Raw genomic sequence first — 55,945 nt, 5'->3', positions numbered from 1 at the left:
CTGGCCGTGCTCGCCCTCGGCGTGACGGCGCTGGTCTCCTGGCTGACGGCGCCGTCGTACTCGCCGCTCTTCACAGGGCTGCAGGCGGCGGACGCCAACGCGATCGTCGAGCAGCTGCGCAGCGACGGCGTCGCGTACGAGCTCGCCGACGGCGGTGCGACGGTCATGGTGCCGCGCGAGGCGGTCTACGACGAGCGCCTCAAGGCCGCATCGGCCGGACTGCCCAGCTCGAGCGACGGCGGCTACTCCCTTCTCGACGAGATGGGCGTCACGGCTTCGGAGTTCCAGCAGTCCGTGACCTACAAGCGTGCGCTCGAGGGCGAACTCGCCTCGACGATCTCAGCCCTCGACGGCGTGCAGACGGCGTCGGTCAGGCTCGCCATCCCCGAGGAGACCGTCTTCGTCGACCAGAAGGCCGACCCGACGGCATCCGTCTTCATCGAGACCCGCAACGGCACGACGCTCACCTCGGCGCAGGTCGAGGCCGTCGTGCACCTCACGTCGGCATCGATCGAGGGCATGAAGCCCGAGGACGTGGCCGTGGTCGACTCCACCGGCAAGGTGCTCTCGGCTGTCGGAGTCGGGGCGACCGGCGGCGCCGACGAACAGGCATCCGACTACGAGGGCCGCATCGAGAATGCCGTGCAGGCCATGCTCGACCGCGTCGTGGGCGCAGGCAACGCGACCGTCGTCGTGGCCGCAGACGTGAGCAGCGAATCGGCTGAGAGGGTCGAGGAGAGCTACACGGGGGCCGGAGACATCCCCGCGATCAACGAGTCGACGACCAAGGAGACGTACCAGGGCGGCGCGGGAACCGCCGCAGGCGTGCTCGGACCAGACAACATCGCCGTGCCAGACGGCGCGACCGGCGACGGAGCGTACGAATCCGAGTCGGCCACGAAGAACAACGCCGTCAACAAGGTCACCGAGACCCGCACCATACCGGCCGGCTCGCTCGCCCGCCAGACCGTGTCCGTCGCGGTGAACTCCGACGCCGAGAACATCGACGTGACTGGGCTGCGTTCGCTGGTCTCCTCGGCAGCAGGCATCGACACCACCCGGGGCGACGTCGTCACGGTCGAGACGGTTCCGTTCAGCACGGCCGGGGCGACGGATGCCGCAGCCGCCCTGGCCGCGGCGAAGGAGGCGGCGGCCGCAGAGCAACTCGCGTCGCTCATCCGCACCGCCGTCATCACCCTCGGAATCGCGATCCCCGTGGTGATAGCGATCATCGTCATCGCCCGTCGCTCGCGGCGTCGCGATGCCGAGGCGCTCGAGTTCGAGGAGGCACAGCAGACGCAGCAGCTCGAGCAGACGTTCGCCGCCCCCACGGCGATCGACATGATTCCCACCCTTCCCATCGACACCGTCGAACTCTCGAACTCCGCCATGCTCGGGCAGGCGGATGCCGGACGCCGCCTCGCCGAGATCGAGGCGATGGCAGGCAGGGATCCCCAGAAGACAGCCGAGTTCCTGCGCGCGCTCATGGATGACAGGCAGCCCGTATGACCGAGAATCGCGCAGTGCTCAACGGCGCCCAGAAGGCCGCCGTCGTGCTGATGAACATGGAGCCGACGCGCGCCGCCGAGGTCATGAAGCAGCTGAACGACCTCGAGGCCGAGGAGATCACCTCCGAGATCATGCGCCTGCGACGCGTCGACAGCGCAACGGCCGACGGCGTGCTCGCCGAGTTCCATGAGCTCAGCGTGCGCGGCTCCCTGCAGACCCGGGGCGGGCGTGACGTGGCCGTCGGGCTGCTCGAGGCATCCTTCGGCGCCGAACGGGCGGCGGGAGTGCTGAGCCGGGTCGCCTCGTCGATGGCGGGCCGAGCCTTCGAGTTCCTCGACGAGGTCGATGCCGCGCAGGTGCGCACCCTCGTCGAGGCCGAACTGCCGCAGACCATCGCCCTCGTCCTCGCATCGCTGCGGGCCGAGCACGCTGCCGCCGTGATGGCGGGACTGGAGCCCGAGGCGCGCACGGCCGTCGCCCACGCCATCGCCACGATGGGAACGGCGACTCCCGAGGCCGTCAAGGTCGTCGCCGAGACTCTCAAGTCGCGAGCCGGCGCCGTGGTCGCATCGCGCGAGTCCGGCGACGCCGTGGGCGGCGTCCAGCCCCTCGTCGACATCATCAACCGGGCGGATGTCGGCACGGAGCGAGCCGTGCTCGACGGCCTCGACATCCGGGATCCCGAGCTCGCGGAGGAGGTGCGCTCGCGCATGCTCACCTTCGGCGACATCGTGCGCCTCGATCGCAAGGCGGTGCAGCAGGTGCTGCGCGGCATCGACGCCCCAGTGCTCGCCCTCGCCATGAAGGGTGCTCCGGGGCCCGTGATCGAGGTCATCCACGCAAACGTGTCCGAGCGCAACCGCGAGCTGATCGACGACGAGACCCGTCTGCTCGGCCCCGTGCGGTCCGCCCAAGTCGAGGAGGCCCGCGCCGAAGTCGTGCGCTCCATCCGCACGCTCGAGGCCGAGGGCGTCATCACCCTTCACCGCGCCGAGGAGGACGACCTTGTCGAGTGACACCGGATTCGTCGCGACGGCGTTCCCCTCGGTCGGTCACGCGCGCGAGCGGACGACCGACATCGAGGCCGATGCCCGCTCCCGCGGTCATGTTCTCGGCTACGCGGCCGGGCTGCGCCGGGCCGAGCAGGAATGGGCCGAGCGTCGCGCGGCCCTCGAGGTCGAGGCGGTGAGACTCGCCGACACCCGGTCAGACGCCCACGCCAGCGCTCTGCGCGCGAGCATCAGCGCCGCCGCCGCCGTCCGCGCCATCGCTCTCCCCGTTCTGCAGGAGGCCGGCGAGGTTCTCACGGCGTCCGCCGTCGAACTGGCCGAGGCCATCATCGGCCGAGAGCTCTCCGACCCGCTGACAGCGGCCACGGCTGCGGTCGAGCGGGTTCTCGTCGCGGTCGCCGCCGACCTCGTCGTGGAGCTGCGGATGCACCCGGCGGATGCGGCACTCCTCGCCGAGCACTCCGATCATGCCGGTGGCCTGGCGATCGTCGCCGACCCTGCAGTCGAGCGCGGCGAGGCGACGGCGACGCTCCCCGACGGGTTCCTCGACGCCGGCATCCGCTCGGCCCTCGACCGTGCCCGGCGCATCCTCCTCCTCGAGGAGGGCGCGCGATGACGGCGACCCTGGTGCGTCCCCGCCCCGACTCCTTCTCCCGTGCCCTGCTCGCCGCCCGCCCCGAGCGCGTCGGTCGGGTCTCCTCCGTCGTCGGACTCGGCATCGACGTGCGCGGAGTCGAGGCCGCCATCGGCGACATCGTGCTGATCGGGGCTGACGCGGTGCCGGCCGAGGTCGTGGCATCAGGGGAGTCCGGGCTGCGCTGCATGCCGCTCGCCCGTCTCACCGGAGTGCGCTCGGGCGACGCCGTGCGCACGACGGGTGCCCCGCTCTCGGTGCCGATCGGCCATGGCCTGCTCGGTCGGGTCATCGACGGACTCGGGCGGCCGATCGACGGCCGCGGCGCCCTCGACGTCGCCGAGCGGGTGGCGGTCGACAACGATGCTCCGCCCGCCATGCGCCGGGCCAGGATCGCGGAGCCGCTGCACCTCGGAGTGCGCGTGCTCGACTCCCTGACGACGGTCGGGCGCGGCCAGAGGATGGGCCTGTTCGCCGGATCCGGCGTCGGCAAGTCGTCGCTGCTGTCGATGATCGCCCGAGGATCGGATGCCGACGTCACCGTCATCGCCCTCGTGGGCGAACGTGGCCGCGAGGTGCGCGAGTTCCTCGAGGACGACCTCGGGCCAGAGGGTCTCGCCCGGTCTGTCGTGGTCGTCTCGACCTCGGACGAGCCGGCTCTCGTTCGGCTGCGTGCAGCCTTCGTCGCCACCCGCATCGCCGAAGCGTTCAGGGACGACGGACGACACGTCGTGCTCATGATGGACTCGCTCACCCGCGTGGCCATGGCCCAGCGCGAGATCGGGCTGTCGGTCGGCGAGCCTCCGGCCACCCGTGGCTACCCGCCGTCGACCTTCGCCGTGTTCGCCCAGCTGCTCGAACGCGCCGGAACAGCCGAGGTCGGATCGGTCACCGGCCTGTACACGGTCCTCGTCGACGGTGACGACCACAACGAGCCCATCGCCGACTCGGCGCGGTCGATCCTCGACGGGCACGTCGTCCTCGACCGATCCCTCGCCGTCGGGGGGCACTTCCCGGCCGTCGATGCCCTCGGCTCGGTGTCCAGGGTGGCGAGCCGCGTGAGCCGGCCCGACGACCTCGCGGCCGCATCGGCGCTCCGCCGGGTGCTCGCGGCCCGCGCGAGAGCGCAGGACCTGCTCGATGTCGGCGCCTACCGCCGGGGCGCCAACGCGCTCGTCGACGCCGCGGTCGACCACGAGGACGCGATCAACGGGTTCCTCCGCCAGTCGATGAACGAGAGCTGCACACCGGAGGAGACCCGCGCGCGCCTGCACACGCTGGTCGCACTGCTCGGAGGGGGATCATGAGCCGCACGTTCTCATTGACCGGACTGCTCAGGTTGCGCAGGCTGGAGGAGGAGACCGCCGCAGGCGACCTCTCCCTCGCTCGCGAGCGCGCCGCCGAGGCGACGGAGCGCGAGCACCTGGTGAGGGCCGCGCTCGACCTGGAGCAGGCGCCGGCTGCAGTGCCCACCTCGGCCCTGCACGCCATCGCCGCGGCCAGAGCCTCGTCCCGCACGATGCTCGGTGAGCTCAACCAGCTCAGCCGGGAGCGCGACGCCGATGCCGCGTCGGCTCGGGACGTGCACGACCGTGCCCGGGCGGATGCCGGGGCGCTGGAGAAGCTCGCCGAGCGGCATGCTGCAGCCGTCGAACTCGACGAGCGCCGCCGCGAACAGATCGTGCTCGACGAGATCGCGTCGCGCCGTCGTGCAGTGCAGGGGGAGATCCGATGACGATGGTCGATGCCGCAGCGCGGGTGGAATCCATCCGCGCCGTGATCGAGGGCCTCACGGCGAAGACTGCCACCGTTCCCGGCGCGACGGATGCCGTCACCGCTGCCGGATTCGAGAGCGAACTGTCCGCCGTTCAGTCGAGCGTGGTACAGGCGCAGGCGACGACACCCTCGGCCGGAGGCGTGACGGGAACCGACATCGTCACGGCGGCCGAGGCCTACCTCGGCGTTCCCTACGTGTTCGGGGGCGAGGACTCCTCGGGCATGGACTGCTCCGGCCTCGTGCAGCGGGTGTACGCCGATCTCGGCATCGACCTGCCGCGCAGGGTCACGCAGCAGATGACCGAGGGGACCGAGGTCGGATCCCTTGCGGAGGCCCAGCCCGGCGACCTCATCGTCACGGGCGGCGGCGACCACATCCTCATCTACGCCGGAGACGGCAAGGTGATCCACGCACCGTACGAGGGCCGCGCGGTCAGCCTGGTCGACGCCTACATGAGCGACGACGAGATCACGACCATCCGGCGCATCGTTCCGACGGCGTCCGCTGTGACGGCGTCCGTGCCGACGGCGGCATCCGTCTCATCGGCCGCCGGTCTCGCCGCAGGCTCGAACGCGGCCATGACCGACCTCATCACGGCTGCATACCGCTCCCTGCTCGCCGGGGCCGCCGCGTGATCGGGCTCGGCGTCGCGTCGGATCGCGCCCTCGCCCCGCTCGCACGCCAGGCTCCGCGCGCCGACGCTTCCGCTGCCGCCGACTTCGACAGGGCGCTCGGGCTCGAGCTCGACGGATCCAGCGGGGGTTCGACCGGTCCGACAGGATCGGCGACAGCCGCCGCAGCGGCCGCATCGGCTGACGAAACGACTGCACCCGCCGGTGATGACGCGCTCGCAGCGGGATCGGACGAGACGGATGCCGCATTGTCCGTCCTCCCCGAGGCGGGCGTCGCCGCACAGCAGGCTTCCCAGCCTCCGCTCCCGCTCGTGGCGACCGGCACGATGGGCGCCGTGCCGTCGGCGGCCCGCGACCTCGCCTCGACAATCGGGCCCGGCGCTGCCGGATCGTCCACGTCGGCCGCCGGGTCGATGTCGATCTCGGCCTTGGGGGAGTCCGCGAGCGGGCCGACCGGTGACGCGGCACCCCGGACGCCGGCCGTTGCAGTGTCGGCATCCGGACCCGTCTCCGCGTCGGACGCATCGACCGCAGCGCTCGACGGACTCGTGTCCGGCGCACCCAAGACCTCGGCCGCCGCCTCGTCGGGTCCGCCTGCTCCTGGCCCCGCCGAAGCCAGTCCTGAAGGTGAGACGACGCCAGGATCGACCTCGGCCGCGTCCACGTCACGTGCTTCGCCGCTGGACGGTGCCCCGGCTCCGCATCCGGCGCCGGCCCCGAGCGGGACGCCCTCGCAGACCGTTGCGGGAGCGGTCGAGGCGGCACCGGCTACGACACCCGCGGCGCTGTCCGGCGGGAGCTCCGGGTCAGCTGACCAGGACGGCCCGATACCCGCGCCCGCCGGTGCGGCATCCGTCGCCCCGGCGAGCCCGGTCGTGGCCGCCGGCATCACGGTGGTCCAGACTCCGACGGAGACGTCAGCGCCGTCTGCGGCACCGCCCGCCGCTCGGCCGGTCGACCCGCCACTCGTACCGCAACTGCTGCGGCCGCTCACCGCGCTCGCGCAGGCCGGCCCGGGTCAGCACGTTCTCAGCATCGACATAGCGCCCGAGGCCCTCGGACCGGTCACGGTGCGGGCGCACCTCGGAGTCGATGGTCTGCGCATCGAGCTCTTCGCCCCGACGGATGCCGGACGCGATGCCATCCGGGGGATCATCGGCGACCTGCGCCGCGACCTCGCCAGCACAGGCCTCGGCGCCAGCCTCGACCTCTCCTCGCGCGATCCCCGCTCCGGAGCCCAGCAGAACGCTGCGGACGGGCAGGGCGGGCAGGGCGAGCGCCGCATGCCGGGTGACGGCGCCGACCGGGGCTCGTCGCAGCAGCGTCGACCTGTGGTCGTGCCGGCATCCGTCCAGACCACCGCACCCAGCGGGATCACGACCCAGACGACCATCGACGTGATGGCCTGAGAGAAGGAGAACCATGACGATCGACGCGGTCGCAGCGACCTCGGGGATGTACGCCTCCACCCCCGCCCGCACACCCAAGCAGTCCCTCGACGCCGAGGCGTTCATGTCCCTGCTCGTGGCGCAGCTGCGCAGCCAGGACCCGAGCTCGCCGATGGACAGCAACCAGATGATCGCCCAGACCACCCAGCTGGCGATGATGGAGAAGATGACCGAGCTCGCCACGACGAGCACGGAGGACTTCGGACTGCAGATGCGCATCGCCGCCGCAGCCCTCGTCGGCAAGGAGGTCAGCTTCCTGCGCCCGGACGGCACGACGGCCACGGGTGTCGTCAGCTCCGTCTCCTACACGGGCTCCGTGCCCACGGTCACCGTCGGGAAGGAGACCGTTGCCCTCGATCTCGTCTCCTCCGTCAGCACCGCCTCCTGAACCGCCCACCGCATCCGCTCTTCCCCTGAAAGGTCACTCCCATGCTCCGTTCGCTCTACTCCGGAATCTCCGGCCTCCGCTCGCACCAGACCATGCTCGACGTCACGGGCAACAACATCGCCAACGTCAACACCACGGCGTTCAAGTCGTCGGCGACGCAGTTCCAGGACACGCTGTCGCAGATGACCCAGGGTGCCGGCGTGCCGCAGGCCCAGGTCGGCGGGACCAACCCCGCGCAGATCGGCCTCGGCGTGCAGGTCGCCGGCATCTCGACGAACTTCGCCCAGGGTTCGGCTCAGGCCACGGGCCGCGCCACCGACATGATGATCTCGGGTGACGGCTTCTTCATCACCCGGTCGGGCGGCGAGGTGCTCTACACACGGGCCGGGTCCTTCGATCCGGATGCCGCAGGTCGCCTCGTGACACCCGACGGCTCCCTCCTGCAGGGCTGGAACGCCGTCAACGGCCAGATCGCCGAGGGCGGTGCCATCGGCACCATCACGCTGCCGCTCGATGCCGTGATTCCCGCCGTCACGACCACGAAGGCCAGCGTCGGCGGCAACCTGCCGTCCGACGCCGCCGTCGGCACCTCGCTGGTGCGCGACGTCGACGTCTTCGACGCATCGGGAACCAAGCGCACGCTGACCCTCACGCTGTCGAAGACCGCCACGGGCTGGGACGTCGCCGGCGCCGACGGCACCGGCGCCACCGGAGCCGGAACCCTCAGCTTCACCAACGGCAAGCTCACCGGACCGACCGGCATCACCGTCGGCGGCGTCGCCGTCGACCTGAGCGGCGTGAGCGGCTTCGCCGAGCTCAACACCGTCGCGATCTCATCGCAGGACGGCCGGGAGGCCGGAACCCTCGAGTCGTTCACCCTGTCGAAGGACGGCACCCTCGTCGGCCTGTTCAGCAACGGCGAGAAGCAGGCGATCGCCCGCATCGCCCTCGCGACCTTCGCGAACCCCGGCGGCCTCGAGAAGGCCGGCTCGTCGTCCTACCGCGTCACGGTGAACTCCGGGGCCCCGGAGCTCGGCGCCCCGGGCTCGGACGGACTCGGCTCGGTCACCGCCGGAACCCTCGAGATGTCGAATGTCGACCTGTCGCAGGAGTTCACCAACCTGATCGTCGCCCAGCGCGGCTTCCAGGCGAACGCCCGCATCATCACCACCTCCGACGAGGTGCTGCAGGAGCTCACCAACCTCAAGCGCTGATAGCGGCCGAGCGGGGAGTGCGGTCGGCTAACGGCCGCCCTCCCCGGGTCGATAGTGCCTGATGACGACCCACCGGGGGTCGAGATCAGGATCGGGCGGATGATCGTAGTCACGCGGCTGAACGACTCCCAGTTCGCGATCAATCCCGATCTCATCGAGCGCATCCATTCGAGTCCGGACACCACGATCGTCCTGGTCGACGGATCGAAGTACATCGTCACCGAGAGCCTCCCCGAGGTGATCGAGCGCATAGCCGCCTACAGGGCCCGGGTGCTCTCGCTCGCCCAGGAGATCCCGATGACGCGGTCCGGCATCCGTCAGCTCGAACTGGTCACCTCGGGTGATCACGACTCGAGGGATGATCCCCATCCCGACGACGATGACGACGCAGGCGCCCGCGCGGTTCCCATGCTCCCGAGGAGGACCTGATGGATCCGGCGACCATCATCGGGATCCTCCTGGCGTTCGGGGCCGTCGCAGCCTCGATCACGCTCGAGGGTTCCCACATCGACTCCGTCATCATCCCGGGCCCGATGGTGCTCGTGATCGGTGCGACGATCGCCGTCGGCATCGCCGGCGGCACCATGAAGGACTTCTTCGGAGCCGTGAAGGCCCTGCCCCGCACGTTCCGCGGCAAGGTCGTGACGCCCACCGCGACGATCGACACCCTGGTGTCGCTGGCGGAGACAGCCCGCGCCGACGGACTCCTCGCCCTCGAGCAGCAGGCGGAGGAGGTCGACGATCCATTCCTCAGGAACGCCCTCCTCAACATCGCCGACGGCATCGACGAGGAGGACCTCCGGGTCATGCTGGAGGACGAGATCGCCACCAAGACCCGATCGGCGAAGAACTCGGCGCGGTTCTACATGGCACTCGGCGGCTACGCCCCGACCGTCGGGATCATCGGCACCGTGGTCTCGCTCACCCACGTGCTCGAGAAGCTCGACACCCCTGACACCCTCGGCCCGATGATCGCCTCGGCGTTCGTGGCCACACTCTGGGGTCTCCTCACGGCCAACTTCGTCTGGTTCCCGATCGGCAACAGGATGCAGCGCCTCGCCGAGCTCGAGACCGATCGGATGAACCTGCTGTGCGAGGGCGTGCTCGCCATCCAGGCCGGCAGCCAGCCCCGGGTCCTGGGGGAGAGGCTGCGGGCGATGGTCCCGGATGCGCGTCCGGCCGCCCCGGCCGACTCAGCGGCCGCGGCATGAGCAGACGGCGGCGGCGCAAGCTCGACACCGGCGGCGAGTTCCACGCCGACGAGCGTTGGATGGCCTCCTACACCGACATGGTGACCGTGCTGATGTGCCTCTTCATCGTGTTGTTCGCGATGTCGAGCGTCGACCAGGCGAAGTTCACGGCGCTCAAGAACTCCCTGGCGACGGGATTCGGCGCCGTCGACGAGGGGTCGGTCGACACGGCATCGGGCATCGTCGTTCCGCCGGACAAGGTCGACCATGATGCGGAGGGGTTCACCGGAGCCTCGGAGGACACGGCTCTCGCCGGAACCGACGATCCGCAGACCGATCAGCAGCAGGCCGAGGATGAGGTCGACTCGCTCACCGAGCTGAGGGAGCGACTGCACTCGGCCCTCGAAGCGAAGGGGATGGCGTCGGACGTGACCTTCACCATCGACCAGCGCGGGCTGACCGTCGGCCTCATCGGCTGGGAGACCTTCTTCCAGCCCAACAGCGACGCGCTCGGTGGCGAGGCGGTGAGCGTGCTCGACACGATCGGCCCGATCGTCACGCCGACCGGCCGGGAGGTGTCCGTCGAGGGCCACGCCGACTTCCGTGGCACGTCGTTCCCGTTCCCGACTGACTGGGAGCTCTCGAGTGGACGCGCCACGCAGGTGCTGCGGCGACTGGTCGAGGTCGGGGGCATCCAACCCGCCCACATCTCCGCCGTCGGCTACGGGTCGGCTCGCCCGGCCGCCACCGGGCCGACTGAGGGAGACGCGGCCCAGAACCGCCGAGTCGACATCGCGGTGCTCTCCAACCTGCCCGACGACGTGCGCGCGCTGATCCCGTCGGTGCTCGCAGAACGCGCGGGCTGACCAAGGATGCCGGAAGTCGATCCTGCCGCCGGCTAACGACCCGGCCGTCGCGGCCGATAGTGCTGCATGTGACACCCCAGGACCTCCGAACGACGCGTGAGCGAACGGCCGAACCGTACGATTTCCGTCGTCCGACGAGCCTCGCCCGCGAGCAGTCGCGCATGCTCGAGCTCGCATTCGAGACCTTCGCCAGGGCCTGGGGAACGCAGATGACGGCCCGGGTGCGCGTGCTCTCCCACGCGACGTGCCATCGCGTCGTCATGCAGAGCTACGACGAGTACTCGGCCTCGCTCCCGTCGACGACGGCGATGGTGCTCTGCACGATCGGAGACACCGACGCCAAGGCGGTCGTGCAGTTCCCGGCCTCCGACGCCCTCGCGTGGGTGCACCACATGCTGGGCGGTCACGCCGGCGAGTCCTTTCCCGAGCGCACCTTCACTCCCATAGAGCTCGCCCTGGTGCGCCGAATCCTGGATGACGCCCTCGAGGACCTGCAGTACGCACTGGGCGCCCTCCTCGTCGCCCCCATCGCGGTCGACGGGGTGCAGTACAACTCGCAGTTCGCTCAGGCCGCCCCCACCACCGAGCTCATGATCATCGCCGAGTTCGCGCTGACAGTGGGGGAGCGCGAGACCAGGGCCACTGTCGCCCTCCCTGCCGCCAGCCTGCTCCCGCGTCTCGGCTCCGGCCTCGGCTCGGCGTCGACCACCAACGCACGGTCCCTTGTCGAGGCACAGGTGCAGACGGTCCCCGTCGACGTCTCCCTGCGCCTGGCCGAGGCCCCGATCCGCCCCGGAGACGTCCTCGGGCTCGCCGTCGGCGATCTCATCCCCCTTCCGCATCCGGAGCACCGCCCCCTGCAGCTCAGCGTGAACGGCGAGGTACTCGCCGATGCCGCTGTCGGTACCAGCGGGTCCCGCAGAGCCCTCGTCGTCGTCAGCATGAAAGAGAGTCCCCGATGATCTCCACAGCCACCGTCTCCTCGGTCGCCGTCACCACCCTCGTCGAGGTCCTCCCGACCGACCGACGCCTCCAGGCCGAACTCCTGTCGGACCGGTCCGGCCTCGCGGCATCGTTCTCGGACGCCGTCGTCGCATCGTTCGTCGGAGCGTCCTCTGCCGATCTCGCGCTCGTGCTGCAGTCGGCCGCCGGCATCGACGACGCCCTGGGTACTGCAGGCACCGCGGTCTCGCAGGCCGACGCCCTGCGCCTGGCGCTCGAGGCCGCCGCAGCGAGGCTCGGTCCCGGCGTGCTCGGCACCGCCAGGGTCGACCGTGCCGGCTGGGTCGCCGATGCCGAGGCCGAGGTCTACGCCCTCACCGACGGCGGAGAGACCGTCGGCTGGTTCGCGCTCCGGATGCACCGTCCCACCCGTCCGGTGACTGATGCGGCATCCGGCGATGCGCCGAACCTCGCCCGCATCCGCGACGTCGAGATGACCCTGGCGGTCGAGCTCGGGCGCACCCGGATGTCCGTGCGCGATGTGCTCTCCATCGAGCCGGGCTCGGTCATCGAGCTCGACCGCTCGGCCGGCGCCCCGGCAGACGTCCTCCTCAACGGCCGCCTCATCGCCCACGGCGAGATCGTGGTCGTCGACCAGGACTACGCCGTGCGCATCACCCGCATCCTCGATGTCGCCGAGGGCGACGCCTAGATGGATCTCGTCATCGTCGTGGCACGGGTCGCGCTGTCGCTCGCAGCCGTGCTCGGCCTGCTCGTCTTCCTGCAGCGCCGCATCACGCGCGGCTCGAAGCGGCGCGTGCGCACGGCGACCCCGCTCGAGGTCGTCGCCCGCACCGGCGTCGGGTCGAAGGCATCCGTGGTCGTCATCGACGTCGACGGTCGTCGGTTCGTGCTCGGCGTGACCGAGCAGAACATCAACGTCCTGCACTCGGGCGAGCGCACGCCCGTCGTCGATCCCTCGACGACCGACGATGAGTTCCAGCGCGTGCTGGCCGATGCGGCGTTCGACGCAGGGCCCGCAGCGGCTGCCGCTCCCGATGACCTCCCCACCCGAGCCTCGGTCAAGCGGGCGAACCCTCCGGCCCTCGCCGGAAGCGGCTCGATCCTGTCGCGGGAGACCTGGCGGGCGACCGCCGCCTTCCTCCGGCAGGATCGGTGAGGGCCGCGGCGATCAGGAGAGGCCCGGCGATCGGCCGCATCCTCGCCCTGCTGATCGCTGCGACCGCCATCGCGTTCGTTCTCATGATGCTCGGCGCGCATCCCGCGTCGGCTGCCCCGTCCGACCCCGTGTCGCCGACGGATCCCGCTGCGCCCACCGGCGGCGACGTGAGCGTCGAGATCAACGGCCCCAACGGCGAGCCGAGCACGGCCGTCATCACGCTGATCGGCATCACCCTGCTGTCGGTGGCACCGGCGCTCCTGCTCATGATGACGTCGTTCACGAAGATCTTCGTCGTGCTCGCCATGACCCGGAACGCCCTGGCGCTGCCGACGATCCCGCCGAACCAGGTGCTGGCAGGCCTCGCCCTGTTCCTGTCGTTGTTCATCATGGCTCCGGTTCTGACCGAGATCAACACCGTCGCCGTGCAGCCGTTCCTGAACGGCACGACCGATTTCACGCAGGCTGTGACGGCGGCATCCGCGCCCCTGCACGAGTTCATGCTCGCGTTCACCCGTGAGGACGACATAGCTCTCATGACGCGCGCCGCCGGGCAACCGAACCCCGTGAACCCTGAGTCCGTCCCGATGATCACCCTCATCCCGGCGTTCATGATCTCGGAGCTGCGAGCCGCCTTCATCATCGGGTTCGTCATCTTCATCCCCTTCCTCGTCATCGACCTCGTCGTCTCGGCCGCCCTCATGTCGATGGGCATGATGATGCTCCCGCCCGTCATGATCTCGCTGCCCTTCAAGATCCTGCTGTTCGTGCTCGTCGACGGCTGGGGCCTCATCATCACCTCGCTCATCCAGAGCTACAGCGGAGGTGGCTGATGGACACCAATGCGGTCCTCGACATCGGCCTGCAGAGCCTCCTGATCTCGGCGAAGCTCGCGGCCCCCGTCCTCGTGACGGCCCTGGTCGTCGGCTTCGCGATCTCGCTGCTGCAGTCGATCACCCAGATCCAGGAGGTGACGCTCTCGTTCGTGCCCAAGGCCGTCGCGGTGTCGGTGGCCCTGCTCATCTGCGGTCATTGGATGATCTCCGAGCTCCTAGCCTTCACCCACGAGCTCTTCGCTCGCATCCCCTCGCTCGTCGGTGGTGGGTGACATGGGCCTGTCCATCGACGCGGCGTGGCTCGAGGCCGTCATGCTCGCCGGGGTGCGGATGGCGGCGTTCCTCGTGATCGCACCGCCGTTCTCGACCCGCGCGATCCCCGCACGCGTGAAGGCGATGCTCGCGGTCGGTCTCGCTCTCGCCGTCTCTCCGCGGGTCGTGCCCGGCTACCAGATCGGTGACGCCGCCGCATTCTTCGGCTCACTCGTGCAGGAGCTGCTCGTCGGGTCGCTCATGGGCTTCCTCGTCTTCGTGGTGTTCTCCGCCGTGCAGTCGGCCGGCGGCCTGATCGACCTCTTCGGCGGGTTCCAGCTCGCGCAGGCCTTCGACCCGCAGCAGATGATCAACGGCGCCCAGTTCGCGCGACTGTTCCAGATGACGGCGCTGGCCCTCATGTTCGCCTCCGGCGCCTATCAGCTCGTGATCGGCGGGCTGGTGCGATCGTTCACCGCGCTGCCCATCGGGGGAGCGTTCGACCTCGGTGCCTCGGTCGAGTCCCTGGTGCAGGCCGTCGGGCAGATGCTCGTGGCCGCGCTCCAGATCGCCGGCCCGCTCATCGTCGTGCTGTTCCTGGCCGACATCGGTCTCGGCCTCCTCACCAGGGTCGCGCCGGCGCTCAACGCCTTCTCCCTCAGCTTCCCGGTCAAGATCGGGCTCACGCTGATGCTCGGCGGCCTCGCCTTCGCGGCTCTGCCAGCCGTGGTCTCCGCGCTCACGGGCACCGCCGTCGAACTCATGGCGGGGGTGCGCTGATGGCCGAGTCCGACTCCCAGGAGCGCACGGAGCAGGCCACCCCGAAGAGGATGAAGGAGGTGCGTCGCAAGGGGCAGCTCACCACCTCGCAGGACCTCACGGCGTGGGTCGGGATCGGGGCTGCTGCGGTCATGCTGCCGTCGACGATCCAGCGGGGGGCGGATGCCGGGGTCGACCAGATGTTCGCCATCTCCTCGGTCATCGCAGACCCCGATCCGGCCGTGGCCGTGACGGCCATGCAGGACGCCTTCGGTTCCTTCGCGACCGTGCTCGGCCCGATGCTGGGTGTCGTGCTCGTCGCCGTCATCGCCGGAGCCGTCGTGCAGGGTGGTGTGCACATGCGGGCGTTCACCGGCAAGTTCGAGCAGTTCAACCTCGTGTCCGGGGTTCAGAGGGTCTTCGGGCTGCGCGCGCTGTACGAAGGCGTCAAGTCGCTCACCAAGACACTCGTCGTCGGCCTCGTGCTCGCCGTCGTCATCGTGGGTCTCGTGCCCGTGCTCTCGGCAGCGGGATCCCTGCCGATCTCGAGGCTGCTCGGCATCGGGGAGGAGGCATCGGCCACCCTCATCCGCACCGCTGTGATCGCCGGCCTCGTCCTCGCCGCCATCGACGTGCTGGTCGTCTTACGGCGCAACCGCACCAAATCGCGCATGACCAAGCGCGAGGTTCTCGACGAGAACAAGAACACGGATGGCGATCCGCTGATCAAGTCGCAGCGGCGCTCCCGTCAACTCGCGATGAGCCGCAACCGGATGATCGCCGCCGTCGCCGATGCCGACGTCGTGCTGGTGAACCCCACGCACATCGCCATCGCCCTCAGCTACACCCCGGGCAAGTCCGCCCCGCGCGTCGTGGCGAAGGGGTCAGAGCTCATCGCCACCCGCATCCGCGAGAAGGCCGAGGAGCACAGGGTGCCCCTCGTGCGCGACGTGCCGCTGGCGCGCGCGCTGCACGCCAGTTGCGAGGTCGGGCAGGTGATCCCCGCCGAGTTCTACACGGCCGTGGCCCGCGTGCTCGCCTTCGTCATGGCCCTCGAGCGCCGCGGTACCCGCGGCGGCATGCACACCATTCTGCCGGCGGCCGTCGGCGTCACAGGAGGATGAACGTGAATCACAACTTCGCCAGGCTCGGCGTTCCGGTCGGGATCGTCGCCGTCGTGCTGCTGCTGGTCGTGCCCGTGCCGGCGTGGCTCCTCGACGCCCTCATCGTCGTCAACATCCTGCTCGCGCTCATCATCCTGCTCACCACGATGTTCGCGAGACGCCCGCTCGACTTCTCCGTCTTCCCGTCCCTGCTCCTCGGGGCGACGCTGTTCCGGCTCGGGCTCAACGTGGCGTCCACCCGCCTCGTGCTCGGCGACGGCTACGCCGGGCAGGTGATCGCCGCCTTCGGGCACGTCGCCGTCGGAGGATCCCTGATCATCGGCGCCGTGGTGTTCCTCATCCTCGTCGTCATCCAGTTCGTCGTCGTCACGAAGGGTGCCGAGCGCGTCGCCGAAGTGGGCGCACGCTTCACGCTCGACGCGATGCCCGGAAAGCAGATGGCCATCGACGCCGACCTGAACGCCGGCCTCATCACCGACGTCCAGGCCAGGGAGCGACGCGCCGAGGTGTCGGCGGAGGCGGACTTCTACGGTGCGATGGACGGAGCCTCGAAGTTCGTCAAGGGCGACGCGATCGCCGGGATCATCATCATCATCATCAACATCGTGGGCGGGATCGCGATCGGGATGCTGCAGGACGGCCTCTCGATCGAGGACGCCGTCAGCACCTACAGCCTCCTCACCATCGGCGATGGTCTGGTGACGCAGGTGCCTGCACTGCTCATGGCCGTCTCCACGGGCATGATCGTGACCCGCTCGAACGCCGAATCCGATCTCGGCACCACGGCATCCGCTCAGCTGATGCAGTCGCGCACGGCGCTGCAGATCGCCGCCTGCGCCGCCGTCGTGATGGCGCTCATCCCCGAGATGCCCAAGCTGCCGTTCCTCGTGGTCGGAGCCCTGCTGTTCTGGGCGGCCGCCCGCGTCAAGGCGAGCGACGCGAAGAAGGCGGCAGAGGCCGAGCGCGCCGAGACGCTTCCTCCGGCGCCGGCCGAGACGCCTGAGGAGCTGATGGAGCAGATGCGGGTGCATGCCCTCGAGATCCTGCTGGCCCCCGACATCGTCGACCTGGTCTCGGGTTCGGCCGACGACCTGCTGGGCAGGGTGCGGGCGCTCCGCCGCAAGATCGCCTTCGACCTCGGCGTCGTCGTGCCGCCGGTGCGCACGCGCGACAGCGTCGAACTGCCCATGGACACATACGTCATCAGGGTCGCCGGCGTGGAGATGGGTCGCGGCACGGCGCCGGCCGGTCGGGTCCTCGCTCTCGGCGACGGTCTCGAGGGGATGCCGGGCATCGCCACCGTCGAGCCTGTCTTCGGCCTCGCGGGCAAGTGGATCCCGCTGGGGATGCGCCACAGCGCCGAGATCGCCGGGGCCACTGTGATCGATCGCGTCTCGGTGGTCGTCACCCACCTGTCGAGCATCATCACGGCCAATGCCGATCGGCTGCTCAGCCGGGAGGACGTCAGGACCCTCACCGACAGCGTTCGGCAGTCCAACCCCGCTGCCGTCGAGGAGCTCACCCCCACGCTGCTCTCCCTGGCTGAACTGCAGCGGGTGCTGCGCGGCCTCCTCGCCGAACAGGTGCCCATCAACGACCTCGCCCGCATCTACGAGGCGCTCGCCCTCCGTGCCAGGGTGTCGACCGACCCGGAGGGCCTCATCGAGGCCGCGCGAACCGCGCTCGGCCCGGCCCTCGCGTCCCCGCACGTCGACGACGGGATCCTGCGGGTCATCATGATCGAACCCGGACTGGAGCAACGGATGTTGGAGGGCCTGCGCCCCGGTGAGAACGGCACGCAGATCGTGCTCGACGCCACCATGATCGAGAAGGTGATCACCGGCGTCACGAACACGGTGCGCACAGTCGCCGATTCCGGGCGGAACGCCGTCCTGGTCTGCGCGCCGGCCCTCCGCTCGGCCATCCACCGGCTCGTCTCGGTGCAGGCGCCCGACCTGACCGTGCTCTCCTACACCGAGGTGACGACGATCGGCGCCCAGATCGAGACTCTCGGGGTGATCCGTGTCAGCGAACAGCTCTCGGCGTGAGTGCCGGATGAAGACGATAGTGTGGTTCGAATGCTGGTCCTGACGCGCAAGATCGGTGAGCGCATCCTCATCGGAGACGACATCGTCGTGACAGTCCTCGACGTGCGCGGAGACAGTGTGCGCATCGGCATCGATGCCCCCGGCAGCATGCGCATCCAGCGCGACGAGGTCGTGCGAGCCGTCGAGGCGGCCAACGTCGAGGCGACCGAGGTCGGCGATGACGTCGCCGCGGGGCTGGTGGCCAGCCTGGCCGGGCTCGCGACCGGAGCCGATCCGGCTCCACGCGACTGACGCCGGCTCAGTGGCCGCGCAGCTCCTCGAGGTCACGGCGCTCGCGCTTTGTGGGGCGACCGGCCCCGCGATCACGCACGGGAACCGATGCCACGGCCTCGCGCGGCGGTGGCGGGGGAGTCTTGTCGATCATCGCGGCGGCAGCGACCTCGGCACCAACGCGCTTCACGATGATGCGCTGCACGACCATGATGCGGTCGAATCCGTTGGCCCGCACGCGCACCTCGTCGCCGATGCGCACCGACTGAGCGGCCTTCACCCGTTCGCCGTTCACCCGTACATGCCCCGCACGGCATGCGGCAGTGGCGAGTGAGCGCGTCTTGAACTGGCGCACAGCCCACAGCCACGCGTCCACGCGTGCTGACGTCACGGCATCCATGGCACCAGACTAACCGCGGATGAAGCTCCACCAGATGAGCAGCATGGTCACGAGGAACCCGACGACGAAGTTGATGGCCAGGAAGTGCCGCCAGCCGCGATTCGCTGCAGCGGAGCCGGCATCCGTCACCGACCAGAACGGCGCCGCCGACACGATGTACGGCAGGACGAGCAGGGACGCGAGCGGCCCTGGCCACTCCGTCGCCAGCATGAGCAGACCGCCGAGAGCCCAGAACACCACGGCGAGGCGCACGGTGCGGGCAGCGCCGAACCAGGTGGCGATGGACGCGATGCCGCCCTCGCGGTCGGGAACCACATCCTGCACGGCACCGAAGGCGTGGCTGGCCATTCCCCAGAGGAAGAAGGCCACGAGGATGGCGAGCAGCTGCGGGGTGAACGTCGCTCCTGCGACGGTCAGCGCGTAGACGGCCGGGCTGACGAAGTGCGTGCTCGAGGTGGCGGAATCGAGGAACGGACGCTCCTTGAAGCGCAGTCCGGGGACCGAGTAGGCGAGAACGGCGAACAGGCTGATCGCGAGGACCACCCACGACCACGGCTCCCCGGTGCCGCCGAGCACGAGCATCGCGACCACGAAGACGGCGCTGAGTCCGACGCCCCAGCCGATCACGGCGCGATGCACCCGCGGATCGAGGAGGGCGCCCTCCACGCCGCCCTTTCGCGGGTTGCGCAGGTCGGACTCGTAGTCGAAGACGTCGTTGACGCCGTACATGAGCAGGTTGTACGGGATCAGGAAGAACAGCGTTCCCACGACGAACAACGCGTCGACCCGGCCCGTGGTGAGCACGTAGGCCGCGGCGAAGGGGTAGGCCGTGTTGATCCAGCTCAGGGGCCGCGACGACAGCACGACCTGACGCAGGACGCCTGCGCGCGGGGCGGCATCCGTGTGATCGGTGGCCATCACTCGTCTCGTTCCCCTCGGCTCAGCAGTACCCAGATCGACGGTAACAGCAGGGCTCCGGCGAGAGGGTACGCGAAGTCCTCGATCGGGGCGAGACCGATGTCGATGCCGCTGCGCCCGGTGTCGGAGTACACCATGAGCCCCACGGCGATCATGATGTTGTCGAACACCGCAGTGAGCACGAACAGCACGACCACGGTCAGGGCGATGGGGGCGATGAGCCGCGGGCGACGCCGCAGGGCGAATGCGGCGACGACGGCGACGATGGCCAGCACGATGAGGTTCAGCGCCAGGTAGTTCATGCGCGCCGTCTCGCAGTGAGAATCAGGTCGAACAGGGCGACGAGGTTCATGGTGAGGTAGCAGAGGAAGGCGAGGAAGAACGCCTCCTCGAGCGGGAGTTCCGGAGCCAGCAGGACGCCGGTCATGTAAGCGGTCTCGCCGCGGCTGAAGAGTCCCAGGTCGATGCCGACCAGGTCCCAGATGAGGAAGAACACCACGCCCGAGATCAGCACTATGCCCGCGCGCACAGGCGAACGCCAGAAGAACAGCCTGTACCGCCAGTCGAGAACGACCATCCCCGCCAGGCTCAACAGGAGCGCGCCGAGGTAGGCGAACGTCACCGACTCTCCACCGGCGCGGGCGCCGGGGTGGGCATCGGCTCGGACAGCGGCGTCGTCGTGGTGTCGCCGTTCATGCGCTTGAAGGCGATCTCGGCGCTGATGAGGCACATGGGCAGGCCGATACCCGGAATGGTGCTGCCACCGGCGTAGTAGAGACCGTCCAGCTGGCGGGAGGAGTTGCGACCGCGCAGGAATGCGCTCTGGCGCAGGGTGTGTGCGGGCCCCAGCGCGCCTCCCATCCACGAGTTGAGGTCGGCCGCGAAGTCACCGGGGCCGACGGTACGCCGCACCACGATGCGCTCGGCGAGGTCGGGGATCCCTGCCCAGTCCGCGAGGCGCGCGATGGCGGCATCCGCCACCTGCTCCACCTGCAAGTCGCCGTCGCCGTCGATGCCGCCGCGCCCGATGCCGACGTCGGCCGGCACGGGGATGAGCAGGAACAGGTTGCTGTCGCCGGCCGGTGCCACCCCGGTGTCGGTCGCGCTCGGCATGCAGGCGTAGAACGACGCCGGGTCGGGGATGCGCGGCTTGGAGCCGAAGATGCGGTCGAAGTTCGTGCGCCAGTCCGAGGTGAAGAAGAGGGTGTGATGGGTGAGCTGGGGCAGATCGCCGCGCACGCCGAGCATCACCAGCACGGCGCCCGGTCCCGACATGCGCCGGTTCCACCAGCGCTCGGGGTAGGTGCGCACGGCCTCGTCGACGAGCTCGGTCTCGGTGTGGTGCAGGTCGGCAGCCGAGACGACCTCGTCGGCCGCCAGCGTGATGCTCCGGCCCGCCGCATCCGCATAGGTGACCCCGGAGACGGATGCCCCCACCGATGTGACGGCGTCGATGGATGTCACCCGCGCCTGGGTGACGATCTCGACGCCCTGCTCGCGGGCGAGACGGGCGATGACGTCGATGAGGTGGGAGAATCCGCCCTGCGGGTAGAGCACGCCGTCTGCCAGGTCCATGTGGCTCATGAGGTGGTACATCGCCGGGGTGCGCTCGGGCGATGAGCCGAGGAACACCGCGGGGTAGCCGAGGATCTGCCGCAGCCTGGTGTCCTTCACGTAGCCGGCCACGAACTTGTCGAGGGGCTGCAGCAGGAGGCGTGCGAGTCTGCCGCCGCGCTTCAGCACAGCTCCGTCGAGGAACGGCCGGAACGACTGGAAGCTCGTGTACAGGAAGCGCTCCACGGCGTCGCTGTAGGTCGACTCGGCGGATTCGAGGTAGCGCTCCAGCGCGCGACCGGCTCCGGGTTCGATCCGCTCGAAGGTGCGGATGTTCTCCTCGCGGGAGGCGCGGATGTCGACGGGCTCGGGGTGGCCCTCGAAGAACACCCTGTATCCGGGATCGAGCAGCGTGAGGTCCAGTTGCTCCGCCGCCGAGGTGCCGAGGAGCCTGAAGAAGTGGTCGAAGACCTCGGGCATGAGGTACCACGACGGACCGGTGTCGAAGGTGAAGCCGTCCTTCTCCCACGAGCCGGCGCGGCCGCCCAGCTCGCTGCGAGCCTCGAGGAGCGTCACCTCCCTGCCGTCGCGGGCCAGCAGTGCGGCGGTGGCGAGTCCCGCGATCCCGCCGCCGATCACGATCGTGTGGGTCATGGCCGTCCACCTCCAGTCACGGCGGCCTTGACCGCGATGGTGAGCTTCTCGGTATCGGGAACCCGGATGCGAGAGTTGAGGAGCTCGGATGCCGGGGTGCCGCGCAGCTTCGTCGACAGCCGATGGAACAGGCCGTGCGCGGCAGCGACGGCACCGCGCGACGATCGGGGGAGTCGCGTGAGCGCCCGCGCCGCGATGGCCAGGTCGGCGTCGATGTCGTCGAGGATGACGTTCTTCTCCCGCTCCGTCATGTGAGCGGGATCGACGGCGGGGAAGTAGTTGCGGCCGAGGCTCGTCCAGTCGGCCGACAGGTCGCGCAGGAAATTGACCTTCTGGAACGCGGCGCCGAGGTGCGTGGCGCCCTCCTCGAGCAGGCGTAGCTCGTCATCGCGCACGGGGTGTCCGGCCAGGAACGCCCGCAGGCACATGAGGCCGACCACCTCGGCGGATCCGTGGATGTACACCTCGACCTCGGCGGCGTCGAAGGGGGAGTCGTCGAGGTCGCGGCGCATCGAGGCGAAGAACGGAGCGGTCAGGTCGCGGCCGATCCCGGTCGCGCGGGCCGTGACGGCGAAGGCGTGCACGACCAGGTTGGTGCTGAACCCCGTCGCGACGGCCCGATCGGTCTCGGCCTCGAACTCGTCGAGGCGGGCCAGTTGCTCCTCGATGCTCAGACCGGCGGCGGCGGCGGCTCCATCGACGATCTCGTCGGCTACCCGCACGAGGGCGTAGATGTCGCGCACCTGCGAGCGCACTCCGGAGCCGAGCAGGCGTGCCGCCGCCCCGAACGACGTGGAGTAGCGGCCGATCACGACGGCGGAGCTCGACGACGCGGCGCGGGTGTAGAGCTCGAGGGGTCCCTGCTGCGTGCTCATCGGATGCGGTTCACCGCCCTGTCGGCGAAGGTCGAGAGCAGCTCGCGCAGTTCGCCGGGGAGGTCGGATGCCGCCAGCTCCGTCTTCGCGAGCGCGACGTGGTCTCGGGCGAGTTGCTCGGTGTGGGCGGCGGAGCCGCATCCGGTCAGCGTCTCGCGCACGAAGGCGGCCTCGGTCGGGTCGAGATCGGCCTTGCCGATGAATGGGGCGATGCTCGGCCACTCCGGCGTGGTGCGGGCGTGGGCGAGGAGGGTCGTGATCTTGCCCTCGCGCAGGTCGGCGACGGTGCTCTTGCCGGTCTTCGACTCGTCGCCGAACACGCCGAGCATGTCATCGGTGAGCTGGAAGGCGATGCCGATGAGGCGGCCGAACCGGCCCAGGCAGGCGATGTCGGCCGCTGATGCTCCGGCCAGTACGGCACCGGCCTGCAGCGGTGCCTCGCAGGAGTACACGGCCGTCTTCTGCTCGAGGGTCGCCAACACGTCGGGGATGCCGAGCAGGTGGGGCGCGACAGTGTTCGTGACGTCGTTCAGCTCTCCGGCGGCCGAGACGAAGACGGCCCTGTCGAGGATGTCGAGGATGCGCCCGCGGGTGATGGGATCGATGTCGAGCTGGGCGATGATGCGGTGAGCCTGGCTGAGCGCGAGGTCCCCGGCGAGCAGCGCTGCAGCCTCGCCCCAGGTCTTCGCCTGTTCCTCGTCGGCGCCGAGGGCGGCTCCGCGGGCCGCGAAGGCGCCGAGGACGTTGGTGGAACCACGGCGCACGAGGTCTCGGTCGATCACGTCGTCGTGGATGATGAAGGCCGTGTGGAGCAGCTCGAAGGCTATGGCGAGCTGGGTCGCAGCGGCCGGGTCGGTGCCGCCGAGGCCGTTGTGGGCTGCCAGGACGAGGGCGGGGCGCGCCCTCTTCCCGCCGGCGCTGGCCTGCTCGAGCTGATCCCACAGTTCGACGTAGTGGGGGCCGTAGTCACCCGCTCGCAACCGGGAGGCGGCGAAGTAGCGTTCGAGCTCGCTCTCGACGCTGGCGGTCGCGACATCGATCATGAGAACTTCTCGAGCTGCTCGAGTTGCATGACCATCCACGGGCTGAACGCCCACGGGGCCTGGCTGGCCGCTCGCGCGACGGCACCGGGCTCCACCCAGACGAATTCGGCTACCTCACGCGGATCGGGGTCCGGATCGCCGTCGGTGCGCGCGACATAGACGGGGCAGACCTCGTTCTCGACGGTTCCGCGGGAGTCCGTCGCCCTGTAGCGGAACAGGGGGAGGGCGAGGGCGACCTCGGATATCTCGAGTCCGAGCTCGAAATCGGCGCGGCGATGCACGGCGTTCAGCACGGGTTCCGCCGGTCGCGGGTGGCCGCAGAACGAATTGGTCCAGACGCCGGGCCAGGTCTTCTTGCTCAGCGCCCTGCGGGTGATGAGCAGCTGGCCGTCGGCATTCAGCACGTAGCAGGAGAAGGCCAGGTGCAGCGCAGTGTCCGGCCCGTGGGCCGCGGTCTTCGACGCCGTCCCGATAGGGGTGCCGTCCATGTCGAGCAGGACGATCTCATCGTCGACGTGCGCCTCGGTGTCCGTCAGTGTCACGATCGCCCCCGGGTGTTCATTCTCAGGAAATAGCTAACTGAGTTAGCGAATCTGACGTTACCATGTCTGACATGACCACAGAAGCGGATTCTCGCGAGTTGCCGACTCCGTACTGGTACGACGCCCAGGCGGCCGGCGCAGACGACGCCATCGGGGTGCTTGAGGCTCTTCGCCGCTTCCGCAGCGCTGACAAGTCGATGCGACAGCGCACCCAGGACGACATGGACATGAACGAGACCGACCTGGCCGCACTCCGTTTCCTCATCGCCGAGGAGAAGCGCGAGCACGAGGTCGGCCCGACGGACCTCGCCCACCACCTCGGCATCTCCACCGCCGCCACCACCAAGCTGATCAAGAGGCTCGTCGCCTCCGGGCACCTCCAGCGTCGCCCGCATCCACACGATCGCCGCGCGCAGATCCTGCATCCCACGCCCGGCGCGCACGACGAGGTTCGCGCAACCCTCGCCGCCATGCACGCCCGCATGATGGGCGTGGCCGATGCCTTCGCGCCCGATGAGCAGCTCGTCGTCGTGCGCTTCCTCACCGCGATGGCCGATGCCGTCGCTCTCGTGCACGACCCGGAACCGGTGGGAACCGAGGGCGACGCTGCGACAGACCCGGCGACCGACGCCCCGCTCGACGCCCCCGGCGAGGCGACCTCCGCGTCGTGACCGCTCACGACACGTTTCGTAGCGTTCAGGTCGGGTGGGGCATGCTGGAGGCATGAGCACCGCATCCGGAGACGCCTGGGTCGAGGGTCCTGACGGATCCAGATTCTGGGGCCGGTTCGGCGCGGCCGGGCTCCTGGCCTGGGACCCCGAGCGCGGAGTGCTCATGCAGCACCGCGCCAGCTGGAGCCACTTCGGCGACACGTGGGGTCTCCCCGGCGGAGCCCGCCACGACGACGAGGACGCCGTCACCGGAGCCATCCGCGAGGCGAACGAGGAGGCGGGGGTCAGCGGCAGCGACCTCGAGGTCGTCACCACCTCCGTGCTCGACCTCGGGTTCTGGTCGTACACGACAGTCGTCGCCCGCGTGGTGCATCCGTTCGAGCCCGTCATCAGCGACCCGGAGTCCATCGCCCTGGCGTGGGTGCCCGTCGACGAGGTCGCCGGACTGCCGCTGCACCCCGGCTTCGCGGCGAGCTGGCCTGCCCTCCGCGGCCTCCTGGTCGCCTAGCCGCGGAGCTCAGGATGCCGGCGCCTCCGCAGTCTCTGTCGTGCGCCGACGCGGGAACCACGGCACGATCGCCGAGGTCGTCGCCTGATAGTCGGCGTACTCCGGATGCCGCGCCTTCGACAGCGACTCGGTGAACACCGTCGAGCCGATGAACAGGGCGGTCAACAGGAGCGGGCCGAGGATGCTCCAGTGCAGGACGCTCCCTGTCGCGACAACGGCGAAGAGGTAGAGCGCCCACCACTGCGCCTGCTCGAAGAAGAAGTTCGGGTGCCGGGAGTATCGGAACAGTCCCGTCTGGAGGAACCGTGTCGACGGGGTGCGACCGCCGGCGATCTCGGCCTTCTTCTGCTGGTGGAAGTTCCACTGCTGCTGGTCGGCGATGGTCTCACCGGCGAGGAGCAGGAGGAAGAGCACGGCCACGAGGATGTCGGCCAGGCCGAGCGGCGTCGGCATGGCCTGGTACACGGTGAAGGTCGACAGGGTCATCCCGAGGATGAGCGCGTTCTGGTACCCCGCGATGAAGAGCAGGTTGAACACCTGGAACGCCGGCTTCGGCATCCGTGCCCGCAGTGCGGCCCACCGGTAGTCCTCGCCGCCGCGGGCGTAGCCGCCCTTCCGAGCGAAGTTGAAGGTGAGTCGAGCGCCCCAGAGAGTCACGAGAACGGCCATGAGCACGAGCCGGGCATTCTCGAATCCGGATGCCGCGGCGAAGACCCACACGTAGACGATGGGGGAGAGCGACCAGACGCGATCGACCCACGAGTACTCGCGGGTGAGCACCGAGAGGAGCCAGGTGGCGACGATGGTGCCGGCGCAGATCCAGAGACACACGACGAGAGGCTGCATGTTGCGCATGTTACGCCGTCGATAGACTCGATCCGTGGCAGAGCCGAGCGAGCCGACGAACCGGATCTGGACGGCTCCCAACGTGCTGAGCATGCTCCGGCTCGTTCTGGTGCCGTTCTTCCTCGGCTATCTCATCATCGGCGACTACATCGCCGCCCTCGTCATCCTCGTGGTCTCGAGCTTCACCGACTTCCTCGACGGCTTCATCGCCCGCAGGTTCAATCAGATCACCCGCCTCGGGCAGCTCCTCGATCCGGCCGCCGATCGGCTGTACCTCTTCGCGTCCATCCTCGGCCTGGCCGCCGGCGGACTGGTTCCCTGGTGGCTGGTCGTCGCGATCGTGGGTCGCGACGTCTTCCTCGCGGCTCTCGGCATCGTGCTGGCGAACCACGGATTCGGCCCGCTTCCGGTGCACCAGCTGGGCAAGGTGGCCACCTTCGCTCTCTTCCTGGGCCTTCCGGTGCTCATGCTCGGCGCGGCATTCCCCGTCACGGCGGCCGTCGCCCTGCCCATCGGATGGGCCATCACGCTCTGGGGCGTCTTCCTGTACTGGTGGGCGGGAATCATCTATGCGATCGAAACCGGGCGTGTCATTCGCCTGCCGCTGGTTCCGAGCCCTCGACGATCCGATACGCTGGAGGAATAGGGAGGTGCACTGTGGGAGAGTCCGATGACCGGAATGCCGGGGCACAGGCCGACGAGGTCGACCAGGTGAGCACGGACACCACACTGTCCTTCACTCAGGAGCAGGCGGCGTCACTGCTTTCGATCGACCCCGACCTGACCGCCGAAGAAGACGAGGCGATCCAGGCCCTGCCGTCTGGATCAGCGTTGCTCGTGGTTCGACGGGGGCCGAACGCCGGTGCGCGGTTCCTCCTCGATGCCGATGTGACGACGACGGGGCGGCATCCGGATGCCGACATCTTCCTCGACGACGTCACGGTGTCGCGACACCACGCGCAGTTCCTGCGCCACGGTACGGCGTTCGAGGTCAAGGACCTCGGGTCCCTCAATGGCACCTACTTCGACGGAGTGCGCATCGAGACGGCCCTCCTGGCCGACGGTGCCGAGGTGCAGGTGGGCAAGTTCCGCCTCACGTTCTACTCGTCGAGGCCCGACCTCGCAGGAGCATGATGGCGGGCGCCAGCGCCCACGCGCGGGCATCCGCCGCCCCATCCCTCCTCAGCATCGGCCAGGTCCTCGCGCGTCTCACGCCTGAGCATCCGGAGCTGACCCCGTCGAAGCTGCGCTTCCTCGAGGAGCAGGGGCTCATCTCGCCCGCTCGCACCGAGTCGGGATACCGTAAGTTCTGTGCAGCCGACGTCGAGCGCATCCAGCTCATCCTCGGCATGCAGCGCGACCACTACCTGCCGCTCAAGGTCATCCGCGGCTACCTCGAGCAGCTCGACGCCGGCCACGTGCCCACGCTCCCCGGCACTGCTGCGCCCGGCCCGTCGATGCTCTCGTCGGCGCGCCGCTTCAATCGCGACGAGTTGCTCCGCGAATCCGAGGCATCCCCGCAGCTGCTGGCGGATGCCGTCTCGGCATCGCTCGTGGTTCCGGCCGACGTGTACAGCGAGGAGACCGTGAGCGTGCTGCGCGCCCTCGCGGAGCTGCGCAAGGCCGGGATCGAGCCACGGCACCTCCGCGGCTTCCGTGCAGCAGCCGAGCGGGAGTCATCGCTCATCGAGACGGCGATGACGCCGATCGTGCGGCGCAACGACGCCTCCAGCCGGGCGAAGGGCGCAGAACTGGCACTAGAGATCGCCTCACAGCTGGAGGTCGTACGATCGACACTGCTGCGCGCCGCCCTTCAGCGCGTGACCAATCCGTGACTTCCTCGACACGCGGTGCCGATGTCGTTGCCGCACGGCACTGACCTGAGTACCGTGAGTGAAGCGGCGCACGGACAGTGCGCAATCTGTCGGAAGAGGCGAAATCCATGAGTGAACTCAGTCGGAGTGACGCAGATCGTTACGATCTGCAGCTGCTGTTCACCGACGGTCTCCCCGAGATGGACGCCAACTCCGGCTACCGCGGTGCCGTCGCCGCGCGCGCCGCGGGGATCAGCTACCGCCAGCTCGACTACTGGGCCCGCACCGAGCTCGTCGAGCCCACCGTCCGCGGTGCAGCGGGTTCCGGATCGCAGCGCCTCTACGGCTTCCGCGACATCCTCGTGCTCAAGCTCGTCAAGCGACTTCTCGACACCGGCATCTCACTCCAGCAGATCCGCGTCGCCGTCAACCAGCTGCGCGAGGCTGGAATCAACGACCTGGCCCAGACGACTCTCATGAGCGACGGAGCCAGCGTCTACCTGTGCACGTCGAACGACGAGGTCATCGACCTCGTCAGCCGCGGGCAGGGCGTCTTCGGCATCGCCGTCGGCAAGGTGCTGCGCGAGGTGGAGTCCACCCTCGTCGAGATCGACTCGCACCCCGTCGACACCCTGGACGAGCTCGCCGCTCGTCGTCAGACCCGCAAGATCTCCTAGCGGCGCTCGTGCGCTTCGGCCGCGGACTGCGTCCAGGCCTCTGCGAGCGATTGCGTGCCCGCTCGCCAGCTGCTCGCTGAGGGCCGAGCGCAGCGACCGCCCGAAGCGCGTCGGAGCGGACAGCGCGTTGAGCGCGCTTCGACCGCGGACTTCGTCCGGGCCTCAGCGAGCGCAGGCCTCAGCCCGCCGACTGCTCCGAGCGATCGATCGCCGGACGCTCGACGGGCTGCGGAGCCGCGAGGTGTGCGTACTCTCCGATGCGCGCGGTGCGCAGCACCCTGTCGAGCAGCTGGTCGAAGTAGCGCGCCATCTCCTGGGCGCTGTCGCCCGGCCACGCGTGCAACGGCTGGCCGGCGCCCTGCGCCTGCTGCAGCGAGGTGCGCTCGGGAAGCTGCGGGGAGAGCACGAGCGGGCCGAACATGTCGCGCAGTTCCTTGATGCGGTACTGGTGTTCCAGCGACGCCACGCGGGTGCGGTTCACGATGATGCCGAGGGGCTGCAGACGCGACGACATCCCGCGCCGGATCTCCTCGATCGCGCGGAGGGCACGGTCCGCGGCGGCCACGGAGAAGAGCCCGGGCTCGGTCACCACGGCGACGCGGTCACTGGCGGCCCAGGCCGTGCGCGTGAGGGCGTTGAGGGTCGGCGCACAGTCCACGAGCACCAGCTCGTATTCCTTCTCGATGGTCTCGAGGGCGTCCTCGAGCTTCCAGATGTCGCGTTCGTGCGGATGCGGACCGTCGAAGTTGATGGCGGACGGGCTGCCGATCATCACATCGAGCTTGGAGCCGGGGCGACCTCGCGTCCACCCGCTCGGAGCGATCGCAGAACGCACGATCTTCTCCTTCGGGCTGGCGAGCACGTCGGCCACGTTGAGGTGACCGGCGACGCTGACGGCCATACCGGTCGACACATCGGACTGCGGGTCTAGGTCGACGACAAGGGTACGGATGCCGCGGGCGAACGCCGCTGAAGCGAGTCCGAGCGTCACCGTCGTCTTGCCGACGCCACCCTTGAGGGAGCTGACGGAGAGTACGTGCACAAGTAGATACGTTACCTTCACTAGTCTGGGAGAACCTAACCGTCAGACCCGAACCGCGCGCCTCACGAAAGGCCTGTATGTTCCAGAAGATCCTCGTTGCCAACCGCGGTGAAATCGCCATCCGCGCCTTCCGTGCCGCCTACGAGCTGGGCGCGAGGACCGTGGCAGTGTTCCCGTTCGAGGACCGCAACTCCCTGCATCGCCTGAAGGCCGACGAGGCCTACCAGATCGGCGAGCCGGGGCATCCGGTGCGTGCCTATCTCGACGTCGCGGAGATCATCAGGGTCGCGCAGGAGTCCGGAGCCGACGCCATCTACCCGGGGTACGGCTTCCTCTCGGAGAACCCCGAACTGGCCGAGGCCGCCGCCGCCGCGGGAATCACCTTCATCGGCCCGGGGATGCACGTGCTCGAGATGGCAGGCAACAAGGTCACGGCGAAGGAGCACGCCATCGCCGCCGGGGTCCCGGTGCTCAAGTCCACGCCCCCGTCGAAAGACGTCGAGCTGCTGCTGTCGCAGGCCGAGGAGATCGGCTTCCCGATCTTCGCGAAGGCCGTCGCTGGCGGCGGCGGACGCGGCATGCGTCGGGTCGCGAGCCAGGACAGGCTGCGCGCCGCCCTCGAGGAGGCCATGCGCGAAGCCGACAGCGCCTTCGGCGACCCGACCATGTTCCTCGAACAGGCCGTGCTCCGCCCCCGCCACATCGAGGTGCAGGTGCTCGCCGACGCGAACGGCGAGACGGTCCACCTGTTCGAGCGCGACTGCTCCGTGCAGCGCCGCCACCAGAAGGTCATCGAGATCGCCCCGGCTCCGAACCTCCCCGAGGAGACCCGCCAGGCGCTCTACCGCGACGCCATCGCCTTCGCGAAGTCCATCGGCTACGTGAATGCCGGCACCGTCGAGTTCCTCCTCGACACCGCCGGCGAGAGGGCCGGCCAGCACGTCTTCATCGAGATGAACCCGCGCATCCAGGTCGAGCACACGGTGACCGAGGAGGTGACGGATGTGGACCTCGTGCAGTCGCAGATCCGCATCGCAGCGGGGGAGAGCCTCGCCGACCTCGGTCTGCAGCAGGAGAACATCAAGCTGCGTGGGGCCGCACTGCAGTGCCGCATCACGACGGAGGACCCGACGGCGGGCTTCCGGCCGGACACCGGCAAGATCACGACGTACCGCTCTCCGGGTGGTGCGGGCATCCGCCTCGACGGTGGAACCATCAACCCGGGCGCCAACATCAGCCCGCACTTCGACTCGATGCTCGCGAAGATGACGGCCCGCGGCCGCGACTTCCCGGCTGCCGTCGCGCGCGCGCGTCGCGCGCTGGCCGAGTTCCGCATCCGTGGCGTCTCCACCAACATCTCCTTCCTGCAGGGCGTGCTCGACGACCCGTCGTTCATCGCCGGCGACCTGAGCACCTCCTTCATCGAGGAGCGCCCGGAACTCCTGCGCGGCCGGGTCTCGAAGGACCGCGGCACGAAGATCCTCAACTGGCTGGCCGACGTCACCGTCAACCAGCCGAACGGACCGCGTCCGACCACCATCACGCCGACGGACAAGCTGCCGCAGCTCGACCTGTCGCAGGCGGCCCCGGCAGGGTCGCGCCAGAGACTCCTCGAGCTCGGTCCGCAGGGCTTCGCGGCCGCACTCCGTGCCCAGACCCCGCTCGCGGTCACCGACACCACGTTCCGCGACGCCCACCAGTCCCTGCTGGCCACCCGCGTGCGCACCCGCGACCTCACCGCCGTCGCGCCCTACGTCGCCAGGTTGACTCCCGAACTGCTCTCGGTCGAGGCATGGGGAGGCGCCACCTACGACGTCGCGCTCCGCTTCCTCGGCGAGGACCCGTGGGAGCGCCTCGCGACCCTGCGCGAATCGCTGCCGAACATCAACCTGCAGATGCTGCTGCGCGGACGGAACACCGTCGGCTACACGCCGTACCCGACCAGTGTCACCGAGGCGTTCGTGGCCGAGGCCGCCTCGACCGGCGTCGACATCTTCCGCATCTTCGACGCGCTGAACGACGTCGACCAGATGCGCCCGGCCATCGATGCCGTGCTCGCACAGGGCAGCGCCGTGGCCGAGGTGGCCGTCTGCTACACCGGCGACCTGCTCGACCCGGCCGAAGACCTGTACACGCTCGACTACTACCTGCGTCTCGCCGACCAGATCGTCGAGTCCGGCGCGCACATCCTCGCGATCAAGGACATGGCAGGGCTCCTGCGGCCCGCTGCCGCAGCGAAGCTCGTCACGGCGTTCCGTGAACGCTTCGACCTGCCGGTGCACCTGCACACGCACGACACTCCGGGCGGCCAGCTCGCGACCCTGCTCGCGGCATCCGCCGCCGGAGTGGACGCCGTCGACGTGGCGTCGGCACCCATGGCGGGCACCACCAGCCAGCCGTCGGCATCATCGCTGGTCGCCGCCCTCGCCCACACCGAGCGCGACACGGGCCTCTCCCTGCAGAACGTGTCAGACCTCGAGCCCTACTGGGAGGCCGTGCGCCAGGTCTACCGTCCGTTCGAGTCAGGCCTTCCAGGCCCGACAGGGCGTGTGTACCACCACGAGATCCCGGGCGGCCAGCTGTCCAACCTGCGCCAGCAGGCCATCGCCCTCGGCCTCGCCAACGACTTCGAGCTGGTGGAGGACATGTACGCCGCGGCGAACAAGATCCTCGGGCGCGTGCCGAAGGTCACGCCGTCGTCGAAGGTCGTCGGCGACCTCGCTTTGCACCTCGCCGCCGTCAAGGCCGACCCGGCCGACTTCGAGGCCAACCCGCAGAAATACGACGTTCCCGACTCCGTCGTGGGCTTCATGGCCGGCGAGCTGGGCGAGTTGCCCGGCGGATGGCCGGAGCCCTTCCGCACCAAGGTCCTCGAGGGCCGCACCGTGCGCATCGGAGTTACCGAGCTGACCGACGAGGAGCGTGCAGCCCTCGCCGGTGACAGCACGACGCGGCGCGCTGCGCTGAACGCGCTGCTGTTCCCTGCCCCGACCCGCCAGTACGAGCAGATCCGGGAGCTGTTCGGCGACCTCTCCGTCGTCGACACCCCCGACTACCTCTACGGCATGCGCCAGGGCGCAGAGCACGTGGTCGAGATCGCCAAGGGCGTGCGACTCTACGCCGGACTCGAGGCCATCGGAGAGGCCGATGACAAGGGCATGCGCACTGTCATGACCACGCTCAACGGCCAGCTGCGGCCGGTCTTCGTGCGCGACCGGAGCATCGCCGTCGAGAGCAAGGCGGCCGAGAAGGCCGACGCCAGTCAGCCAGGGCAGGTAGCGGCTCCGTTCTCCGGCGTCGTGACATTGCAGGTCGAGGTCGGTGCCGAGGTGCAGGCCGGTCAGGCCGTCGCATCCATCGAGGCCATGAAGATGGAGGCGGCCATCACGACCCCCGTCGCGGGTGTGATCGAGCGGGTCGCCATTCCCCGTACGCAGCAGGTGGACGCGGGCGATCTCCTCGTCGTGGTCGTGCCGCGCTAGGCTCGAACGCTGTCCCCCCGAAGAAAGAGGCACCAGTGCCACCCAGTGACGACGGACTCGACCTGCGCGCACGCCGTGCTCGCGGTGCCGGAGACGAGTACAACAGCGAGCTCGCGCCGCGTGCAGGCGACGACCTCGCCTCCGCTCTGCCCGAGAGCCTGAGCATCCAGGTCGACCTTCCGCCGGCGCCCCGCCCGGAAGCCCCCGACGACGAGGTCGCCGTCGCCATCTCCGAGCGTGCCGTCAACCCCGGCGTCGTGGCGGAGAACTCGACTCACTCCGTGCCGATCATGGTGCAGCCCCCTGTGCGGGCATCCGGTCACCACCGCTCGCAGCTCGAGCCGATCGACCGCGACGAGGACGCCGCCGCGAGCTACAGCGGCCAAGGCCCCGAGTCGCCCAGCATGCTCACGGCCGACCGCCTCATCGAGCCGAACCGGCGTACGCGCCCGGCGCCCGAGGGCGGCTGGAACCGCTTCCTCTACTCCGCGACCTTCCACACAGTGAACCGCGGCGACTCGCCCCGGGTGCTCGCTCGCAAGGAGCTCGACGCCCGCATCCAGCGTCAGTTCTCCGGGGGAACCCGGTTCGTGCCTGTGCTCACCCGCAAGGGCGGCGTCGGCAAGACCACTGTCACCGCGCTGCTCGGCATGGCCCTGGCCGACGCCCGTGAGGACCGCACCATCGCCATCGACGCGAACCCCGACAGGGGAACGCTCTCCGAGCGCATCACGCGCCAGACCCGCTCGACCGTGCGCGACGTCGTGAACAAGGCACCGTCGATCGGCGGATTCACCGACTTCTCAGCGCTCGTCTCGCGCGACGAGACCCGCCTCGACATCCTCGCCTCCGACACCGACCCGATGCTGAGCGAGGCCTTCGACGCCGACGACTACAACGTCGTCGCGGATCTCTCCGCACGCTTCTACTCGATGGTGCTGACGGACTGCGGAACGGGCATCGTCCACTCGGTCATGCGGGCCACCCTGCAGCGAGCCGACTCCATCGTCATCGTGTCCGGCGGCAGCGTCGACGAGGCGCGCCTTGCCTCCGAGACCCTCACCTGGCTCGAGGCCAACGGCTACGGAGACCTCGTGCGCAACGCCATCGTCGCCCTCAACACGGCCACTCAGGGCACCAACCTGGTCAAGCTCGAGGAGATCGAGACCCACTTCCAGTCCCGGGTGCGCGAGATCGTGCGCATTCCGTACGACCCTGTGCTTGCCGCCGGCTCGGTCATCCACTGGAAGGACCTCAAGCCCCTCACCCGCCACTCCGCCCGCGTCCTCGCCGCCCTCGTGGTCGAGGGCCTGCCCGTCGACCGCGGCATCTGACGCCGCCTCTCCCAGAAGAAGACCATGACCGACCGCACCATCCGCCTGTTCGGCGACCCCGTCCTGAAGACAGTCTCGAGCGAGATCGTCACGATCGACGATGGCATCCGCACGCTCGTGCAGGATCTCATCGACAGCGTCAAGCTCCCCGGTCGCGCCGGCGTTGCAGCCGCACAGATCGGCGTGAACCTGCGCGCATTCAGCTACAACGTCGACGGCGAGGTCGGCTACATCATCAATCCGGTGCTCACCGAGCTGTCAGGGGAGCCGGAGCCGGTCGACGAGGGCTGCCTCTCGGTGCCCGGCCTCTGGTACCCGACGATGCGTTACCCGTTCGCTCGCGCCGCAGGCATCGACCTCGAGGGCAGGCCCATCGAGCTCAGCGGCTCCGGCCTCATGGCGCAGGCGCTGCAGCACGAGACCGATCACCTCGACGGCCTGCTCTATCTCGACAGGCTCGACAAGCCGAACCGGAAATCGGCCATGAAGGAAGTCCGCGAGAGCACCTGGTTCTGATTCTACGCGCGCCGAGGTGGAGACATCCACCTCGGCATCCGTCACTCGAAGACCGGCGTGAGGAAGCGGCGCTCGTAGCGACGGATGCACTGCGTGTCCCGTGCCAGCTGGAAGGCCTCAAGGCACTCGGGATCGGTCTTCGACGCCGTGCGGTAGGCCTCGTACTCCGCCAGCGACGGGAAGGTGAACAGCGCGAAGGCCTCATCGCTGTCACCCTCGCTCGGCATGAAGTAGCCGTGGTGGTCACCGCCGAGCTTCTCGACCAGACGAATCCAGGCGCGGCCGTACGCGGTGAAGTCGTCGAGCTTGTCAGGGTCGATCTCGTAGCGCAGGTGGATGGTGATCATGGTCGTCTTCTCTCGGTCGGTGGGTCGTCAGATGAACAGGGTGTACCGCTGCTTGGTGCTCCGAGTGGCGCCGGTGCGGTCGTAGAAGCGGATGGCGCCCTCGTTCCAGTCGGGGGTCTGCCATCGCATCTCGCCGACGCCGAGCTCGCCGGCCAGATCACGCAGGGCGTCGACCAGCCGCCCGCCCAGCCCGGCTCCCCGGGCACCCGGACGCAGGAACAGGCAGTCCATGTGCAGGAACTCGGCACCCTGCCAGGTCGAGGCCTCGAGGCTCGCCGTGGCGTAGCCGACCATGTCGTCGCCCTCCGTGCCCACGAAGGCGTGCAGCCGCGGCACCGGACCGAACAGCAGCCGCGAGAGCCCATCGACCAGGTCGGACGGCGGCGGTGCCGCGCGTTCGTACTCTGCGTGCTCGCGGATGAGCTCGATCAGCTCGGGGAGGTCTGCGGACACGGCGGCGCGCACTGCGACTGACGGGGGCATGAGTGACACTCTGCTCGCTGCACGCCACGCTGTGGCATCCGTCGACGGCGTGGCAGCCATGGTGACAGGATCTGGTGCCGACTTTGGCAGGATCCGGATGCCGTTCCCGCTGCCGTGCACGACGAAGGCCCCGGACGCATCCGGGGCCCTAGTCGTTCGTGGGATGGACGTCAGCCCGCGAGGCTGATGCCCGTGGTCGCCGGTGCTCCCGCGTACATCTCGTCGATCACGTCGGCGAAGTCGGCGAGGATGACGTTGCGCTTGATGCTGAGCTTGGGCGTGAGGTGGCCGCTCTCCTCGGTGAGGTCGGTGGCCAGCACCTGGAACTTGCGGATCGACTCCGCCCGCGAGACGTTCTCGTTGGCCACGTCGATGGCGCGCTGGATCTCCGCGATGACGACGGGATTGACCGCAGCCTCGGTGACGGTCATCGCCGCATCCTCACCGGCGTTGTTCAGCCAGACCGGGAGCATCTCGGGGTCGAGGGTCACCAGGGCGGAGATGAACGGCCGGCGGTCGCCGACGACGATCACCTGTCCGACGAGGGGGTTCGCCCGGATGGGATCCTCGAGCGCGGCCGGGGCGACGTTCTTGCCGCCAGCCGTCACGATGATCTCCTTCTTGCGGCCGGTGATGGTGAGGAAGCCGTCTGCGTCGAGGGCTCCGATGTCGCCCGTGTGCAGCCAGCCGTCCTTGAGGGCGGCTTCGGTCGCCTCGGGGTTCTTCCAGTAGCCCTCGAAGACGTTGACACCCTTGACGAGGATCTCGCCGTCCTCCTCGATGCGGATCGAGACGCCGGGCAGTGCAGGGCCGACAGTGCCGATCTTCGACTTCGCGGGGCGGTTCACCGTGGCCGGAGCCGTGGTCTCGGTGAGGCCGTAGCCCTCGAGGATGGTGATGCCCAGGGAGTGGTAGAAGTGTCCGAGGCGGGCGCCGAGCGGCGCAGATCCCGAGACCGCGTACTTCACGCGACCGCCGAGGGCCGTGCGGAGCTTGGAGTAGACGAGCTTGTCGTAGACGGCGAACTTGACCTTCATGCCGAACGGGATCTTCGCGCCCTCCTCGAGTGCCTTCGAGTGGGCGATGGCGACATCGGCGGCGGCACGGAAGATCTTGCCCTTGCCGCCGGTCTCGGCCTTCTGCTCCGACACGTTGTAGACCTTCTCGAACACACGGGGGACCGCGAGCAGGAAGGTCGGCTTGAAGCTCTCCATCGACGGCAGCAGGAAGCGCGTGTCGGGCTGGTGGCCCACGTTCACTCCGGCGTGCACCGACAGCACGGCGATGAGTCGGGCGAAGACGTGGGCCGTGGTGATGAACAGCAGCGTCGAGGCATCCTCCAGCACCTCGCCGAGGCCGAGGCGGGCGTTGCGGCTGGTCTCCACGAAGTTCGAGTGCGTGAGCACGCATCCGCGGGGCTTGCCGGTGGAGCCCGACGTGTAGATCAGGGTGGCGATGTCGGAGCCGACGGCGAGGTTGCGGCGACGCTCGATCTCGGCATCCGGAACATCGACGCCCTGCGCGACCAGCTTGTCGAGGTCGCCGAGATCGATCTGCCAGACGTTCTGGATGAGCGGGAGCTCCGGGTGCACCTCGTCGAAGCGGGCGAAGTTGTCCGCGGTCTCGACGATGAGGGAGACGGCAGCGGAGTCGGAGAGGTTCCAGCGGATCTGGCTGGGGGAGCTGGTCTCGTAGACGGGTACCAGCACGCCGCCGGCGAACCACATGGCGAAGTCCACCAGGGTCCACTCATAGCGTGTCTTCGACATCAGTCCGACCTTGTCGCCGGGCTGGATGCCTGCGGCGACGAAGCCCTTGGCGAGGGCGACGACCTGGGCGTGGAACTCCCGCGTGGTGATGGGGGACCAGCCGCCATCCTTCGTCGGGGTGGAGAAGAGCACGGCATCCGGAGCCTCGGCGAGCCGACCGATCAACAGGTCGGTCGTGTTGGCTTCGGGGTCCGCTGGGCTGAGGGCGGGCGCGTCGAACTGGTTCACGGTATCTCCTTCGGCACCGGGTGGTCACGGGTTCCTCACGGCCTCGGCGACGGTGCCGAATCGGGAGGGGAACGTCTCCGGTAGAACTTGTTGCATACACTCTACGTGGTGCATTGTGCGGCCTCCGTGCTGGCAGCGCCGCAACTTCCACCCCCCTTCCGCCCGAAAGGTCACCAGCGTGCAGGCAATCGGAATCGACATCGGCGGCACCAAGGTCGCCGGAGCCCTCGTCGACGAGTTCGGGACCATCGTGCGCAGTGAGCGAGTGCCCACCCCGACCGATACCGCCGCCCTCGAAGATGTCGTCGTCGAGATGATCCGTGCGCTGTCGGAAGGCGAGAAGGTCACCGCGGCCGGCGTCGCCGCCGCGGGCTTCATCGACGCCGCCCAGTCGACCGTCTACTACGCGCCGAACATCAACTGGCGCAACGAGCCCCTGCGCGAGAAGCTCGAGGCGCGCGTCGACCTGCCCGTCTTCATCGAGAACGACGCCAACGCCGCGGGCTGGGCCGAGTTCCGCTACGGCGCCGGGCGCCTCTACTCCGACATGGTGACCCTCACGATCGGCACGGGAGTCGGCGGAGCCATCGTCGTCGGCGACCGCCTGCTTCGCGGCGGCTTCGGCGCCGGAGCCGAGATCGGGCACATGCGCGTCGTACCCGACGGCCTGCCCTGCGGATGCGGTGCTCGCGGCTGCATCGAGCAGTACGGTTCCGGCCGTGCCCTGCTGCGCTTCGCCAACGAGCTCGCCATGGCTGGCGGCATCGGCCAGACCCTGGCGGACGTGCGCGACCGCAACAACGGACTGACGGGCGAACTGCTGAGCGAACTCATCACCGCGGGCGACCCCGGCGCTCACGCCGCCCTCCGCACCCTCGGCCACTGGCTCGGTCAGGCCGCGGCCAGCCTCTCGGCGGTCCTCGACCCGCAGGTCTTCGTGTTCGGCGGAGGAGTGGCTGCTGCGGGCGACGTGCTGCTCGACCCCATCCGCTCGGCGTACTTCGACCACCTGCCCGCGCGCGGCTACCACCCTGAACCCGATTTCCTGATCGCCGAGCTCGTCAACGACGCCGGCGTCGTCGGCGCCGCCGATCTCGCCCGCATCAGCGCCACCGGCGTCTGAGGTACCGACGCGGCCGCTTCCTCCCGGGCGGAAGGTGGCCGCTAGGCTGATGGCTCGAGGAGTCGCATGTTCTATTGGGTCATGAAGCACATCGTGGTGGGTCCACTCGTGCTCGGCATCTTCCGACCCTGGGTCGTCGGACTCGAGAAGGTTCCGGAGAACGGCGCCGTGATCATGGCGGGCAACCACCTCTCCTTCATCGACTCGATCTTCCTGCCGCTCATCATGAGGCGGCGCATGGTGTTCCTCGCCAAGAGCGAGTACTTCACGGGCACCGGCCTCAAGGGCTGGTTCACCCGCACGTTCCTCACCGCAGCCGGGCAACTCCCGATCGACCGGTCAGGCGGCAAGGCGTCCGAGGCATCGTTGAACACCGGCCTCGCCGTGCTCGGAGAGGGCACCATCCTCGGCATCTATCCCGAGGGCACGCGCAGCCCTGACGCCCGTCTGTACCGCGGCCGCACCGGAGTCGCCCGCATGGTGCTCGAGGCGGGGGTTCCCCTCGTTCCCGTGGTCATGGTGGACACCGAGAAGGTCATGCCCATCGGCACCCGCGTTCCCCGCATCCGCCGCGTCGGTGTCATCTTCGGGGAGCCGCTCGACTTCTCCCGGTTCGAGGGACTCGAGGGCGACCGCTTCGTGTTGCGCAGTGTGACCGACGAGATCATGTACGAACTCGGGCGCCTCAGCGGTCAGGAATACGTCGACGTCTACGCCAGTTCCGTGAAGGAGAAGCGGGCCGGCCTTTCGCGCTAGGCTTGCCCGAACCGTGCCCTGGCGCGGCTCCGCCCTTCTCGATTAAGGAATTCACCAGAGTGTCAGACCCCACCGAACCTGTTGTGCTCGCAGCCACGTCGGTCATCGAGGGTCTCGACTATTGGCGTGACCTTCCCATCAAGCAGCAGCCCTCGTGGCCCGACTCGGATGCCGCAGCTGCGGCATCCGCCCAGATCGCGACCCTGCCGCCGCTCGTGTTCGCGGGTGAGGTCGACATCCTGCGCGATCGCCTCGCGGCCGCAGCACGCGGTGAGGCGTTCCTGCTTCAGGGTGGCGACTGCGCCGAGACCTTCGCCGGCGCCACGGCCGACCAGATCCGCAACAGGGTGAAGACCGTGCTGCAGATGGCCGTCGTGCTCACCTACGGCGCCTCGATGCCCGTCGTGAAGATGGGCCGCATGGCCGGCCAGTTCGCCAAGCCGCGTTCGAGTGACAGCGAGACCCGCAACGGCGTCACCCTGCCTGCATACCGCGGCGACATCGTGAACGGCTACGACTTCACGCCGGAGTCGCGCGCCGCCGACCCCGCCCGCCTCGTGCAGGGCTACCACACGGCCGCGTCGACGCTGAATCTCATCCGTGCCTTCACCCAGGGAGGCTTCGCGGACCTCCGCCAGGTGCACAGCTGGAACAAGGGCTTCGCCGCCAACCCGGCCAACCAGCGCTACGAGGGCATGGCCGGCGAGATCGACCGGGCGGTGCGCTTCATGGAGGCCTGCGGTGCCGACTTCGAGGCGATGAAGCGCACAGAGTTCTACACCGGTCACGAGGGCCTGCTGATGGATTACGAGCGCCCGATGACGCGGATCGACTCGCGCACAGGCACGCCGTACAACACCTCGTCGCACTTCATCTGGATCGGCGAGCGCACCCGTGAGCTCGACGGCGCCCACGTCGACTTCCTCTCGCGCGTGCGCAACCCCATCGGTGTCAAGCTCGGCCCCACGACGACGCCCGACGACATGCTCGCCCTGGTCGACAAGCTCGACCCGAACCGCGAGCCCGGCCGCCTCACCTTCATCACGCGCATGGGCGCCGGGAAGATCCGCGAGGCCCTGCCGCCGCTGCTCGAGGCGATCAAGGCCAGCGACGCGCAGCCGCTGTGGGTCACCGACCCGATGCACGGCAACGGCCTCACCACGCCGCTCGGTTACAAGACGCGTCGTTTCGACGACGTCGTCGACGAGGTCAAGGGCTTCTTCGAGGCGCACCGGGCCGCTGGCACGCACCCGGGCGGCATCCACGTGGAGCTCACGGGCGACGACGTCACCGAGTGCATGGGCGGATCGGAGCACATCGACGAGGCCGACCTCGCGACGCGCTACGAGTCGCTCTGCGACCCGCGCCTCAACCACATGCAGTCGCTCGAGCTCGCGTTCCTCGTGGCCGAGGAGCTCTCGCACCGCTGATTCGCCCGCTCGCTGTGGCTCTTCCCGCTCGCTGGGGCCTTTCCGCTCGCTGAGGCCCGGACGTAGTCCGCGGCCGAAGCGCGCGGAAAGAGCCTCAGCCCGAGAAGTTCGCGCTGATGGTGGTGCCGGCCGGCACCTGCTCGCCGGCGCCGGGACTCTGCGAGTTCACGGACAGGGCGTCCCGGAACAGCTCCGGAACATCGGTCTCGAAGGTGAAGCCGGCGTCCTCGATGACCTGGGCGGCCTCGTTGATCGTCAGGCCGGACACGTCGGGTACCTCGAACAGCTCGACGCCCTTCGACATCGTGAGCGTGATGGTGTCGCCGACGCGGATCGGGTCGGTGTCGGACGAGATGGAGACCACGTCGCCCTCGGGCACGGTGTCGCTGTACACGAGGTCGCCCTCCTTGGGCACCAGGTTCACGTCGACGAGGGCCTGCTTGGCTTCCTCGCGACCCATGCCGACGAGCGGCGGCAGGCCTCCGGCCGAGACGACCAGCGTGACGGCCCCGGTGTCCGGATAGGTTGCAGGCAGTTCGGCGCCGGCGCCGTCGAGGGCCGCGATCACGAGACCCTTGTCGACCTCGCCGCTGAACTGCTGGATGGACTCTCCGACGGTGAATCGGGCGAGGGCGGTCCGTGCATCGGCCTCCGGCATCCCGGCGACGGCCGGCACCTCGAGCATCTCGGCTCCCAACGAGATGTAGAGGACGACGGCGGCACCCTTCGTCACGCTGCTGCCCGACTTCGGGTCCGTTCCGGACGCGAGGTCCTTCGCGACGGCGAGGTCGTACCGGGTGCCCGGCTTCACCGTGAAGCCCTCCGCGACGAGAGCGGCCGTTGCGGCATCCTGGGACTGACCCGCGACCTCGGGAATCGTCGCGAGAGATCCGGGGCCGGCTCCGAAGTACCAGCCCGTGGCCCCGGCCAGTCCGGCCAGGATCAGCACCAGGGCGAACAGCCAGTAGCCTCTGCGGGCGCGCGTCCGGGTCGCCGTGGCGAGCTCCGTGCTCGCATCGGCTGCGACGGGGCCCGTTCGGTGCCTACCCGGTGCCGGCGTCGGCGTGATGATCTGCGTCTCGTCGTCGGCGGATGCCGCGAGTGGGGCGCTCGGCAGCACCATGGTGGGCGCCACTCCCTCGGCAGAGGCCGCGGCCGGGTCGCGCACGAGCTTCTCGACGTCGCGCAGGCGCTCGAGCATGACGCGGGCGTCGCGCGGACGGTTCTCAGGGTCGCGTGCCGTAGCCCACACGACGAGGTCGTCGAGGCCGCGAGGCGTCGTCGGCACGCGTGAGCTGGGTCGCGGCACCTGCTCGTTGGCATGCTGGTAGGCGATCTGCATCGGAGCCTCGCCGACGAACGGCTGCTCTCCCGTCAGCATCTCGTACATCATGATGCCGAGCGCGTAGATGTCGCTGCGGGCATCAGCCACCCCCCGCGTGACGAGCTCAGGGGAGAGGTAGGCGATGGTGCCGAGCAACGCCTGGCCCGTCGCCGTGTTGGCGCTGGCCGCGCGGGCCAGGCCGAAGTCACCGAGTTTGATTCGACCGTCATCCGCCAGCAGCACGTTCTCGGGCTTCATGTCACGGTGCACGATGCCGGCCTTGTGGGCCGCAGCCAGGCCGGAGAGCACGGCCGACATGATGTCGATGGTCTGCTCGGGGGTGAGGCGACCGTAGTCCTTGAGCAGGTCGCGCAGGGTGATGCCGGGCAGATACTCCATGACGAGGTACGCCATGTCGGAGTCCTGTCCCTGATCGAAGACGTTGACGACGTTGGGGTGGGCGAGACGGGCGGCCGAGCGGGCCTCCTGCACGAAGCGGCTCTTGAACGTGTTGTCGTCAGCGAGGTGGCCGTGCATGATCTTGATCGCGACGCGACGTTCGAGTCGCAGGTCCGTCGCGAGGTAGACGGTCGCCATGCCGCCCCGGGCGATCCGCGAGCGCACCTGATAGCGGCCGTCGATGAGGCGGCCGAGCATCGGGTCGGTGGGCGTGGCGGTCACCTCGTGATTGTATGAAACGCCGGACGTTCCACCCCGTCAAAACACCGTGAAGCGGGGCATTGGTGGTCGATCGTGACGTGGGGCCCGCTCAGCCCAGAATCGCGAGCCAGGCCCGTGCCGACGGTTCCCACTTGGCGTAGGCGTCGGGGTAGGCGGAGATCTGCACGGCCTGCGCCGCCTGGGTGACCGTCATCTTCTCCCAGCCCGCCACGTCGAGCAGCCCCCGTGTGCGTCCGGGATTCGGGTTGGCCGATCCGCCGAAGAAGGCCTTCGCGGCCCGCAGCGGGTCGCGCACCTCGGCAGGGGTGCCCCAGCCCGTGCTCGGCCGCTGCTGGAACAGTCCGAGCGAATCGCGGTCTCCGTAGTCGACGTTCTCGAGCCCGGATTCCTGTGCCGCGGCAGCGAGGGCGACGACGATACCCTGGTCACTGACGCCGAGTTCGCGCCCGACCGCGACGATGGTGGCGGCGTTCGTGCGCATCGAATCCGAGAGTTCGGCGATGCGCCCGGCCTTGACAGCCGAACGCGCGGCCTCGGGGGAGGGCGGCGAGGGGATGACGATCTGCTGGCCGGGAACGATGTAGCTCGACCAGTCCAGCTTGTTCGCGTCGAGGATCGCCTGGATGCTCTGGCCGGCGGATGCCGCGATGTCGCTGATCGTGTCTCCGGCAACGACCGTGTGCACTTCGACCGGTGCCGCCTGCGCCACGGGAGTGACGGCCTGCGCCACCGGAGCCACCGGCGCCGCTGCCGTTGTCGATGCCGAGCCGGACAGGCGGAGCTTCTGTCCGGGGAGGATGACACTCGACCAGGCGAGACCGTTGGCGTCGAGAACCTGCTGGGTGCTGAGCCCGGCCGCTGCAGCGATTCCGCTGACGGTGTCGCCGGCGACGACTGTGTGGGTGGGACCGGTCGACGTATCCGCGGCCTTCGGGGCGGCCGGCTTCGGCGCGGCCTGGGGGGAAGCCACCAGCACGAGTCCCTGTCCGGGGAAGATCAGGCTCGACCGGTCGAGGCCGTTCAGCGCCAGGATCGCGCCTGTCTCGAGGCCGAACCGCTCGGCCAGCCCGCTCACGGTGTCACCGGCCACCACCGTGTAGGTCGCCGGCGGATTGGCCGTGTGCACCGAGACTGCCGCCGGTGTAGCCTGCGCCGACCGATTGCTCGACGGCTGGACCATTCGCTTCGCCGGTGTCGCTGTCACTGGGGCGGTGCCGCCGAGGGTCATGGCGATCGCGCTGGCGATCGCGACTGGGGCGAGAGACATTGATGATCCTCCGTCGGGTCACGGTGTCGATAAGGCTGACATGAAAGTGAGCATGAGTCAACTAGTGGGACTGGAGGTAGCAATGTTACTGAAGTGACGAAGCAGATGTCGATCCCGGGTGTCATGAGAGTTCCGACTGGTGGATGCACGCCGCCCGACATGGCAGTCTTGAATCGTGACCGACGATATGACCGATCGCCCCTGGCTGACAGTTCCCGACCTCGTGGAGGTGCTCGGCATCGGGCAGAGCCGCGTGCGACGCCTCATCGAGGATCGCCACCTCCTCGCCGTGCGCCGGGAAGGCGTGCTGCAGGTTCCCGCCGCCTTCATCGAAGGCACGGAGCCGTTGCACGAACTGCGCGGGACGATCTTCGTGCTCTCGGATGCCGGCTTCAGCGATGAGGAGGCCGTCTCGTGGCTCCTCGAGCGCGATGACAGCCTCGATGCCGCCCCCGTCGAGGCCCTTCGCTCGGGCCGGAAGACCGAGGTCCGACGGGTCGCCCAGGCGCTCGCCTGATCCGTTCGATCTTCTGCGTGCGTGTCAGGACGCGCGACGCGTCACGGTCTCGGCGAGCAGCGCCAGCTCCCGGCGTGAGCGTCGCGTGAGCGGCGCATCCGTCATCACCGTCGTCGCCCGCACCACCTGGCGGGAGATGAGGGCCTCCATCTCATCGACCGCTCCACTGGCAGTGATGGTGGACTGCAGCAGCCTGATCTGGTCGGCGTCGAGCGTCGGGTCTCCCAGCAGTTCATCGAGGATACGGCGCGGGCCCGTACCGATCCGCTCCCGGGCCATCGCGATGAGCATGGTGCGCTTGCCCTCGCGCAGGTCGTCTCCACTGGGCTTGCCCGTGATCTGCTCGTCGCCGAACACCCCCAGCAGGTCGTCGCGCAGCTGGTAGGCGATCCCGAGAGGCAGGCCGAAGGAGCGCAGCGCCGCGAGCTGCGCGTCGGACCCGCCGCCGAGGGCGGCGCCGATCACGAGCGGTGCGAGCACGCTGTACTTCGCTGACTTGTACGTGATGACAGTCTCGGCACGTGAGCGCATCTCCTCCTCGGAGCGCGTCGGCCAGGCCCGCTCCTCGAGGATGTCGAGGTACTGGCCCCCCGTGACCTCGGTGCGCATCCGATTGAACTCCAGGCGGGTGCGGCGGGCCGCGGCGCGGTCGGGCAGGAGATCGAGCGCTTCGTCGAGCAGCTCGTCGCTCCACCCCAGCAGAAGGTCGCCGTGCAGGATCGCGGCGGCGCGTCCGAACTCGGCGCCGTCGCCGGCCCAGCCGCCCTCGCGGTGCAGGGCCTCGAAGCTGCGGTGGGCGGCAGGAGCACCGCGGCGGGTGTCGGAGTTGTCGATGATGTCGTCGTGCACCAGGGCGGCGGCGTGGAACACCTCCAGTGCCGCGGCCACTGAGACCACCCCCGACAGGTCGGGCACGTCGTCCTCGGTGCTGAACGGGTCGAATCCGTCCGGCTCACCCGAGACCGACTGCCACCCCCAATAGGCGAACAATGCGCGGAATCTCTTGCCACCGCTGAGAAAGCGCCGAGAAATCTCGACGAGCGGGGTGAGTTCCTCACTGATGGAGGAGAGAATTAGGGAACGATCCGATACGAACTCATCGATGCGTGTCTGTACGAGATCGGCTAGCCGAGTGCTTTCTGCCACGCGTCTAGCCTAGCTTTCACTCGCGAGGCTACACTTTGAACGTATCTCGACTGATCCCGAGTGCGAAGGGAATGAGATGCCGCTTTCAGAGCAAGAGCAGAGACTCCTCGATGAGATGGAGCGCAGTCTCTATCACAACGACGCCGATTTCGTGGCGACGGTGGGGGCTCCCCGCGGTCGACCCAACTACAGAGCCATCGTGCTCGGTGTGCTGCTGGCCGTCGCGGGCCTCGCAGCGCTGATCGCCGGCGTCGCGATCAACCTCCTCATCCTGGGCATCGGAGGCTTCGTCCTCATGTTCGTGGGCGTCCTCGTGGCGATCACCCCGAGCAAGCGCGCCCCGGCTCCCGAGGAGCTTCCCGACTCCGCGTCCAAGCCCAAGAAGGCGGCATCCGCCGATCGTGGATTCATGGACAGGCTCAACGATCGTTGGGACCACCGCCAGGAGGGCCAGGACTAGGCTCCCGCCAGTCGCCTCCCCTCCCCACTCGCCTCCACCCTTCAGGGCCGATCCTCACGGATCGGCCCTTTTTTGATGCCCGGATGCTCCCTGGTCGCGCTCTGGCGCTCCATTTCCCTCCACCTTCGTCTGGCCCGGTTTTTCGCGCCTGAAATACCCCGTTTCGGGGCAAAAGGTAGGAATGTAGAGCAGATGTGGTGTGTAGTGGAGTAAAGTGGAGCAACACCGCAACCGTGGCCGGATGAGTGGGGGTGAAGACCGTGTTCCTCGGAACCTATGCACCGAAGTTGGACGAGAAGGGACGCGTCATCCTTCCCGCCAAGTTCCGCGACGAGCTCTCCACCGGCGTCGTCGTGACCCGCGGCCAGGAGCACTGCATCTATGTCTTCTCGGCTCGGGAGTTCGAGGACCTGCACGACAAGATCCGGCAGGCGCCCGTCACGAGCAAGACCGCGCGCGACTACCTCCGCGTCTTCCTCTCGGGTGCCAGCGCCGAGACCCCCGACAAGCAGAACCGCGTGACCATCCCCGCGAATCTGCGTGCCTACGCCGGACTCGAGCGCGACCTCACCGTCATCGGAGCCGGCAGCCGCGTCGAGATCTGGGACACCGAAGCCTGGGAGACCTACCTGACCGAGCAGGAAGCCACCTTCGCGAACACCACCGAGGAGGTGATCCCGGGACTCTTCTAGTTCCTGTTCCCCGACTCCCAGCCGGCCACGCTGACACACTTCCCCGGTGTCAGACTCCGGATGGGGATCAGGGGACAGGAGCCCTCCCGGCTCTCATGGAGATCAACCGCATCCACACCCCCGTCATGCTCGAGCGCTGCGTCGAGCTGCTCGCCCCGGCGATCGGCGCTCCTGGCGCCGTGCTCGTCGACGGCACTCTCGGCATGGCCGGCCACGCCGAGGCGTTCCTGCAGCGCTTCCCCGACCTGACCCTCGTCGGCCTCGACCGCGATCTCGACGCCCTCGGCATCGCCCGGGAGCGCCTCGCCCCGTTCGGCGATCGCGTGAAGCTCGTGCACACCGTCTACGACGGCTTCGTCGACGCCCTCGACGGCCTCGGCATTCCCGAGGTCGACGGCATCCTGTTCGATCTCGGCGTCTCGTCGCTGCAGCTCGACCGCGTCGAACGCGGCTTCTCCTACTCCAAGGACGCGCCCCTCGACATGCGCATGGACGCGACCAGCGAACTGACGGCCGAGGTCGTGCTCGCCACATACTCCGAGGCGGACCTGCGGCGCATCTTCCACGAGTACGGCGAGGAGAAGCTGTCGGCGCGCTACGCGAAGGCCATCGTCGCCGCGCGAGCGGATGCCCCCCTGGTGCGTTCGGCCGAGCTCGTGAAGATCATCACCGATGTCACGCCCGTCGCCGTGCAGCGTCAGGGCCACCCCGCGAAGCGCGTCTTCCAAGCGCTGCGCATCGAAGTGAACCAGGAACTGGCCGTGCTCGAACGCGCCATCCCGGCAGCACTCTCGACGCTACGCGTCGGCGGTCGCATCGCCGTGGAGTCGTACCAGTCGCTCGAGGACCGCATCGTGAAGCGCGCCCTCGCCGCCGCGTCGAGCTCGACGGCGCCGCCCGGATTGCCGATCGAGCTTCCGGAGCACCGGGCCGAGTTCACCCTCCTCATCCGCGGGGCCGAACTGGCCACCGACGAGGAGAAGGCCATCAACCCCCGCGCCACGCCCGTGCGGCTGCGCGCGGCAGAACGCGTCAGGAGCGCAGCATGAACGAGCCGCTTGCGCGAGCACCCCAGATGCCCGTATGGGGGTCGCTGGCCCAGTCGGCGCCGGCACCTGAGCCGACTCAGGCACCTTCACCGACTCCGAGCTGGCGTCCGTCGATCACCATCGCGCCCACGCGCGATCAGCGTCGAGCCCGTCCGAGGCTCTTCTACGCGATCGTCGCAGTCAGCGGCGTCGCCGCTATCTTCATCGCGAAGCTGCTGCTCAGCGTCGCGCTCTCCCAGGGCGCCTACGAGTCATCCCACGCGGAGTCGGAGCTGAAGCACCTGCAGCAGAACGCGCAGGCTGTCGGCGAAGACCTGGACAGGGTCAAGTCACCGCAGTACCTCGCCGAGAATGCAGCAGCCCTCGGCATGGTGACTAACGCGCATCCGGCCTACCTCCGACTCTCCGACGGCGCAGTGCTCGGACAGCCGCAGGCAGCCGACTCGACGACAGGGGGAGCGGGCAACGCCGTTCCGAACTCCCTCCTGTCCGACGTTCCCCTGGTGACCGACCCCGCACCTGTGGCGGCCGAACCGGCCGCGAAGCCGGCCGCGAAGACCCAGAAGACGACGGATGCCGCAGCCACCGCAGGCGCTGCCGGAACGACCGAAGCTGCGACTGCGGCTGGGGCGGGTGTCGGTCCTGCCGGCATCCCGACCCCTGTGACACACTGAGCCCGGCACCATCCGGGGGAGGGAACGAGACGTGAAATTCGGTCGATCCAGTAGGAGGCGCAGCCTCTTCGCGATGGTCGCCCTCCTCGCCCTGGTCTCGGTCTTCGTGGTGCGACTCGTCGACATCCAGATCGTGCGGGCCGACGAGCTGAACGCGGCGTCCCTCGCGGCGCGGTCGACGACAGAGGACATCCTCGGTGCCCGTGGTTCGATCGTCGACGCGTCGGGCAAGGTGCTCGCCCAGTCGGTGATGCGGTACGACGTCGTCATCTCCCCGAAGAACGCCAAGCCCTTCGAACGCGAGGTCGACGGCAAGGAGGCCACGGTCTCGGTCGCTCAGGCATCAGCCGAGCTCGGACGTGCCCTGGGCATGTCGGGCGAGAACGTGCAGGCGATCATCGCCGATTCTCTGAAGGACGATCCGGACAGCGACTACGCCTACGTGAAGAAGATGGTCGACCTCGCCACCTGGCAGGCCGTCGACGCCCTCGACATCCAGTGGGTCTACGGCGAGGGCCACCCCAGCCGCACGTATCCCGACGGCGCCGTCGCCGGCAACATCGTCGGCTTCGTCGGCGACGACGGCGAGGCGCTGGCCGGCGAGGAAGCCGCAACAGACGCCTGTCTGGTCGGCAAGGACGGCAAGACCAGCTACCAGACCGGCGTCGACGGCGTCGAGATCCCCGGCAGTACCACCGACTCCGTCGCCGCCAAGAACGGTGGCACGCTCAAGCTCACCATCGACTCCGACCTGCAGTGGAATGTTCAGCAGTCCCTCGCCCAGCAGGCGCAGGCCGTCGGCGCCGCCTGGGGCACGGCGGTGGTGCAGGAGGTCAAGACCGGCAAGCTGGTCGCCGTTGCCGACTATCCGTCCGTCGATCCGAACAACATCGATGCGACGGATGCCGACGACCGAGGCTCGCGCGCCTTCACCGCCTCCTACGAGCCCGGATCCACCTTCAAGGCGCTGACGGCGGCATCCGCCATCGACGCCGGGGTTGCGGACCCGCTCACGCAGGTCGTCGCTCCCTACAGGATCAACTTCCCGAACGGCGCCGACATCAACGACTCGGAGAGGCACGGCGATGAGCGTCTCACGCTCACCGGTGTGCTGATCGAATCCTCGAACACGGGAATGTCGCAGATCGGCGAGCGGATGACCGACCAGCAGCGCTACGACTACTACCAGAAGTTCGGACTGGGCGCCGAGAGCGAGGCCGACTTCCCGGCGCAGGACCCCGGAAACCTGAACGGCACGGCCGACAGCTGGGATCCGCAGACCAAGTACGCCACCATGTTCGGCCAGGGCCTGACGACCACGGCCGTGCAGATCGCGAGTGTTTACCAGACCATCGCGAACGGCGGTGTGCGGCTGCCCGTGCAGCTCGTCGAGGGCTGCACCCAGGAGGACGGCACCGTCACCGGCGTGCCGTCGACACAGGGCGTGCAGGTCGTCTCGGCGAGCGCGGCCAAGCAGACCAGCGACATCCTCGAGATGGTCTATCAGCAGGGCTGGCTGGCCGACACCTGGAACATCCCGGGCTATCGCATCGCGTCGAAGACCGGAACCGCGCAGATGCCGGACGGCAACGGCGGGTACTCGCACGGATATCTCGTGTCGGTCTCGGGCTTCGCCCCCGCGGACGACCCCCAGTACGTGGTTTCGGTAAGCTTGGCTGATCCCGTGAACATGAACACCTCGGGAGCTGCGGCGCCGGTCTTCAAGCAGGTGATGAGCCAGGTACTCAAGAAGTACCGGGTCGTGCCGTCCGGCAGCACGCCGCCGAACCTGCCAGCCAACTGGTGACCCAAGCATCAATGAAATGAGAGTGAGCCACGTGACCGGATCGGCCCCCTCGGCGCTCCGGCCGTTGCACCCCGTTCCCCGCGCACTGTCGGGCCTCGTCGACGAGTTCGCCCTCGACGCCCGTGGTGACATCGACGGCATCGAGCTCACGGGAGTGAGCCTGAACTCGGCGACGGTCCAGCCGGGCGACCTCTACGTGGGAGTGCCAGGCCGCAACGCCCACGGTGCCAGGTTCTCGACGATCGCGCGCGAGGCCGGGGCCGTCGCCGTGCTGACCGACGAGGCGGGCGCCGCAGAGGCAGCGTCATCCGGTCTCCCCGTGCTCGTCACGCCCGATGCCCGTGCGGCCCTCGGTGCAGTGGCCGGGTGGATCCACCGCACCGATGACAACCCGGCGACGCTGTTCGCCGTCACAGGAACCAATGGCAAGACCAGCGTCGTGTACCTGCTCTTCGCCGTGCTCAACCAGCTGGGGATCGAGGCCGGCCTGACGTCGACGGCCGAACGACGCATCGGCGACCTCGCCGTGACCAGCTCCCTCACGACGCCCGAGGCGACCGAACTCCACGCCCTGTTGGCACGGATGCGGGAGGCTGAGGTGCGCGCCGTCGGCATCGAGGTCTCTGCCCAGGCCCTCTCCCGGCACCGCGTCGACGGTCTCGTCTTCGACGTCGCCGGCTTCACCAACCTCAGTCACGACCACCTCGACGACTATGCGGACTTCGAGGAGTACTTCTCCGCCAAGCTCGAGCTGTTCCAGCCCGATCGGTCACGCCGAGGGGTGGTCACGGTCGACAGCGACTGGGGTCGACGCATCGCCGACTCCTCGCGCATCCCCGTCACCACCATCACCTCCGACCCCGCGATCGAGGCCGACTGGCGAGTCACGGTGACCAGTGAGACCGCCGAGAGCACGGAGTTCCGCCTCGAGGGTCCCGACGGACGCAGCCTCACCACGAGCGTTCCGCTCCTCGGCTGGTACATGGCCGCCAACGCCGCCCTCGCGATCGCCATGCTCGTCGAGTCCGGCTACGACCTCGACGCGATCGCCCACGCCCTGGAGCGCGACGGCGGCATCCTCGCCTACATCCCGGGTCGGGCCGAGCGCATATCGGGGGAGCGCGGTCCCGTCGTCTATATCGACTACGGCCACAGCCCCGACGCCTTCCTCAACACCCTGGCGGCCATCCGCAAGACCACGGAGGGCAAGGTGATCATGGTGTTCGGCGCCGACGGCGACCGCGACACCACGAAGCGGCACGACATGGGCGCCATCGCGGCGCGCGGTGCTGATGTCGTGGTCATCACCGACTTCCATCCTCGGTTCGAGGACCCTGCCGCCATCAGGGCGGCACTGCTGGCCGGCGCCCGGGATGCCGTGCCGGACGGCGAGTTCCTCGAGATCGCCGATCCGCGGTCAGCCTTCCGCGCCGCGCTCGCACTGGCCGGAGACGGCGATGCCGTGCTCTACGCCGGGCCCGGCCACGAGGACTACCACGAGGTCGCCGGGGTCAAGGAACCGTACTCAGCGCGTGATGACGCGCGACTCGCACTTCAGGAAGCTGGCTGGCTGTGATCGACATGACCCTCGCCGAGATCGCCGCGGCGATCGGAGGAGACCTGCGCCTCGAGACGGCGGCAGCGTCCGGACCCGAGACCGTGGTCTCCGGCGCCTCGCACACCGATTCGCGTGAGGTCGGCACTGGCGACATCTTCTTCGCCAAGCGCGGCGAGGAGACCGACGGACACCTGTTCGCCCCGGCCGCCGTCGAGAACGGCGCCCTGCTCCTCGTCGTCGAGCACGCCCTCGACCTGCCCGTGGCCCAGATCGTCGTCGCAGACACCGTCGAGGCTCTCGGTGCCCTCGCGACCGAGGTGATCCGCCGCGTCCGTTCGCTCGGACTGCTGAAGATCGTCGGCATCACCGGCTCCAACGGCAAGACCACGACCAAGAACCTGCTCCGCGCCATCCTCGAGCGCCAAGGCGCAACGATCGCCGCACGTGCCTCGTTCAACAACGAGGTCGGCGCTCCTCTCACCATGCTCGAGGTCTCCGAGGAGACCCGCTTCCTCGTCGCCGAGATGGGCGCCAGCGCCATCGGCGAGATCACCCGCCTCGTGCGCATGGCCATGCCCGACGTCGGCGTCGTGCTCAAGGTGGGATTGGCCCATGCCGGCGGCTTCGGCGGCATCGAGGCCACCCAGCGCGCGAAGACCGAGATGGTGAGCGACCTTCCGGCGACGGGCGTCGCCGTGCTCAACGCCGATGACCCCCGCGTCGCGGCGATGGCCGATGCCACCCGGGCACGCGTGGTGTGGTTCGGACTCGGGCCGGCCGCCTCGGTACGCGCCGACGAGGTGTCCGTCGGTGCACGCGGCACCACCTTCACCCTGCACCTCGCCTCGGGCGCATCGCGCTCAGTGCACTTCAAGGTGCTCGGAGAGCACCACGTCATGAACGCCCTCGCTGCGGCAGCCGTCGCCGAGGAGTGGGGCGTCGGCATCGACGACATCGTCGACGCCCTGGAGTCAGTCTCGATCGCCGAGCGCTGGCGTATGGAGGTCATGGGAGGCCGCGACGGCGTCACCATCATCAACGACGCCTACAACGCAAGCCCCGACTCGATGTCCGCCGCCATCAAGACCCTCGCGCAGATCGCCGAGCCCGGCCAGCGCACCATCGCCGTCCTCGGCGAGATGAGCGAACTCGGCGAGTACTCCGGTGAGGAGCACGACCGCATCGGCCTGCTCGCCGTGCGCCTGAACGTCTCGCAGATCGTCGTCGTGGGCGCTGCGGCTCGCCGTATGCACATCAGCACGATCAACGAGGGCTCGTGGGACGGGGAGTCGGCCTATGTCGAGACCGCCGATGCGGCCTTCGACCTGCTCGAGGGCAGCATCCGTCCCGGAGACCTCGTCCTGGTGAAATCGTCGAACTCGGCGGGTCTGCGCTTCCTGGGCGATCGACTGGGAGAATCGTTCTCGTGAAAGCTCTCCTGACCTCCGGCGTCCTGGCGCTCGCATTCACGCTCTTCCTCACGCCGCTCTTCATCAAGCTGTTCCACAAGCTCGAGTGGGGCCAGTTCATTCGCGACGACGGTCCGAAGAGTCACCACTCCAAGCGCGGAACGGCCACAATGGGCGGCCTCGTGGTCATCGCCGGCGTGCTGTTCGGCTACTTCGGCGGCCTGCTCAGCGACGGGGTGAAACCCACGGCTTCAGGCCTCCTGGTGCTGTTCATGATGGTCGGTCTCGGCATCGTCGGATTCATCGACGACTTCCTGAAGACCCACAAGCAGCAGAGCCTCGGGCTCGGCGGCTGGGCGAAGGTCATCGGCCAGGTCATCGTGGCGGGCACCTTCGCCGTGCTCGCGCTGCAGTTCCCGAGCAAGACGGGCCTGACGCCGGCATCGACGAACATCTCGCTCATCCGTGACATCCAGTTCCTCGACTTCATGAAACTCGGCACGATCGTCGGCATCGGCCTGTTCATCCTGTGGATCTGCGTGATCACCGTCGCGACATCGAACGGCGTCAACGTGACTGACGGCCTCGACGGTCTGGCCACAGGCGCGTCCATCGTGGCGATCGGCTCCTACGTCATCATCGGCTTCTGGCAGGCGCAGCAGCTCTGCAGCGCGGCCGGCATCGATCCGGACAACGTCTACAAATGCTACGAGGTGCGCGACCCGTTCGACCTCGCCATCGTGGCCACGGCCATCGCCGGCGCCCTGGTCGGGTTCCTCTGGTGGAACACCTCGCCCGCGCAGATCTTCCTCGGCGACACGGGCTCCCTCGCCCTCGGTGGCGCCCTGGCCGCCCTCGCCGTGCTCAGCCGCACCGAGCTTCTCGTCATCGTCATCGGCGGACTGTTCGTCATCGAGGCCGGCTCCGTGATCGTGCAGCGGGCGTACTTCAAGGTCACCCACGGCAAGCGCATCTTCCTCATGAGCCCGATCCACCATCACTTCGAGCTCAAGGGCTGGGCCGAGGTGACGGTGGTGGTGAGGTTCTGGATCGTCGCCGGACTCCTCGTGGCTGCCGGAGTCGGCTCGTTCTACCTCGAATGGCTCTCGCAGTGACGACGGATGCCGCCGGCCGCCTCGACGGCCTGACCAGCTGGCACTCCGACTGGACAGGGCTGCGCGTCGGCGTGCTCGGCCTCGGCGCCACGGGCTTCGCCGTGGCCGACACCCTGGCGGAGCTCGGCTCCGACGTCCTCGTGGTCGCGGCGTCGGCCGACGACCAGCGAGCCGGACTGATCGACGTGATCGGTGCACGCCTGGTCGTCGCCGACCTCTCGACGCCGCCGACCGAACTCGTCGAGCACGCGCCGGACGTCATCATCGCCTCGCCGGGCTTCCACCCGGATCACGCGGTGCTGCTCTGGGCGGCCGAGAGGGCCATCCCTGTCTGGGGCGATATCGAGCTGGCCTGGCGCCTGCGCGACAAGGTGGGGGAGCCCGCCGAGTGGATCCTGGTCACGGGCACGAACGGCAAGACCACCACAGTGCAGCTGACGGCCACGATGATCCAGGCCGCCGGCGGGCGCGTCGCGCCCTGCGGCAACATCGGCATCCCCGTGCTCGACGCCATCCGCGACCCGCAGGGCTGGGACGTGCTGGTCGTCGAGCTGTCGAGCTACCAGCTCCACCACCTGCGTCGCACCGGTCCCGGCGCCCTCGTGCCGCACTCCGCGGTCTGCCTCAACATCGCCGACGACCACATCGACTGGCACGGCTCCTTCGACGCTTACCGTGACGCCAAGTCCACCGTCTACGCGAACACCAAGGTCGCCTGCGTGTACAACAAGGCCGACGAGACCACCCTCCGCATGGTCGAGGATGCCGAGGTGTCAGATGGCGCCCGGGCGATCGGCTTCGACCTCGGCATCCCCGGCCCCAGCGACTTCGGCGTCGTCGAGGGCATCCTCTGCGACAGGGCCTTCCTCGACGACAGGCAGAACAGCGCCATCGAGCTCACGACGGTTCCCGAGCTCGTGGCTGCGGGTCTCGATGCGCCGCACGTCGTCGCCAACATCCTCGCCGCCAGCGCCCTCGCCAGGGCCTACGGAGTCCCAGCGCACGTCATCCACGACGCCCTCGCCGACTTCAGGCTGGATGCGCACCGCATCGCGACGGTGGCCGTGGCCGACGGCATCCGCTGGGTCGACGATTCCAAGGCGACGAACCCGCACGCCGCCGCCGCGTCGCTCACTGCGTACCCGTCCGTGGTCT

General features: G+C 69.0%; 59 protein-coding genes (2 of these 59 only partly in view). 43 read left to right on the top strand and 16 right to left on the bottom strand.

Going from position 1 to position 55,945, the window contains the following annotated elements; translation table 11 throughout:
* From fliF to csrA, 21 genes are all read left to right on the top strand, one after another.
* Nucleotides 1-1,509, top strand: partial view of a flagellar basal-body MS-ring/collar protein FliF gene (fliF, locus tag AADV74_RS06635; RefSeq protein ID WP_342112673.1) — the 3' portion only. The gene continues 90 nt to the left of window position 1, outside the view; the window shows 1,509 of its 1,599 coding nt (coding positions 91-1,599); the start codon falls outside the window, past its left edge; it ends in the stop codon at nt 1,507-1,509.
* The gene (fliG, locus tag AADV74_RS06630; RefSeq protein WP_342112672.1) at nt 1,506-2,525 is read left to right on the top strand and encodes a flagellar motor switch protein FliG; all 1,020 of its coding nucleotides are present in this window, start codon (nt 1,506-1,508) and stop codon (nt 2,523-2,525) included. The genes fliF and fliG overlap by 4 nt, the downstream gene beginning before the upstream one ends.
* Nucleotides 2,515-3,135 carry a FliH/SctL family protein gene (locus AADV74_RS06625; RefSeq protein ID WP_342112671.1) on the top strand — a complete coding sequence of 207 codons (621 nt, stop codon included), beginning with the start codon at nt 2,515-2,517 and terminating at the stop codon, nt 3,133-3,135. The genes fliG and AADV74_RS06625 overlap by 11 nt, the downstream gene beginning before the upstream one ends.
* A complete protein-coding gene (locus AADV74_RS06620; protein ID WP_342112670.1) occupies nt 3,132-4,460 on the top strand; it encodes a FliI/YscN family ATPase in 1,329 nt (442 codons plus the stop codon). Before AADV74_RS06625 ends, AADV74_RS06620 begins: the two co-directional genes overlap by 4 nt.
* A complete protein-coding gene (locus AADV74_RS06615) occupies nt 4,457-4,888 on the top strand; it encodes a flagellar export protein FliJ (protein WP_342112669.1) in 432 nt (143 codons plus the stop codon). Before AADV74_RS06620 ends, AADV74_RS06615 begins: the two co-directional genes overlap by 4 nt.
* A complete protein-coding gene (locus AADV74_RS06610; RefSeq protein WP_342112668.1) occupies nt 4,885-5,565 on the top strand; it encodes a C40 family peptidase in 681 nt (226 codons plus the stop codon). Before AADV74_RS06615 ends, AADV74_RS06610 begins: the two co-directional genes overlap by 4 nt.
* Entirely contained in the window at nt 5,562-6,971 is a 1,410-nt protein-coding gene (locus AADV74_RS06605) for a flagellar hook-length control protein FliK (protein ID WP_342112667.1), read from the top strand. The genes AADV74_RS06610 and AADV74_RS06605 overlap by 4 nt, the downstream gene beginning before the upstream one ends.
* A 13-nt stretch (nt 6,972-6,984) precedes the next feature.
* Entirely contained in the window at nt 6,985-7,398 is a 414-nt protein-coding gene (locus AADV74_RS06600) for a flagellar hook capping FlgD N-terminal domain-containing protein (RefSeq protein ID WP_342112666.1), read from the top strand.
* Between the two features lie 41 nt (nt 7,399-7,439).
* A complete protein-coding gene (locus AADV74_RS06595; protein WP_342112665.1) occupies nt 7,440-8,612 on the top strand; it encodes a flagellar hook protein FlgE in 1,173 nt (390 codons plus the stop codon).
* A gap of 99 nt (nt 8,613-8,711) precedes the next feature.
* Nucleotides 8,712-9,041 carry a flagellar FlbD family protein gene (locus AADV74_RS06590; protein ID WP_342112664.1) on the top strand — a complete coding sequence of 110 codons (330 nt, stop codon included), beginning with the start codon at nt 8,712-8,714 and terminating at the stop codon, nt 9,039-9,041.
* Nucleotides 9,041-9,823 (top strand): motility protein A, encoded by a 783-nt coding sequence (locus tag AADV74_RS06585; protein WP_342112663.1) that lies wholly within the window; start codon nt 9,041-9,043, stop codon nt 9,821-9,823. Before AADV74_RS06590 ends, AADV74_RS06585 begins: the two co-directional genes overlap by 1 nt.
* On the top strand, nt 9,820-10,668 hold the full coding sequence (locus tag AADV74_RS06580) for an OmpA/MotB family protein (RefSeq protein ID WP_342112662.1): 849 nt from the start codon (nt 9,820-9,822) through the stop codon (nt 10,666-10,668). Before AADV74_RS06585 ends, AADV74_RS06580 begins: the two co-directional genes overlap by 4 nt.
* Nucleotides 10,669-10,727: 59 nt before the next feature.
* Complete coding sequence (locus tag AADV74_RS06575) at nt 10,728-11,630, top strand: flagellar motor switch protein FliM (protein ID WP_342112661.1); 903 nt, start codon at nt 10,728-10,730, stop codon at nt 11,628-11,630.
* On the top strand, nt 11,627-12,322 hold the full coding sequence (fliN, locus tag AADV74_RS06570; protein WP_342112660.1) for a flagellar motor switch protein FliN: 696 nt from the start codon (nt 11,627-11,629) through the stop codon (nt 12,320-12,322). Before AADV74_RS06575 ends, fliN begins: the two co-directional genes overlap by 4 nt.
* Nucleotides 12,323-12,790, top strand: a complete 468-nt coding sequence (locus tag AADV74_RS06565; RefSeq protein ID WP_342112659.1) for a FliO/MopB family protein — start codon at nt 12,323-12,325, stop codon at nt 12,788-12,790.
* Nucleotides 12,787-13,623, top strand: a complete 837-nt coding sequence (gene fliP / locus AADV74_RS06560) for a flagellar type III secretion system pore protein FliP (protein ID WP_425287258.1) — start codon at nt 12,787-12,789, stop codon at nt 13,621-13,623. Before AADV74_RS06565 ends, fliP begins: the two co-directional genes overlap by 4 nt.
* On the top strand, nt 13,623-13,898 hold the full coding sequence (gene fliQ, locus AADV74_RS06555) for a flagellar biosynthesis protein FliQ (RefSeq protein WP_342112658.1): 276 nt from the start codon (nt 13,623-13,625) through the stop codon (nt 13,896-13,898). The genes fliP and fliQ overlap by 1 nt, the downstream gene beginning before the upstream one ends.
* A gap of 1 nt (nt 13,899) precedes the next feature.
* The gene (locus AADV74_RS06550; RefSeq protein ID WP_342112657.1) at nt 13,900-14,658 is read left to right on the top strand and encodes a flagellar biosynthetic protein FliR; all 759 of its coding nucleotides are present in this window, start codon (nt 13,900-13,902) and stop codon (nt 14,656-14,658) included.
* Nucleotides 14,658-15,761 carry an EscU/YscU/HrcU family type III secretion system export apparatus switch protein gene (locus AADV74_RS06545; RefSeq protein ID WP_342112656.1) on the top strand — a complete coding sequence of 368 codons (1,104 nt, stop codon included), beginning with the start codon at nt 14,658-14,660 and terminating at the stop codon, nt 15,759-15,761. Before AADV74_RS06550 ends, AADV74_RS06545 begins: the two co-directional genes overlap by 1 nt.
* Nucleotides 15,758-17,809: a flagellar biosynthesis protein FlhA gene (locus tag AADV74_RS06540; protein ID WP_425287257.1), complete on the top strand. Its 2,052-nt coding sequence runs from the start codon at nt 15,758-15,760 to the stop codon at nt 17,807-17,809. Before AADV74_RS06545 ends, AADV74_RS06540 begins: the two co-directional genes overlap by 4 nt.
* Before the next feature lie 30 nt (nt 17,810-17,839).
* Nucleotides 17,840-18,100 (top strand): carbon storage regulator CsrA, encoded by a 261-nt coding sequence (gene csrA, locus AADV74_RS06535; RefSeq protein ID WP_342112654.1) that lies wholly within the window; start codon nt 17,840-17,842, stop codon nt 18,098-18,100.
* Nucleotides 18,101-18,107: 7 nt separating this feature from the next.
* On the opposite strand, the gene AADV74_RS06530 is transcribed toward csrA, so the two are convergent.
* From AADV74_RS06530 to idi, 8 genes are read right to left on the bottom strand one after another with little or no spacing between them, the layout of a single operon-like run.
* The gene (locus tag AADV74_RS06530) at nt 18,108-18,479 is read right to left on the bottom strand and encodes an RNA-binding S4 domain-containing protein (protein WP_342112653.1); all 372 of its coding nucleotides are present in this window, start codon (nt 18,477-18,479) and stop codon (nt 18,108-18,110) included.
* Between the two features lie 9 nt (nt 18,480-18,488).
* Nucleotides 18,489-19,397, bottom strand: coding sequence for a prenyltransferase (locus AADV74_RS06525; RefSeq protein ID WP_342112652.1), 909 nt, complete (start codon nt 19,395-19,397; stop codon nt 18,489-18,491).
* Nucleotides 19,397-19,699: a lycopene cyclase domain-containing protein gene (locus AADV74_RS06520; RefSeq protein ID WP_342112651.1), complete on the bottom strand. Its 303-nt coding sequence runs from the start codon at nt 19,697-19,699 to the stop codon at nt 19,397-19,399. Before AADV74_RS06520 ends, AADV74_RS06525 begins: the two co-directional genes overlap by 1 nt.
* Nucleotides 19,696-20,019 (bottom strand): lycopene cyclase domain-containing protein, encoded by a 324-nt coding sequence (locus AADV74_RS06515; RefSeq protein ID WP_342112650.1) that lies wholly within the window; start codon nt 20,017-20,019, stop codon nt 19,696-19,698. Before AADV74_RS06515 ends, AADV74_RS06520 begins: the two co-directional genes overlap by 4 nt.
* Entirely contained in the window at nt 20,016-21,605 is a 1,590-nt protein-coding gene (gene crtI / locus AADV74_RS06510; protein ID WP_342112649.1) for a phytoene desaturase family protein, read from the bottom strand. Before crtI ends, AADV74_RS06515 begins: the two co-directional genes overlap by 4 nt.
* Nucleotides 21,602-22,480: a phytoene/squalene synthase family protein gene (locus AADV74_RS06505; protein WP_342112648.1), complete on the bottom strand. Its 879-nt coding sequence runs from the start codon at nt 22,478-22,480 to the stop codon at nt 21,602-21,604. Before AADV74_RS06505 ends, crtI begins: the two co-directional genes overlap by 4 nt.
* The gene (locus AADV74_RS06500) at nt 22,477-23,523 is read right to left on the bottom strand and encodes a polyprenyl synthetase family protein (protein WP_342112647.1); all 1,047 of its coding nucleotides are present in this window, start codon (nt 23,521-23,523) and stop codon (nt 22,477-22,479) included. The genes AADV74_RS06505 and AADV74_RS06500 overlap by 4 nt, the downstream gene beginning before the upstream one ends.
* Nucleotides 23,520-24,059: an isopentenyl-diphosphate Delta-isomerase gene (idi, locus tag AADV74_RS06495; RefSeq protein WP_425287276.1), complete on the bottom strand. Its 540-nt coding sequence runs from the start codon at nt 24,057-24,059 to the stop codon at nt 23,520-23,522. The genes AADV74_RS06500 and idi overlap by 4 nt, the downstream gene beginning before the upstream one ends.
* Before the next feature lie 77 nt (nt 24,060-24,136).
* Between idi and AADV74_RS06490 the strand changes: the two genes are divergently transcribed.
* Nucleotides 24,137-24,736, top strand: a complete 600-nt coding sequence (locus tag AADV74_RS06490) for a MarR family winged helix-turn-helix transcriptional regulator (RefSeq protein WP_342112645.1) — start codon at nt 24,137-24,139, stop codon at nt 24,734-24,736.
* Nucleotides 24,737-24,788: 52 nt separating this feature from the next.
* Nucleotides 24,789-25,244: an NUDIX hydrolase gene (locus AADV74_RS06485; protein ID WP_342112644.1), complete on the top strand. Its 456-nt coding sequence runs from the start codon at nt 24,789-24,791 to the stop codon at nt 25,242-25,244.
* A gap of 9 nt (nt 25,245-25,253) precedes the next feature.
* Here AADV74_RS06485 and AADV74_RS06480 read toward each other — a convergent pair whose 3' ends face one another.
* Nucleotides 25,254-26,090 (bottom strand): DUF1295 domain-containing protein, encoded by an 837-nt coding sequence (locus AADV74_RS06480; protein WP_342112643.1) that lies wholly within the window; start codon nt 26,088-26,090, stop codon nt 25,254-25,256.
* A gap of 34 nt (nt 26,091-26,124) precedes the next feature.
* Here AADV74_RS06480 and AADV74_RS06475 point away from each other — a divergent pair, with 34 nt between their 5' ends.
* From AADV74_RS06475 to AADV74_RS06460, 4 genes are all read left to right on the top strand, one after another.
* The gene (locus AADV74_RS06475) at nt 26,125-26,736 is read left to right on the top strand and encodes a CDP-alcohol phosphatidyltransferase family protein (protein WP_342112642.1); all 612 of its coding nucleotides are present in this window, start codon (nt 26,125-26,127) and stop codon (nt 26,734-26,736) included.
* Nucleotides 26,737-26,747: 11 nt separating this feature from the next.
* The gene (locus AADV74_RS06470) at nt 26,748-27,224 is read left to right on the top strand and encodes an FHA domain-containing protein (protein WP_425287256.1); all 477 of its coding nucleotides are present in this window, start codon (nt 26,748-26,750) and stop codon (nt 27,222-27,224) included.
* On the top strand, nt 27,224-27,925 hold the full coding sequence (ftsR, locus tag AADV74_RS06465) for a transcriptional regulator FtsR (protein WP_342112641.1): 702 nt from the start codon (nt 27,224-27,226) through the stop codon (nt 27,923-27,925). Before AADV74_RS06470 ends, ftsR begins: the two co-directional genes overlap by 1 nt.
* A 107-nt stretch (nt 27,926-28,032) precedes the next feature.
* On the top strand, nt 28,033-28,581 hold the full coding sequence (locus AADV74_RS06460) for a MerR family transcriptional regulator (protein WP_342112640.1): 549 nt from the start codon (nt 28,033-28,035) through the stop codon (nt 28,579-28,581).
* Nucleotides 28,582-28,759: 178 nt separating this feature from the next.
* Here the strand turns inward: AADV74_RS06460 and AADV74_RS06455 are convergent, their stop codons facing one another.
* The gene (locus AADV74_RS06455) at nt 28,760-29,623 is read right to left on the bottom strand and encodes a ParA family protein (RefSeq protein ID WP_055817993.1); all 864 of its coding nucleotides are present in this window, start codon (nt 29,621-29,623) and stop codon (nt 28,760-28,762) included.
* 77 nt (nt 29,624-29,700) lie between these two features.
* On the opposite strand from AADV74_RS06455, the gene AADV74_RS06450 reads away from it, so the two are divergent.
* Genes AADV74_RS06450 through def form a run of 3 tightly spaced genes read left to right on the top strand, consistent with a single transcriptional unit; the run spans nt 29,701 to nt 34,955 of the window.
* Complete coding sequence (locus tag AADV74_RS06450) at nt 29,701-33,105, top strand: pyruvate carboxylase (protein WP_342112639.1); 3,405 nt, start codon at nt 29,701-29,703, stop codon at nt 33,103-33,105.
* 35 nt (nt 33,106-33,140) lie between these two features.
* A complete protein-coding gene (locus AADV74_RS06445) occupies nt 33,141-34,439 on the top strand; it encodes a MinD/ParA family ATP-binding protein (RefSeq protein ID WP_342112638.1) in 1,299 nt (432 codons plus the stop codon).
* Nucleotides 34,440-34,463: 24 nt separating this feature from the next.
* Nucleotides 34,464-34,955: a peptide deformylase gene (gene def, locus AADV74_RS06440; protein WP_342112637.1), complete on the top strand. Its 492-nt coding sequence runs from the start codon at nt 34,464-34,466 to the stop codon at nt 34,953-34,955.
* 41 nt (nt 34,956-34,996) lie between these two features.
* On the opposite strand, the gene AADV74_RS06435 is transcribed toward def, so the two are convergent.
* The 3 genes from AADV74_RS06435 to AADV74_RS06425 form a co-directional block, all read right to left on the bottom strand.
* On the bottom strand, nt 34,997-35,302 hold the full coding sequence (locus tag AADV74_RS06435) for an NIPSNAP family protein (RefSeq protein WP_342112636.1): 306 nt from the start codon (nt 35,300-35,302) through the stop codon (nt 34,997-34,999).
* Nucleotides 35,303-35,329: 27 nt separating this feature from the next.
* Nucleotides 35,330-35,785 carry a GNAT family N-acetyltransferase gene (locus AADV74_RS06430; protein WP_342112635.1) on the bottom strand — a complete coding sequence of 152 codons (456 nt, stop codon included), beginning with the start codon at nt 35,783-35,785 and terminating at the stop codon, nt 35,330-35,332.
* Nucleotides 35,786-35,955: 170 nt separating this feature from the next.
* Nucleotides 35,956-37,782: an AMP-dependent synthetase/ligase gene (locus AADV74_RS06425; protein ID WP_342112634.1), complete on the bottom strand. Its 1,827-nt coding sequence runs from the start codon at nt 37,780-37,782 to the stop codon at nt 35,956-35,958.
* 178 nt (nt 37,783-37,960) lie between these two features.
* On the opposite strand from AADV74_RS06425, the gene AADV74_RS06420 reads away from it, so the two are divergent.
* The 3 genes from AADV74_RS06420 to AADV74_RS06410 all read left to right on the top strand — a co-directional run bounded on the left by AADV74_RS06420 (nt 37,961) and on the right by AADV74_RS06410 (nt 41,091).
* The gene (locus tag AADV74_RS06420) at nt 37,961-38,905 is read left to right on the top strand and encodes an ROK family glucokinase (protein ID WP_342112633.1); all 945 of its coding nucleotides are present in this window, start codon (nt 37,961-37,963) and stop codon (nt 38,903-38,905) included.
* A gap of 66 nt (nt 38,906-38,971) precedes the next feature.
* Nucleotides 38,972-39,661, top strand: coding sequence for a lysophospholipid acyltransferase family protein (locus tag AADV74_RS06415; protein WP_135119388.1), 690 nt, complete (start codon nt 38,972-38,974; stop codon nt 39,659-39,661).
* 59 nt (nt 39,662-39,720) lie between these two features.
* Entirely contained in the window at nt 39,721-41,091 is a 1,371-nt protein-coding gene (locus tag AADV74_RS06410; RefSeq protein WP_342112632.1) for a class II 3-deoxy-7-phosphoheptulonate synthase, read from the top strand.
* Nucleotides 41,092-41,185: 94 nt separating this feature from the next.
* Here the strand turns inward: AADV74_RS06410 and pknB are convergent, their stop codons facing one another.
* Entirely contained in the window at nt 41,186-43,096 is a 1,911-nt protein-coding gene (gene pknB / locus AADV74_RS06405; RefSeq protein WP_342112631.1) for a Stk1 family PASTA domain-containing Ser/Thr kinase, read from the bottom strand.
* A gap of 88 nt (nt 43,097-43,184) precedes the next feature.
* Nucleotides 43,185-44,363, bottom strand: coding sequence for a LysM peptidoglycan-binding domain-containing protein (locus tag AADV74_RS06400; protein ID WP_342112630.1), 1,179 nt, complete (start codon nt 44,361-44,363; stop codon nt 43,185-43,187).
* Nucleotides 44,364-44,550: 187 nt separating this feature from the next.
* Here AADV74_RS06400 and AADV74_RS06395 point away from each other — a divergent pair, with 187 nt between their 5' ends.
* Nucleotides 44,551-44,880 carry an Rv2175c family DNA-binding protein gene (locus AADV74_RS06395; RefSeq protein WP_342113107.1) on the top strand — a complete coding sequence of 110 codons (330 nt, stop codon included), beginning with the start codon at nt 44,551-44,553 and terminating at the stop codon, nt 44,878-44,880.
* A 24-nt stretch (nt 44,881-44,904) separates the two neighbouring features.
* Here the strand turns inward: AADV74_RS06395 and AADV74_RS06390 are convergent, their stop codons facing one another.
* Entirely contained in the window at nt 44,905-46,026 is a 1,122-nt protein-coding gene (locus AADV74_RS06390; RefSeq protein ID WP_342112629.1) for a polyprenyl synthetase family protein, read from the bottom strand.
* Nucleotides 46,027-46,102: 76 nt separating this feature from the next.
* On the opposite strand from AADV74_RS06390, the gene AADV74_RS06385 reads away from it, so the two are divergent.
* The 9 genes from AADV74_RS06385 to murD all read left to right on the top strand — a co-directional run.
* The gene (locus AADV74_RS06385) at nt 46,103-46,486 is read left to right on the top strand and encodes a DUF3040 domain-containing protein (RefSeq protein WP_342112628.1); all 384 of its coding nucleotides are present in this window, start codon (nt 46,103-46,105) and stop codon (nt 46,484-46,486) included.
* 260 nt (nt 46,487-46,746) lie between these two features.
* Complete coding sequence (mraZ, locus tag AADV74_RS06380; protein ID WP_055822685.1) at nt 46,747-47,178, top strand: division/cell wall cluster transcriptional repressor MraZ; 432 nt, start codon at nt 46,747-46,749, stop codon at nt 47,176-47,178.
* A 95-nt stretch (nt 47,179-47,273) separates the two neighbouring features.
* Nucleotides 47,274-48,227: a 16S rRNA (cytosine(1402)-N(4))-methyltransferase RsmH gene (rsmH, locus tag AADV74_RS06375; protein WP_342112627.1), complete on the top strand. Its 954-nt coding sequence runs from the start codon at nt 47,274-47,276 to the stop codon at nt 48,225-48,227.
* Complete coding sequence (ftsL, locus tag AADV74_RS06370) at nt 48,224-48,901, top strand: cell division protein FtsL (RefSeq protein ID WP_342112626.1); 678 nt, start codon at nt 48,224-48,226, stop codon at nt 48,899-48,901. The genes rsmH and ftsL overlap by 4 nt, the downstream gene beginning before the upstream one ends.
* A 73-nt stretch (nt 48,902-48,974) precedes the next feature.
* Nucleotides 48,975-50,708 (top strand): peptidoglycan D,D-transpeptidase FtsI family protein, encoded by a 1,734-nt coding sequence (locus AADV74_RS06365; RefSeq protein WP_342112625.1) that lies wholly within the window; start codon nt 48,975-48,977, stop codon nt 50,706-50,708.
* A 16-nt stretch (nt 50,709-50,724) separates the two neighbouring features.
* Nucleotides 50,725-52,284, top strand: coding sequence for a Mur ligase family protein (locus AADV74_RS06360; protein ID WP_342112624.1), 1,560 nt, complete (start codon nt 50,725-50,727; stop codon nt 52,282-52,284).
* Nucleotides 52,281-53,696, top strand: coding sequence for a UDP-N-acetylmuramoyl-tripeptide--D-alanyl-D-alanine ligase (locus tag AADV74_RS06355; protein ID WP_342112623.1), 1,416 nt, complete (start codon nt 52,281-52,283; stop codon nt 53,694-53,696). The genes AADV74_RS06360 and AADV74_RS06355 overlap by 4 nt, the downstream gene beginning before the upstream one ends.
* Nucleotides 53,693-54,790 (top strand): phospho-N-acetylmuramoyl-pentapeptide-transferase, encoded by a 1,098-nt coding sequence (mraY, locus tag AADV74_RS06350; RefSeq protein ID WP_342112622.1) that lies wholly within the window; start codon nt 53,693-53,695, stop codon nt 54,788-54,790. The genes AADV74_RS06355 and mraY overlap by 4 nt, the downstream gene beginning before the upstream one ends.
* Nucleotides 54,775-55,945: the 5' portion of a UDP-N-acetylmuramoyl-L-alanine--D-glutamate ligase gene (gene murD / locus AADV74_RS06345; protein ID WP_342112621.1), read on the top strand. Its footprint extends 371 nt past the window's final position; the window shows 1,171 of its 1,542 coding nt (coding positions 1-1,171); its start codon is at nt 54,775-54,777; its stop codon lies beyond the right edge, outside the window. The genes mraY and murD overlap by 16 nt, the downstream gene beginning before the upstream one ends.

This window comes from Leifsonia stereocauli (assembly GCF_038432415.1).
Taxonomy (GTDB): Bacteria; Actinomycetota; Actinomycetes; order Actinomycetales; family Microbacteriaceae; genus Orlajensenia; species Orlajensenia stereocauli.
The sequence above is the reverse complement of the archived record's forward strand: the minus strand, read 5'-3'. Positions and strand labels throughout refer to the sequence as shown.

Excerpts from the sequence above, each read along its gene's own strand:
- fliG (WP_342112672.1), top strand. The coding sequence starts at position 1,506 with ATGACCGAGAATCGCGCAGTGCTCAACGGCGCCCAGAAGGCCGCCGTC.
- AADV74_RS06620 (WP_342112670.1), top strand. The coding sequence starts at position 3,132 with ATGACGGCGACCCTGGTGCGTCCCCGCCCCGACTCCTTCTCCCGTGCC.
- AADV74_RS06615 (WP_342112669.1), top strand. The coding sequence starts at position 4,457 with ATGAGCCGCACGTTCTCATTGACCGGACTGCTCAGGTTGCGCAGGCTG.
- AADV74_RS06610 (WP_342112668.1), top strand. The coding sequence starts at position 4,885 with ATGACGATGGTCGATGCCGCAGCGCGGGTGGAATCCATCCGCGCCGTG.
- AADV74_RS06600 (WP_342112666.1), top strand. The coding sequence starts at position 6,985 with ATGACGATCGACGCGGTCGCAGCGACCTCGGGGATGTACGCCTCCACC.
- AADV74_RS06595 (WP_342112665.1), top strand. The coding sequence starts at position 7,440 with ATGCTCCGTTCGCTCTACTCCGGAATCTCCGGCCTCCGCTCGCACCAG.
- AADV74_RS06590 (WP_342112664.1), top strand. The coding sequence starts at position 8,712 with ATGATCGTAGTCACGCGGCTGAACGACTCCCAGTTCGCGATCAATCCC.
- AADV74_RS06585 (WP_342112663.1), top strand. The coding sequence starts at position 9,041 with ATGGATCCGGCGACCATCATCGGGATCCTCCTGGCGTTCGGGGCCGTC.
- AADV74_RS06580 (WP_342112662.1), top strand. The coding sequence starts at position 9,820 with ATGAGCAGACGGCGGCGGCGCAAGCTCGACACCGGCGGCGAGTTCCAC.
- fliN (WP_342112660.1), top strand. The coding sequence starts at position 11,627 with ATGATCTCCACAGCCACCGTCTCCTCGGTCGCCGTCACCACCCTCGTC.
- AADV74_RS06565 (WP_342112659.1), top strand. The coding sequence starts at position 12,323 with ATGGATCTCGTCATCGTCGTGGCACGGGTCGCGCTGTCGCTCGCAGCC.
- fliQ (WP_342112658.1), top strand. The coding sequence starts at position 13,623 with ATGGACACCAATGCGGTCCTCGACATCGGCCTGCAGAGCCTCCTGATC.
- AADV74_RS06550 (WP_342112657.1), top strand. The coding sequence starts at position 13,900 with ATGGGCCTGTCCATCGACGCGGCGTGGCTCGAGGCCGTCATGCTCGCC.
- AADV74_RS06545 (WP_342112656.1), top strand. The coding sequence starts at position 14,658 with ATGGCCGAGTCCGACTCCCAGGAGCGCACGGAGCAGGCCACCCCGAAG.
- AADV74_RS06540 (WP_425287257.1), top strand. The coding sequence starts at position 15,758 with ATGAACGTGAATCACAACTTCGCCAGGCTCGGCGTTCCGGTCGGGATC.
- csrA (WP_342112654.1), top strand. The coding sequence starts at position 17,840 with ATGCTGGTCCTGACGCGCAAGATCGGTGAGCGCATCCTCATCGGAGAC.
- AADV74_RS06530 (WP_342112653.1), bottom strand. The coding sequence starts at position 18,479 with ATGGATGCCGTGACGTCAGCACGCGTGGACGCGTGGCTGTGGGCTGTG.
- AADV74_RS06525 (WP_342112652.1), bottom strand. The coding sequence starts at position 19,397 with ATGGCCACCGATCACACGGATGCCGCCCCGCGCGCAGGCGTCCTGCGT.
- AADV74_RS06520 (WP_342112651.1), bottom strand. The coding sequence starts at position 19,699 with ATGAACTACCTGGCGCTGAACCTCATCGTGCTGGCCATCGTCGCCGTC.
- crtI (WP_342112649.1), bottom strand. The coding sequence starts at position 21,605 with ATGACCCACACGATCGTGATCGGCGGCGGGATCGCGGGACTCGCCACC.
- AADV74_RS06505 (WP_342112648.1), bottom strand. The coding sequence starts at position 22,480 with ATGAGCACGCAGCAGGGACCCCTCGAGCTCTACACCCGCGCCGCGTCG.
- AADV74_RS06500 (WP_342112647.1), bottom strand. The coding sequence starts at position 23,523 with ATGATCGATGTCGCGACCGCCAGCGTCGAGAGCGAGCTCGAACGCTAC.
- AADV74_RS06490 (WP_342112645.1), top strand. The coding sequence starts at position 24,137 with ATGACCACAGAAGCGGATTCTCGCGAGTTGCCGACTCCGTACTGGTAC.
- AADV74_RS06485 (WP_342112644.1), top strand. The coding sequence starts at position 24,789 with ATGAGCACCGCATCCGGAGACGCCTGGGTCGAGGGTCCTGACGGATCC.
- AADV74_RS06480 (WP_342112643.1), bottom strand. The coding sequence starts at position 26,090 with ATGCAGCCTCTCGTCGTGTGTCTCTGGATCTGCGCCGGCACCATCGTC.
- ftsR (WP_342112641.1), top strand. The coding sequence starts at position 27,224 with ATGGCGGGCGCCAGCGCCCACGCGCGGGCATCCGCCGCCCCATCCCTC.
- AADV74_RS06460 (WP_342112640.1), top strand. The coding sequence starts at position 28,033 with ATGAGTGAACTCAGTCGGAGTGACGCAGATCGTTACGATCTGCAGCTG.
- AADV74_RS06450 (WP_342112639.1), top strand. The coding sequence starts at position 29,701 with ATGTTCCAGAAGATCCTCGTTGCCAACCGCGGTGAAATCGCCATCCGC.
- def (WP_342112637.1), top strand. The coding sequence starts at position 34,464 with ATGACCGACCGCACCATCCGCCTGTTCGGCGACCCCGTCCTGAAGACA.
- AADV74_RS06435 (WP_342112636.1), bottom strand. The coding sequence starts at position 35,302 with ATGATCACCATCCACCTGCGCTACGAGATCGACCCTGACAAGCTCGAC.
- AADV74_RS06430 (WP_342112635.1), bottom strand. The coding sequence starts at position 35,785 with ATGCCCCCGTCAGTCGCAGTGCGCGCCGCCGTGTCCGCAGACCTCCCC.
- AADV74_RS06415 (WP_135119388.1), top strand. The coding sequence starts at position 38,972 with ATGTTCTATTGGGTCATGAAGCACATCGTGGTGGGTCCACTCGTGCTC.
- AADV74_RS06400 (WP_342112630.1), bottom strand. The coding sequence starts at position 44,363 with ATGTCTCTCGCCCCAGTCGCGATCGCCAGCGCGATCGCCATGACCCTC.
- AADV74_RS06395 (WP_342113107.1), top strand. The coding sequence starts at position 44,551 with ATGACCGATCGCCCCTGGCTGACAGTTCCCGACCTCGTGGAGGTGCTC.
- AADV74_RS06385 (WP_342112628.1), top strand. The coding sequence starts at position 46,103 with ATGCCGCTTTCAGAGCAAGAGCAGAGACTCCTCGATGAGATGGAGCGC.
- rsmH (WP_342112627.1), top strand. The coding sequence starts at position 47,274 with ATGGAGATCAACCGCATCCACACCCCCGTCATGCTCGAGCGCTGCGTC.
- ftsL (WP_342112626.1), top strand. The coding sequence starts at position 48,224 with ATGAACGAGCCGCTTGCGCGAGCACCCCAGATGCCCGTATGGGGGTCG.
- AADV74_RS06365 (WP_342112625.1), top strand. The coding sequence starts at position 48,975 with ATGGTCGCCCTCCTCGCCCTGGTCTCGGTCTTCGTGGTGCGACTCGTC.
- AADV74_RS06360 (WP_342112624.1), top strand. The coding sequence starts at position 50,725 with ATGAGAGTGAGCCACGTGACCGGATCGGCCCCCTCGGCGCTCCGGCCG.